This is a genomic window from Asticcacaulis sp. AC466 (genome assembly GCF_000495815.1).
Classification (GTDB): domain Bacteria; phylum Pseudomonadota; class Alphaproteobacteria; order Caulobacterales; family Caulobacteraceae; genus Asticcacaulis.
This window is the reverse complement of the sequence record NZ_AWGE01000014.1, coordinates 1-57,671: the sequence shown is the minus strand read 5'-3', so window position 1 is coordinate 57,671 and position 57,671 is coordinate 1. Positions and strand designations below refer to the sequence as shown.

Annotated in this window: 49 protein-coding genes and 1 pseudogene (1 of these 50 running past the window's edge); 16 read left to right on the top strand and 34 right to left on the bottom strand. The window is 59.1% G+C overall.

Annotation, left to right across the window (positions count from 1 at the left end; all coding sequences use genetic code 11):
- The 7 genes from AEAC466_RS36715 to AEAC466_RS36685 form a co-directional block, all read right to left on the bottom strand.
- Positions 1-52: the start of a TonB-dependent receptor gene (locus AEAC466_RS36715; protein WP_023458888.1), read on the bottom strand. It extends 2,825 nt beyond the left edge of the window; only the first 52 of its 2,877 coding nucleotides appear in the window; it begins with the start codon at positions 50-52; the stop codon falls past the left edge of the window.
- A 352-nt stretch (positions 53-404) separates the two neighbouring features.
- A complete protein-coding gene (locus tag AEAC466_RS36710; RefSeq protein ID WP_200863972.1) occupies positions 405-1,964 on the bottom strand; it encodes a rhamnogalacturonidase in 1,560 nt (519 codons plus the stop codon).
- A gap of 71 nt (positions 1,965-2,035) precedes the next feature.
- Positions 2,036-3,166 (bottom strand): enolase C-terminal domain-like protein, encoded by a 1,131-nt coding sequence (locus tag AEAC466_RS36705; protein WP_023458886.1) that lies wholly within the window; start codon positions 3,164-3,166, stop codon positions 2,036-2,038.
- 15 nt (positions 3,167-3,181) lie between these two features.
- Entirely contained in the window at positions 3,182-4,630 is a 1,449-nt protein-coding gene (gene uxaC / locus AEAC466_RS36700; RefSeq protein WP_052025146.1) for a glucuronate isomerase, read from the bottom strand.
- Between the two features lie 2 nt (positions 4,631-4,632).
- Positions 4,633-5,406, bottom strand: a complete 774-nt coding sequence (locus tag AEAC466_RS36695; RefSeq protein ID WP_023458884.1) for an SDR family NAD(P)-dependent oxidoreductase — start codon at positions 5,404-5,406, stop codon at positions 4,633-4,635.
- Positions 5,407-5,423: 17 nt separating this feature from the next.
- Entirely contained in the window at positions 5,424-6,077 is a 654-nt protein-coding gene (locus AEAC466_RS36690; protein WP_023458883.1) for an RraA family protein, read from the bottom strand.
- 2 nt (positions 6,078-6,079) lie between these two features.
- Positions 6,080-7,408 (bottom strand): MFS transporter, encoded by a 1,329-nt coding sequence (locus AEAC466_RS36685; protein ID WP_200863971.1) that lies wholly within the window; start codon positions 7,406-7,408, stop codon positions 6,080-6,082.
- 185 nt (positions 7,409-7,593) lie between these two features.
- On the opposite strand from AEAC466_RS36685, the gene AEAC466_RS44545 reads away from it, so the two are divergent.
- Positions 7,594-8,397, top strand: a complete 804-nt coding sequence (locus tag AEAC466_RS44545; protein ID WP_162148959.1) for a FadR/GntR family transcriptional regulator — start codon at positions 7,594-7,596, stop codon at positions 8,395-8,397.
- 131 nt (positions 8,398-8,528) lie between these two features.
- On the opposite strand, the gene AEAC466_RS36675 is transcribed toward AEAC466_RS44545, so the two are convergent.
- Positions 8,529-9,119 (bottom strand): phasin family protein, encoded by a 591-nt coding sequence (locus AEAC466_RS36675; RefSeq protein ID WP_023458880.1) that lies wholly within the window; start codon positions 9,117-9,119, stop codon positions 8,529-8,531.
- A 204-nt stretch (positions 9,120-9,323) separates the two neighbouring features.
- Positions 9,324-9,728 (bottom strand): response regulator, encoded by a 405-nt coding sequence (locus tag AEAC466_RS36670; protein WP_031239059.1) that lies wholly within the window; start codon positions 9,726-9,728, stop codon positions 9,324-9,326.
- A 196-nt stretch (positions 9,729-9,924) separates the two neighbouring features.
- Here AEAC466_RS36670 and AEAC466_RS0122590 point away from each other — a divergent pair, with 196 nt between their 5' ends.
- Positions 9,925-10,128, top strand: coding sequence for a DUF2188 domain-containing protein (locus AEAC466_RS0122590; protein WP_031239058.1), 204 nt, complete (start codon positions 9,925-9,927; stop codon positions 10,126-10,128).
- A gap of 344 nt (positions 10,129-10,472) precedes the next feature.
- Here AEAC466_RS0122590 and AEAC466_RS36665 read toward each other — a convergent pair whose 3' ends face one another.
- A complete protein-coding gene (locus AEAC466_RS36665) occupies positions 10,473-10,670 on the bottom strand; it encodes a helix-turn-helix domain-containing protein (protein WP_023458877.1) in 198 nt (65 codons plus the stop codon).
- 491 nt (positions 10,671-11,161) lie between these two features.
- Entirely contained in the window at positions 11,162-11,437 is a 276-nt protein-coding gene (locus AEAC466_RS36660; protein WP_023458876.1) for a metal/formaldehyde-sensitive transcriptional repressor, read from the bottom strand.
- 75 nt (positions 11,438-11,512) lie between these two features.
- Between AEAC466_RS36660 and AEAC466_RS36655 the strand changes: the two genes are divergently transcribed.
- Positions 11,513-12,400: a DMT family transporter gene (locus AEAC466_RS36655; protein WP_023458875.1), complete on the top strand. Its 888-nt coding sequence runs from the start codon at positions 11,513-11,515 to the stop codon at positions 12,398-12,400.
- 195 nt (positions 12,401-12,595) lie between these two features.
- Here AEAC466_RS36655 and AEAC466_RS36650 read toward each other — a convergent pair whose 3' ends face one another.
- The 4 genes from AEAC466_RS36650 to AEAC466_RS36635 are packed head-to-tail and all read right to left on the bottom strand — an operon-like array spanning position 12,596 to position 16,272.
- A complete protein-coding gene (locus AEAC466_RS36650; protein WP_023458874.1) occupies positions 12,596-13,375 on the bottom strand; it encodes a VWA domain-containing protein in 780 nt (259 codons plus the stop codon).
- A gap of 16 nt (positions 13,376-13,391) precedes the next feature.
- Complete coding sequence (locus AEAC466_RS36645) at positions 13,392-14,318, bottom strand: hypothetical protein (RefSeq protein WP_023458873.1); 927 nt, start codon at positions 14,316-14,318, stop codon at positions 13,392-13,394.
- Between the two features lie 30 nt (positions 14,319-14,348).
- Complete coding sequence (locus AEAC466_RS36640) at positions 14,349-15,053, bottom strand: TerD family protein (protein ID WP_023458872.1); 705 nt, start codon at positions 15,051-15,053, stop codon at positions 14,349-14,351.
- 43 nt (positions 15,054-15,096) lie between these two features.
- On the bottom strand, positions 15,097-16,272 hold the full coding sequence (locus AEAC466_RS36635) for a toxic anion resistance protein (protein ID WP_200863970.1): 1,176 nt from the start codon (positions 16,270-16,272) through the stop codon (positions 15,097-15,099).
- A gap of 299 nt (positions 16,273-16,571) precedes the next feature.
- On the opposite strand from AEAC466_RS36635, the gene AEAC466_RS36630 reads away from it, so the two are divergent.
- Together AEAC466_RS36630 and AEAC466_RS36625 are read left to right on the top strand one after the other, a co-directional pair.
- Positions 16,572-18,515 (top strand): cytochrome c/FTR1 family iron permease, encoded by a 1,944-nt coding sequence (locus tag AEAC466_RS36630; RefSeq protein ID WP_023458870.1) that lies wholly within the window; start codon positions 16,572-16,574, stop codon positions 18,513-18,515.
- Positions 18,516-18,611: 96 nt separating this feature from the next.
- The gene (locus tag AEAC466_RS36625) at positions 18,612-19,382 is read left to right on the top strand and encodes an HAD-IIB family hydrolase (protein WP_023458869.1); all 771 of its coding nucleotides are present in this window, start codon (positions 18,612-18,614) and stop codon (positions 19,380-19,382) included.
- A 253-nt stretch (positions 19,383-19,635) separates the two neighbouring features.
- Here the strand turns inward: AEAC466_RS36625 and AEAC466_RS36620 are convergent, their stop codons facing one another.
- Complete coding sequence (locus tag AEAC466_RS36620; protein WP_023458868.1) at positions 19,636-22,122, bottom strand: heavy metal translocating P-type ATPase; 2,487 nt, start codon at positions 22,120-22,122, stop codon at positions 19,636-19,638.
- Between the two features lie 77 nt (positions 22,123-22,199).
- Here AEAC466_RS36620 and cadR point away from each other — a divergent pair, with 77 nt between their 5' ends.
- The gene (cadR, locus tag AEAC466_RS36615; RefSeq protein WP_023458867.1) at positions 22,200-22,628 is read left to right on the top strand and encodes a Cd(II)/Pb(II)-responsive transcriptional regulator; all 429 of its coding nucleotides are present in this window, start codon (positions 22,200-22,202) and stop codon (positions 22,626-22,628) included.
- A 14-nt stretch (positions 22,629-22,642) separates the two neighbouring features.
- Here cadR and AEAC466_RS36610 read toward each other — a convergent pair whose 3' ends face one another.
- From AEAC466_RS36610 to AEAC466_RS44780, 11 genes are all read right to left on the bottom strand, one after another.
- Complete coding sequence (locus AEAC466_RS36610) at positions 22,643-23,053, bottom strand: hypothetical protein (protein WP_023458866.1); 411 nt, start codon at positions 23,051-23,053, stop codon at positions 22,643-22,645.
- A complete protein-coding gene (locus AEAC466_RS36605) occupies positions 23,053-23,976 on the bottom strand; it encodes a cation diffusion facilitator family transporter (protein ID WP_023458865.1) in 924 nt (307 codons plus the stop codon). Before AEAC466_RS36605 ends, AEAC466_RS36610 begins: the two co-directional genes overlap by 1 nt.
- Positions 23,973-24,287, bottom strand: a complete 315-nt coding sequence (locus tag AEAC466_RS36600) for a DUF190 domain-containing protein (protein ID WP_023458864.1) — start codon at positions 24,285-24,287, stop codon at positions 23,973-23,975. The genes AEAC466_RS36605 and AEAC466_RS36600 overlap by 4 nt, the downstream gene beginning before the upstream one ends.
- 68 nt (positions 24,288-24,355) lie before the next feature.
- Positions 24,356-27,595 carry an efflux RND transporter permease subunit gene (locus AEAC466_RS36595; protein WP_023458863.1) on the bottom strand — a complete coding sequence of 1,080 codons (3,240 nt, stop codon included), beginning with the start codon at positions 27,593-27,595 and terminating at the stop codon, positions 24,356-24,358.
- A gap of 2 nt (positions 27,596-27,597) precedes the next feature.
- A complete protein-coding gene (locus AEAC466_RS36590) occupies positions 27,598-28,752 on the bottom strand; it encodes an efflux RND transporter periplasmic adaptor subunit (protein ID WP_023458862.1) in 1,155 nt (384 codons plus the stop codon).
- Positions 28,749-30,002, bottom strand: coding sequence for a TolC family protein (locus tag AEAC466_RS36585; RefSeq protein WP_023458861.1), 1,254 nt, complete (start codon positions 30,000-30,002; stop codon positions 28,749-28,751). Before AEAC466_RS36585 ends, AEAC466_RS36590 begins: the two co-directional genes overlap by 4 nt.
- Before the next feature lie 572 nt (positions 30,003-30,574).
- Positions 30,575-31,702 carry a flavin-containing monooxygenase gene (locus tag AEAC466_RS36580; protein WP_023458860.1) on the bottom strand — a complete coding sequence of 376 codons (1,128 nt, stop codon included), beginning with the start codon at positions 31,700-31,702 and terminating at the stop codon, positions 30,575-30,577.
- Positions 31,703-31,979: 277 nt separating this feature from the next.
- Complete coding sequence (locus AEAC466_RS36575; protein ID WP_023458859.1) at positions 31,980-35,144, bottom strand: efflux RND transporter permease subunit; 3,165 nt, start codon at positions 35,142-35,144, stop codon at positions 31,980-31,982.
- A 9-nt stretch (positions 35,145-35,153) separates the two neighbouring features.
- The gene (locus AEAC466_RS36570) at positions 35,154-36,437 is read right to left on the bottom strand and encodes an efflux RND transporter periplasmic adaptor subunit (RefSeq protein WP_023458858.1); all 1,284 of its coding nucleotides are present in this window, start codon (positions 36,435-36,437) and stop codon (positions 35,154-35,156) included.
- Positions 36,437-37,672 (bottom strand): TolC family protein, encoded by a 1,236-nt coding sequence (locus tag AEAC466_RS36565; RefSeq protein WP_023458857.1) that lies wholly within the window; start codon positions 37,670-37,672, stop codon positions 36,437-36,439. Before AEAC466_RS36565 ends, AEAC466_RS36570 begins: the two co-directional genes overlap by 1 nt.
- A gap of 96 nt (positions 37,673-37,768) precedes the next feature.
- Complete coding sequence (locus AEAC466_RS44780) at positions 37,769-38,191, bottom strand: hypothetical protein (protein WP_162148958.1); 423 nt, start codon at positions 38,189-38,191, stop codon at positions 37,769-37,771.
- A gap of 327 nt (positions 38,192-38,518) precedes the next feature.
- Here AEAC466_RS44780 and AEAC466_RS36555 point away from each other — a divergent pair, with 327 nt between their 5' ends.
- From AEAC466_RS36555 to AEAC466_RS36530, 6 genes are all read left to right on the top strand, one after another.
- Positions 38,519-38,956 carry an EamA family transporter gene (locus AEAC466_RS36555; protein ID WP_023458855.1) on the top strand — a complete coding sequence of 146 codons (438 nt, stop codon included), beginning with the start codon at positions 38,519-38,521 and terminating at the stop codon, positions 38,954-38,956.
- Positions 38,957-39,050: 94 nt separating this feature from the next.
- Entirely contained in the window at positions 39,051-40,067 is a 1,017-nt protein-coding gene (locus tag AEAC466_RS36550; RefSeq protein ID WP_023458854.1) for a YncE family protein, read from the top strand.
- A gap of 5 nt (positions 40,068-40,072) precedes the next feature.
- Positions 40,073-41,422, top strand: a complete 1,350-nt coding sequence (locus tag AEAC466_RS36545) for a TolC family protein (protein ID WP_200863969.1) — start codon at positions 40,073-40,075, stop codon at positions 41,420-41,422.
- Positions 41,423-41,475: 53 nt separating this feature from the next.
- Positions 41,476-42,474, top strand: a complete 999-nt coding sequence (locus AEAC466_RS36540) for an efflux RND transporter periplasmic adaptor subunit (protein ID WP_023458852.1) — start codon at positions 41,476-41,478, stop codon at positions 42,472-42,474.
- A complete protein-coding gene (locus AEAC466_RS36535) occupies positions 42,474-45,557 on the top strand; it encodes an efflux RND transporter permease subunit (protein ID WP_023458851.1) in 3,084 nt (1,027 codons plus the stop codon). Before AEAC466_RS36540 ends, AEAC466_RS36535 begins: the two co-directional genes overlap by 1 nt.
- Before the next feature lie 89 nt (positions 45,558-45,646).
- Positions 45,647-45,964 (top strand): PepSY domain-containing protein, encoded by a 318-nt coding sequence (locus AEAC466_RS36530; RefSeq protein WP_031239044.1) that lies wholly within the window; start codon positions 45,647-45,649, stop codon positions 45,962-45,964.
- A 63-nt stretch (positions 45,965-46,027) separates the two neighbouring features.
- On the opposite strand, the gene AEAC466_RS36525 is transcribed toward AEAC466_RS36530, so the two are convergent.
- Positions 46,028-47,323: an ATP-binding protein gene (locus tag AEAC466_RS36525; RefSeq protein WP_162148957.1), complete on the bottom strand. Its 1,296-nt coding sequence runs from the start codon at positions 47,321-47,323 to the stop codon at positions 46,028-46,030.
- Positions 47,324-47,409: 86 nt separating this feature from the next.
- Complete coding sequence (locus tag AEAC466_RS36520) at positions 47,410-48,063, bottom strand: response regulator transcription factor (protein ID WP_023458848.1); 654 nt, start codon at positions 48,061-48,063, stop codon at positions 47,410-47,412.
- A gap of 235 nt (positions 48,064-48,298) precedes the next feature.
- Here AEAC466_RS36520 and AEAC466_RS36515 point away from each other — a divergent pair, with 235 nt between their 5' ends.
- The 4 genes from AEAC466_RS36515 to AEAC466_RS36500 all read left to right on the top strand — a co-directional run bounded on the left by AEAC466_RS36515 (position 48,299) and on the right by AEAC466_RS36500 (position 53,522).
- On the top strand, positions 48,299-50,590 hold the full coding sequence (locus AEAC466_RS36515; protein WP_023458847.1) for a TonB-dependent receptor: 2,292 nt from the start codon (positions 48,299-48,301) through the stop codon (positions 50,588-50,590).
- Between the two features lie 71 nt (positions 50,591-50,661).
- Positions 50,662-52,035 (top strand): metallophosphoesterase, encoded by a 1,374-nt coding sequence (locus tag AEAC466_RS36510; protein ID WP_023458846.1) that lies wholly within the window; start codon positions 50,662-50,664, stop codon positions 52,033-52,035.
- A 66-nt stretch (positions 52,036-52,101) separates the two neighbouring features.
- Positions 52,102-52,380, top strand: a complete 279-nt coding sequence (locus AEAC466_RS36505) for a metal/formaldehyde-sensitive transcriptional repressor (RefSeq protein ID WP_023458845.1) — start codon at positions 52,102-52,104, stop codon at positions 52,378-52,380.
- Between the two features lie 11 nt (positions 52,381-52,391).
- Positions 52,392-53,522, top strand: a complete 1,131-nt coding sequence (locus AEAC466_RS36500) for a nickel/cobalt efflux transporter (protein WP_023458844.1) — start codon at positions 52,392-52,394, stop codon at positions 53,520-53,522.
- A 659-nt stretch (positions 53,523-54,181) separates the two neighbouring features.
- On the opposite strand, the gene AEAC466_RS36495 is transcribed toward AEAC466_RS36500, so the two are convergent.
- The 5 genes and pseudogenes from AEAC466_RS36495 to AEAC466_RS44775 all read right to left on the bottom strand — a co-directional run.
- Positions 54,182-54,397 (bottom strand): DUF2274 domain-containing protein, encoded by a 216-nt coding sequence (locus AEAC466_RS36495; protein WP_023458843.1) that lies wholly within the window; start codon positions 54,395-54,397, stop codon positions 54,182-54,184.
- Positions 54,394-55,575 carry a TrbI/VirB10 family protein gene (locus AEAC466_RS36490; protein ID WP_023458842.1) on the bottom strand — a complete coding sequence of 394 codons (1,182 nt, stop codon included), beginning with the start codon at positions 55,573-55,575 and terminating at the stop codon, positions 54,394-54,396. The genes AEAC466_RS36495 and AEAC466_RS36490 overlap by 4 nt, the downstream gene beginning before the upstream one ends.
- Positions 55,568-56,548: a P-type conjugative transfer protein TrbG gene (trbG, locus tag AEAC466_RS36485; protein WP_023458841.1), complete on the bottom strand. Its 981-nt coding sequence runs from the start codon at positions 56,546-56,548 to the stop codon at positions 55,568-55,570. The genes AEAC466_RS36490 and trbG overlap by 8 nt, the downstream gene beginning before the upstream one ends.
- A gap of 17 nt (positions 56,549-56,565) precedes the next feature.
- Positions 56,566-57,303 (bottom strand): conjugal transfer protein TrbF, encoded by a 738-nt coding sequence (trbF, locus tag AEAC466_RS36480; RefSeq protein WP_023458840.1) that lies wholly within the window; start codon positions 57,301-57,303, stop codon positions 56,566-56,568.
- Positions 57,304-57,357: 54 nt separating this feature from the next.
- Positions 57,358-57,671: pseudogene (locus tag AEAC466_RS44775) on the bottom strand (hypothetical protein); the annotation flags it as partial.

The following is a 57,671-nucleotide window of genomic DNA, read 5'->3' as shown; positions in this document are numbered from 1 at the left end:
TGGCAAGCGCAGAGGCGCTGCGGCAGATCGTGATCTTAAGTTCGGAACGCATTGTTTCTTTCCCTATATGGCCAGTTTTGGCTCTAAAGCAGACTCACGGACGTGCTGTGACCCGGATAGGCTTGAAAATCAGATCAAGGTGAAACTTGCAGCCGAAGATCCCAGCCGTTGGCTGAGAGAGTGAAATCACGACACAGGTCGCACTTCGGGCGTCACACGGTCTCATGGTCGCTTCTAATCCCTGTCCGGTCACAAGACCGGGTATTCTTTTTTATGAGTTCGCGGCCTTACGCGAACAAACCTGTAATACAGGATTCATCGACGACCGCCAATAGCTGTATTACAGGTTTCTCGAAAACGGGAATTTGTGTCACCCATTTATCACTATCTGACCCGTGGACGCCCTAGCTTACCTGGATATCGCGGCTATTGACGGACTTTACCGCCTGGCCCGGGACAGACAGACTGCTGACCTTGGCGCCGGTAACATCGTCGAAATAAAGAGCCGGGCGTGCATCCGGCGCCGTGACCTCAAACGACGAATTCCGCACGGTGATATTTCGGGCATGACGCACATAAAGCCCGTGGGCAGGAAGCACCCCCATGAAGCTGGGCTCCAAACTGGAATTGCGCCTTTCCGGTGGCACGCGTGCCGCATCTTCCGCGCTCCCGCCGCCTGAGTTGACGATATGGACATTGCCGATACTGACGTCTTCGATAATGCCATCCTCGACCCCAACGATACCGCAGGGAAACGCACCCAAAGCGCCCGAAACGTTGATGTCCGAGAACCGCACACGGCGGACCTGAGCTACGCCCGCACCGACAGGCGCGCGATTGCGCACTGACAGGCGCAGGAAGAACGGATGATTGACCGGATTGCGCAGCGAGATATTGGAGAATGTCACGTCCTCCAGCACACCACCATCGATGGCTCCCAGTTGCAGCCCGCGCGAGTTTTCGCAAATACAGTCGGAGATCAGGATATTGCGGAACCCCCCGACCGAGTCCGTGCCGAGCTTGATCCGCCCCAAAACGCCCAGCTTGTCCGGCGATACGTAGGGCGATGGCACATAGGTTCCATCGAGCATGGTTCCGAGCAAGTAGCCGCTGGTCTTGCAGTTGACGACGCTCACCTCTTCGCAGACGACGCTGCGGTTGAGCGCACCACTGGACTTGAGGACGATAGCGTCATCCTTCGGCGCATTGACGATACAATTGCTGACGCGGACGTCGCGACAGCAATCGATGTCGATACCATCGCGGTCGGTGTCAATCATCAGCCCATCGATCGTCATATTGCTGCACCCCAGTGCGTAGACACTGAAATGCCCGCCCTGCAGGATGGAGAAATCACGCAGCACCACATTATGGCATTCCTTAAGGCCGATGCTCTTGCCGGCGCGGCCTTCGTATCTGCGCTCCTCCGGGTCTTTCAGACGCGCCGTTTGTGGATCAAGTCCCTGATCCTTGGGCGATACCCAGCCCGGAATCCCATGCCAACGCGGTTCGGGATTTTCACGGTCCAGCCCCAGGCCATGGATACGCCCGGTCCCCACGATGGCGATATTGCTGAGACCGATGCCATATATCAGACTGTTGCGATAATGGCTCTGTCCGTGCGAGGCCAGTTGTTCCTCAAATATACCCTCCGGCAGGTCATAATGCGCCCCGTCCACATCGGGATTGGCGGCGATGATCGTGGCGCCCGCCGACAGCATCAGGGTGATATTGTCCTTCAGCCGGATCGAGAAGCACTTGTAATCACCGGGCGACACCACGACCGTGCCGCCGCCGCCGCGCGCCGCCGCCTCGATGGCCTTGTTGATGGCGCCGGAATCGATCGTCTTGCCGTCACCCCGTGCGCCGAAATCGCGCACCTCGTAAAATCCGCGCAGCGAAGCGGCCCGGACAAGAGACGGCGCGCCCGCGAGCCCGGCCAGCGTTCCAGCAAACGTGCTCATCACCATCGCGCGCCGGCTTAATCCAGATAAAGGGTCCATGATGCTGTTCTTTCAATTGATATGATGACCGGTCAGGCCTTGCGTCGAAATACACGATGCGAGACACAATTTTTATCGACCAGGTCCCAGTCGATATCGATACCAAGGCCTGGCCCTGTCGGGACGTGGATATCGCCATTGCCGTCGATGAAATCGTGGAGGCTTTGCTTCATCGGGATCTGAAAAGTGTCTTCGGGCACAAACATTTCAAAATATTCGGAGTTCCGCACCGCGCAGGCGACGTGCAGATTGGCAATATCCATGGGCCCCATGGTGGTGGTGTGCAACTCGCAGTTCATGCCGTGGGCTTCGGCGAGATGGCAGACCTTAAGCGTGCCGGTAATCCCCCCTTTCCAGGATACGTCGGCGCGCACAGCATCCACTGCATTGGCCTTAATCGCCTGCGCCACGCCCCAGGGGCCGCCACGGGTCGTTTCCGTGCCGACAATGGCGATATCGACGGCGGCGCTGAGTTGAGCATATTTATCCAACTCGTAGTCCCTGAAGGGCTCCTCGAACCAGTGAAAGTTGAGTGTCTCCAGGTGACGCGCGACCTTGATCGCTTCGGGCAGAGTATATTCGGCGACCGGATCGGTCATGAGGACGATCTCCGGCCCGACCGCTTCGCGCACGGCGGCATGAATTTCCATATCGAGGGCGCTGGGGCCGCAGGGATGGATCTTGTAAGCCTTGAAGCCCTTGGCCTTGTAATGCAGGGCTTCGCGCACATAGTCGGCGACTGTGGGCAACCATAGACTGCTGGCATAGACGGGCATATGGGTCCGGCAGCTGCCTATATAGCTGTGCAGCGGCAGGTTTGCCGTCCGCGCCGCGGCGTCCCACAGGGCCACGTCGATCGGCCCGGGCAGGAAGACGGGGAAGAAGGCCCCGTGGCGGTCGATATTCCAGAAATCCTGCCAGATGCGTTCGCGGTCATGGATACTGCGCCCCAGGATGACCGGCGCCACAATGTCGGCCAGATAGGCCTCGGTAACAGCGCCGGACCGCGCCGCCCAGAATGTCGCTATCCCCTCTATACCGTCCGACGTGGTGATCTTCCCCACCACATAGTCCCACGGCATGGGCGCCGCACCTTCGCGGCTTTCGTCGAACAGGCCCTTCGGACGTTTGCAGGTCCAGGTTTCAAAGGCGTCTACATACATAAAGATACTTTCGGTTTAAAGGCGATAGGCAGATTTGGCGAGGCCGTAGCTGAGGTCGGCCGCCACCTTGAAGGCTTCGTCCAGATCGAGACGATGTTCGGCGACCAGGCGGGCCAGATAGGTGCAATCGACCCGGCGGCAGACATCGTGGCGCGCCGGCACGGAAAAGAAGGCGCGCGTATCGTCATTGAAGCCGACGGTATTGTAGAAACCGCCTGTTTCCGTTGTCTGTTCGCGGAAACGCATGATGCCTTCGGGACTGTCGTGGAACCACCACGCCGGACCGATACGAAGCGCCGGATAATGACCGGCCAGGGGGGCAATCTCGCGCGCGTAGGTCGTTTCATCCAGGGTGAACAGGATGATGGTCAGATCCCGGTTATTGCCGAAGCGGTTGAGCAGCGGTTTGAGATCGTGGACGAAGTCGGTCCGCGCCGGAAAATCGTCTCCCTTGGCCTCACCGAACGTCTTCTGGATGTAAGGATTCTGACCACGCCGCGCCCCCGGATGAATCTGCATGACCAGCCCGTCCTCCACGCTCATCCGCGCCATCTCAGTCAACATCTGGCCGCGGAAACACTCAGCTTCGTCAGGCGTCGCGCTGCTCAGGACACGGGCGAAAAGCGCGGAGGCCTCGGTCTCGTTGAGGTCTTCCGTGCGCGCCGTGGGATGGCCGTGGTCGGTCGAGGTGCAGCCGCCGTGTTCAATGAAATAGCGACGGCGGTCCTTCAGCGCCGCCAGATAGCCTTGCCAGGTTGATGTGTCCTGTCCGGTCATGCGTCCCAATTCGGCGATGTCTTCGCGGAAACGCGGGGCGTCCGGATCGGTAACGCCATCCGGACGAAAAGCGGTGACCACCCGTCCCTTCCAGCCGCTGGCAGCGATCTTGCGATGATGGCACAGGTCGTCCAGCGCGCCTTCCGTCGTCGCCAGCACCTCGATATTGAACCGCTCATAAAGGGCGCGCGGCCGGTATTCCGGTGTTTTCAGACGCGCATCTATGTGGTCGTAAATACGGTCGGCGTTTTCTGCGCACAGGCGTTCACGGACGCCCAGCAGCTCATGGAAGGCATGGTCGAGCCACATGCGGCTGGGCGTGCCCCGCAACAGGTGCTGGTTTTGCGCGAACAACCGCCAGATTTTGCGCGGGTCCGTTTCGACCGGCCCGCCGTCGATGCGGGGCACGCCCAGGTCTTCCAAAGGAATACCCTGGCTGTAAAGCATACGGAAAATATAGTGGTCGGGAATGATGAACAGGGCCGCCGGATCGGCGAAAGGCGTATTATCGGCAAACCACGACGGATCGGTGTGGCCGTGCGGACTGATAATCGGCAGGTCACGCACTGTCTCGTAAAGATCGCGGGCAATGCGACGCGTGGCTGGATCGGCAGGCAGAAGGCGGTCCGGATGGAGCGCCAAAGGAGCGGATTGGGTAGTGCCCTGAGTAGCATATGTCGTGGTCATGATCAGAATCCTTGCGCCGCGCCGCCGTCAACGGGCAGTACGACTCCGGTGACAAATTGTGCGGCCGGTGAGCAGAGATAAACCGCCGCCCAACCGATATCTTCCGCCGCGCCGAACCGATTCATTGGGGTGCGCGCCAGTATCTTTTCGGCGCGCGGCGTGTCGCCAGCCAACGCATTGCGCAGCATGGGCGAGTCGATCCATCCGGGCGCGATCGCGTTGACGCGCACGCCCTCGCCCGCCACTTCGGACGACAAGGCCCGCACCATGCCCAGATAGGCCGACTTGGCCGCCGAATAGGCGATGACTTGCGGGATGCCGATAAAAGAGGTCATCGAAGCGGTGAACAGGATATTGCCCCGCCCTGCCGCCAGCATGTCCGGCAGCACCAGCCGTGACAGGTTGTGGGCCGCCAGAACGTGGGTATCCATCACCCGTCCGAACTCTTCGACCGAAGTGTCTATAGCCAGCTTTTTCAAATGATTTCCGGCATTATTGACCAAAATGGAGATCGGCCCAACCCGTGCGCGTACGCGCTCAACAAGGTCCGGCATCTCTGCGAAGGCCGTTATGTCCGCCGCCTCTCCATACGCCCCCTCGCCCAAGGCCTCCGCCGCTTCGTTCACCTTGTCGGCGCGACGGCCGGTGAGAACGACCTTGGCCCCCGCCATATGCAAACAGCGGGCAATCGCCAACCCGAGACCGCTACCGCCTCCCGTTATCAAGGCAATTTCGCCCTCAAGACTGAAGGCGTTGGCAAATACACTGGTCGTCATGACCGCATCCTTTTCAATTACAAAATTCCGTACTTAGCGAAGGCCGCCGTGCTGGACAGGCCGCCTTCGATATCGCGGCGCACGCGTTTTTCGCCCCGCGCCTTTTCCAATGCTTTTTCCACCACCTCGGCTTCACGGGCTGCCGGGATCACCACGACGCCATCCATGTCGCCGAAGATGAGGTCGCCAGGATGAACCGTGACGGGCCCGACCTCGATGACGCATCGATAGTCAGCCACCTTGGTGCGCACGGCCGAATCCTGAGCGAAGCGCCCGCGACTGAACACAGGCCAGTCCTGCTCAAGCACGGCGGGCGTATCGCGATGAAACCCATTGATGACGGCGCCGGCCGCACCGCGCGCGCGCGCCGTCGCGGTCAAAAGCTCGCCCCAATAGGCACAGCGCATCTCGCCCCCGCTGGCCAGGTAGATTTCACCCGGTTCGAGTTGATCGAGCGCTTCGGTCAGCAGACCGAATGGTTTTTCCTGCACGCCATAGACATCGATCATCAGCACAGGCATGGCGCGGCCGATCAGCGTCATGTCGGTACGCAGGGGCTGGACCGGTTGAGGCAGAAATTGGTGGGTTAGACCAAGCCCGTCCAGAATGTCACCCACAACGGGCGTGTACAGTTCAGTGCGAAAAAGGTCGAAAAGTGCGGTGTCCAGCATTCTTACTCCGTTACAATGGACGACCGGCCGGACCGGTCATTGAGAATCAGGCCCATGATCAATCCCGCCAGCGGATATGCCGCCGCAGCGCCGATAAAGAGCACCAGATAATTTCCGTGCGTAGCGTCCAGGATGCGGCCGATCGCCAAAGCGGTGAACATGCCGGCGATACCCGCAGCGAAGCCGCCTATACCGACCACCGAACTGACCGAACCAGCAGGCATGGTATCGGACACCAGCGTATAGAGATTGGCCGAGACCCCTTGATGCCCGGCGGCCGCCAGGGCGATCACACCAACCGCCGCCCAGATGCCCGGCATCAGGGAAATAAACCCCACGGGCAGGGTGCAGATCGCCATGATCAGGATGGCCAGAAGACGCGCCTTAACCGGTGACAGCCCCGACGAAACCAGACGGGAAGACAACCATCCACCGATAATACTGCCGACATCCGCCGTCAGATAGATGGCGACAATGGGAACAATCGACTGCATCATATCGACGCCGAAACGACTGTGCAGATAGCCCGGCACCCAATTGAGATAAAACCACCACACCGGCCCCGTGATCAGCATACCGCAGACAAAGGCCCAGGTCCCGCGCCGGCGGAGCAACGAGACCCAGGATTGCCTGACCTCCGGCGCGGGCGCGTCCCCGAGGATATAGGCGCGCTCGGCGACCGACAAACGCCGCTGCTTTTCAGGCGCTTCGTAGAAAATAAGCCAGGCAATGAGCCATGCCACACCCAGAAAACCCGCCATGAAGAAGGCCGTCCGCCAGCCGAAAGCCGCCACAACGAATGGCAGGGCCAAAGGGGTGATAATCGCCCCGACATTGCTGCCCGCATTGAACAGACCGGTCGCAAAAGCGCGCTCATGGACAGGAAACCATTCCCGCACGGTCTTGATGGACGCAGGGAAATTGCCCCCCTCCATCAAACCCAGCGCGCCCCGCGCCAGCTTGAACCCCAGAACGGACCCCGCAAGACCATGCGCCGCGGCGGCCAGGCTCCAGCCCGCGACAGCCACGGACAATCCGCGCCGTGTGCCGATACGATCGATCGCCCGACCGGCCAGCAAATACCCGATCGCGTACATAAGCGCGAAGACAGCGACGACGTCGCCGTAATTGGTCTCCGTCCAGGCCAGATCGGAAACGAGCAAAGGCTTTAAAAGGCCGAAAATCTGCCGGTCGAGATAGCAAAGGGAGGTTGAAAGAAACAAAAGGCCGCACACAACCCAGCGGTATCTCCCGACGGTATCTGCACTTTTTAGCCGGCCGGCGAACATGGCAGCCCCTTCCTGACGATCCCCGCTTTCAACACTGCGCACCTTATAAGTGCGCCTTATTTGATCGTGAAAGCAAACCTGTATTACAGCTTTATCGGTCTTTTTTGGCTTGCGCAAGACCTTTTCAGCCGTCATCCTTGTGTACTGTGTGTGGACACGGAACTTTGCGGCAGTGTAAGTTGCGAAAAATCACAGCGCACGACAGCCCTGTGGCGGGGAGACCAGGCGTGCTCAAAAGCACAAAAAAAATTGAAGAGACGACGACGGTAGTGAAGGCGGCTTCTACCGGGTTGGTGGAGCAAACCATCGTCTATATTCGTGAGTATGTCGCCAGGCAGAACCTGCGGCCGGGCGCGAAATTACCCAGTGAAACAAAGTTGAGCGAGCTCCTCGGCGTCAGCCGACCCGTCGTTCGCGAAGCCATGCGGGCGCTGGCTGGCACGGGGCTGATTGAGATGGCCGTTGGCAAACGCGCTATCATTACCCGTCTTGATGGCGAAATGATCGGCCAGATTATCGAAAACGCGGTTCTTATCGGGCAGGCCGATACCAAGAACGTGCTCGAAATGCGCCGCAGTCTGGAGATAGGCATGGTGGCGCTGGCCGCCACACGACGCAGCGCCGACGATATCATCAAATTGCAGACGATCGTGAAAGCCATGGCCGATGCCCTGCATTCCGGCCCGCAATATTCAGCGCTCGACTTACAGTTTCACCTCGCCCTGGCCGAGGCGGCCGGCAATCCGCTTTATGTCCTGCTGATCGAAGCCTTCCGTCAGGTATTCGAGGCCTCCATGCTGGAGGGGATGGAAAGGCGATCGAACAACCCCGAACTGGAAACGGTGCAACGGCTGCATGAGGCCATTATTGATGCTGTAGCCGCCGGCGATCCAGCAGCGGCCACACTGGCCATGTCGAACCACTTCGATGAGGCCTACAGTAAATTCTGGAGTGATCGAATTGGCTTCCTGGCAAACAGAAGCATTGAGAATCGCTCACCGAACCCCGCCACTGAACCGCTTCCAAAATAACCAATGCGCTTCCTGGTACGTGCGAAGGACGAACCGTGCCGGCGCCATTGGCACGGACTAACTGTCGACCAACAAAAAGGGGAAGACAACGCTTCCCCTTTCGTCTGATCTGAATGAAACCTGTCGCCCGCCTACGCGCTTAACGCTTCGGTTTGATTGGTAACGGGCTGCCATACGCGCGTGAAGGCATTGATGGCGTACGCATAGGTATCGCGCATCAAGGACAGCTGATCCTTGGTCCGCTCGGCAGCGAACGACTGGAACTCGATGAAATCCTGGGGTGAACGTACACGCAGGGCCTTTTGCGACAGTTCATTATAGTTGGCCAACTGACGCGAATACACATCTCCCCATGCCTTGCTGACATCGCTGAAAGCGACGGTCGCCTGCCTGCCGACTTCGGTATAGGCATTGAGCGTTTGGGTGCCGCGTTCGGTGAACGCCTTAATCTTGCCTTCCATCTGCTCGCCGGCTTCCGCACCAGCTTGAACGAGGTCTTCAGACCTTGCCTGAGCTGCGTTGAGCACCTCTTCGGATGTGTCGATAGCCGCCTTGCTCGTGTCGGCGGCGGCGTCAAGGGCTGTGGACGAAAGGTCAGCCGCCGCGTTTACACGTTGCGTGACGACGGCGGCACCGGCGTCGGCTGCGCTGCGGGATGCGTCAGACGACGTGTTCAGAACGTTCTCAGCCACGTTCGAAACGGGTTTAATAGGATCAGACATTGGACATTTCCTTGTAACGCCCGATTGGCGCATGCCCTTCATATCGCAAGCGCAATAATGAAAACGCAGTTCTACCTATGCGGCAAAATAAGAAGACCGTAAGACGATAGCAACCAACTGAAAAACAATATAATTTTGCATCGTGAATTGTTCGTGACAGTTTATCGCACCGCAAGAAAACGATCTTTGATAAAACAAGACGTCCTATCGTTTCGGCGCCAGACGCAGCAGATCGAGCATATCGGCGAGAACCTCAAAGCGCACCGGCTTGGTCAGGTGCAGATCGAAGCCGGCGGCGGCGGTTTTCTGTCGTGCCTCCGCATCGCCATAAGCGGTAAGGGCGATGATCTTGACGCCGGCGAGGCGTGGATCTGCCCTGAGAATCCTGGCGACATCGACGCCGTCAATATCGGGCATGGACAGGTCGAGAAGGATCACATCGGGCCGGATAGACCCCGCCAGTTCCAAGGCCTCATGCCCCTTGAAGCACACAAAGGCCGTATCACCGAAATCTTCGACGGCGTCTTTTATGCTCAGCGCTGCCTCACGGTTATCGTCAACCGCGAGAATGCGCAGCGCATGGCCGGCGGGAGCTGCGGCAGTGTGCATTAAGATATTCCCCTTGGACATCTGGCATAGGTAAGGCTTGATCAAGGCGACAATACGGTCCCGGATGAAGACATTTAGGAATGAGGCGGGCGGGCTCAAGGCCAGAATCTTACAATTTTCCAATCATCTGACCGATATTGGACTCGTGATTTCTTACGCCGAAACACGCGACCTTCCGATGAAAGGAGATTTGCCAATGTCAAAGCACGGTCTGTATATCGAGCCGCGCGCTCAGGGCGACTATGCCATCCGCCGCGAAGAGTCTAAGCGCGCCAGCGCCACGGCCCCGACACAAAAGGAAGCGATTGCGCGGGCTCGAGAGATGGAACCGAATGCCGAAATCCATGTGGCACGCGTTCGCAGCAGCGGCGATGGCCCGGACAAATTCCGCAAAGTCTAAGCCGCCGTGCGCAACGATTACGAGGCGCACGTCAAATTGAGCCTCTACTGGGCGCTTGCCCAATGGGGGGAGTCTGTAATTTATTGAAAATAAAAAGGAAGATGGTGGGCACGCCCGCAAATAGAGACCAAAAGTCATTGAATTAATTCCAGTATTTTGCGACCGTATCTGTCGATACCCCCAAACTGTACCCCCAAAATTAAACTTGCTCTCGGTTCGAGTCCTTTCGCGGTAAGGGTTTGCCGATTTTTCAACGGTAACATCGTCCATATAAAGCCGCAAATGTGCAGACTTATCCACAGAAATTAGACAATGTGCCAGTACGGAAGTGGCCTCAGAAGCAGTTACAAATTACCTGCTGATGTTATCCCAGACGTCAAGAAGGCAATCAAATCGTCCCGTAGGACCAACCGTCTGCCGCCGACCTTAACTGACTTTAGGTCACCCGCCGCAATTCGTTCATAGAGAAATGATCGCCCCAGACCGCTTGCCTTAACGGCCTCGTCTATGCGGTAAGCTATTTTGGTGGCTTCAAGTTCCATTTTGCACGTCCTCAACGATCTCCGCCAATGGCCCAGGAACACGAACGTCCGCCTTCTCCCATCGGAGCTACAAAATTATACCGCACGGTTTAAAATGAAAAACACTTAGCGTGGACTACGGTGGACCAGCGCGACCTGGTAGCTTTTCGTACGCGCCGCATTCGGCTGAACCGCCCTGTACTTGGTAGCGGGGGCCCGCAACCAACGGTATCGCGCACCAATCACATTCACCGAAGTTTTTCCTCGAACGACGCGCGCTTACAAGTCTTCACGGACAACCATGTGACATAACGGCATCGAGCCACGTTGCCACCATCAATCATGCCATAAAGAGGCAACCATGATCGAGGAAGCCGAAAAGAAGCCGACTAAGTGCGGTTGACCGGAAACTTACGTCCTGGACAGACTTCAATCTGTGCTGACCTCGCCATTCAGTCTGTGAGTGAGCGCGCCTTCCACTTCGGGGCGCGACTGCCCGCCTGCCCACAGGTCTATTTGACGTAGGAATGAATGATGTCGATCAGCGCCTGCTGCGCCTCGGCCTTAAGTACGCCAGGGTATTCCGGGTCGTCAGCAAGGTGATAACGAATATGGTGCTCCACCACCTCCCCCATTAGCCCGGACACCCCGCCCTTCGCGGCCGCTATCAAGTGGAGAATTTTTTCACTTTCGGCCTCGCCTTCGACTGCGCGTTCCAGGGCTTCGATCTGACCCTTGATGCGACGAATGCGGCCAAGAAGCTTGGATTTTTCATTGCTAGCGTGCATGATTGCGTCCTATACTATACCCCCCTATACTATATTTTAGCATGCCCTGTCCAGCTTTGCGATCTAGGAACAACGATGACCGAATTTAAACTGGGCGATGTGAAACGTGGCGGCCTGTTCGCTCTGCTGTCCGCCCTACTGTTTGGGGCCTCGACTCCCGCTGCTAAAGCCATCATCGGCGGGGTCCATCCCTTGATGCTGGCTGGTCTCCTCTATCTTGGATCAGGCTGCGGTGTGGCCATCATCCGCTTGACGATCTTGAAACAGGCTGGTGCCAAGTTAAAGCTCGCTGATCTGCCGTGGCTTGCCGCCACAGTGCTCTTTGGTGGTGCTCTCGGCCCAGCCTTACTGATGTACGGCCTCGGCAGCACGTCCGGATCTGCGGCCTCCCTTTTGTTAACCTTGGAAGGCGTTTTCACAGCCGTCATCGCGTGGGTGGCCTTTAAAGAACCCTTCAACCGACGCATTGGTTGGGGCATGCTGGCTATATTTGTCGGCGCGGTCATTCTGGCGATGCGTGGTCCAGGCGGTCACGCGGCCTTTACCGGCGCGCTGGCTGTCGCCGGTGCCTGCTTGTGCTGGGCGATCGACAATAACTGCACGTCCAAAATATCACATGTCGATGCGCCGACCCTGACCAGCATCAAAGGGCTTGTCGCCGGGGTGGCCAACCTTGCACTTGCCTTTCTCGTTGGAGCCCATATGCCATCAGTCGCGACGGCGGGGCTTGGGATGATAATAGGTTTGCTTGGCTATGGTGCCAGCCTGGTTCTGTTTGTCTTCGCCTTGAGAGAGATCGGCGCGGCGCGCACAGGCGCCTACTATTCCACGGCCCCCTTTATAGGCGCCTTAATTGGCTTGCTATTGCTGCATGAGCCGTGGAGCATCGCGCTAATTTTAGCCGGCGCATTGATGGCGGTTGGCGTATGGCTGCACCTCACTGAGCCTGGCGCGGAGGCGTAGCCCCTCCCCAAAATGGATGTTCACTTGGGGTGGCCCCAATTCGCGTCTTGTAAGCGTAATCGCAGCTCAAATTTCCAGGCCAACGCACCAAACCTAAAGCCGATAAGCGGAGGCGCATTTCTGCCGAACAAACTAACCTGATGAGTTCAGGCCGTTCCGTGACCCGAAATTTCGAGCGATTCAACGCAGACATAGCTAGTGATGATCGTCGCCTTCATCATCATGTTCATGTTTCAGCCAGGTGCAGAGTTCATCCGGAAGTAGCTTCTCATAGGCGTCATCACTCCCGACAAATTCACCCAGGTCGCGCACGCTGACAAATCCGACGTTCGGAAACGTCTTTGCCGCCTCCCGTAAAAAGCGGAAATTCTGGTCACCGATACCTACCATGACATAGTAGATTTGCGATTCAGCGTGCTCAGCTTCGCTGAGAATCTGCCATGCAGCCTCGTGATCGTAGTTTTCACCGTCGGTGAGGAAATAATTGATGGCTGGCGTGCCGGAGCGTGTTTCCTCGCCATAGGTCTCGCGTTTCAGCCCGAAGATCATACCCAGCAGACCACCAGGCGACTTTTCCTCAATCAGGCCATATGTCATTAGGTTGGACCGTAAGACCGGACCATAGTCCGTGCGGCCGCCGATTATGTCTGCCAGATCTCGGTTACCGAGAATTTCGCGATCCACATAGCCGTCGTAGTTCTTTGCCGTCACAGGGGTGATCGAAGCCATTCGATCACCTTCTGAAAACACCCAGGCATCCACGCGCCCGTCGTCGTCAAAATAAAGCGCAACCGGCAAAATTCGTTCAATGGCAGATTGCACGGCGCCGGTCTTGAAGAGGGCTTCCATGGAGCCGGACACGTCGATGTTGATGCCCACCTGCGCCGGTATGCGCTCGTGAATGCCCTGCTTTTGCAGGACAAAGCCAACGCGGCGAATTTCTTCTTCGGGCTTCTGCAATTTGAAAGTGGTCATGAGGGTTCCTTCCGTATCAAGTGGGCCGCTTTATCTTTGAAAGCAGGTGCTGGTGTGCTTTGAGAACAGCATCAAATAAACCGCTGTCTTGAGATTTAACACGCTTGGCCAGGAGCGCCGCAGAGAATGCCCCGTACCAGGCCGGCAATTCCTCGCGCGTAAAATTCTGTCCCGACAGACCGAGCTCATCGATGCTCCGAGACAGTACGCTCAGCGTTTGCTGACCGATCTGAAGCGTCGCACCGGTCGCAAAGAGGCTTGCCTCGCGGTTTACCAGGGCATCCCGTTGTGATTGGTAATGCGCTGTCAAATCCCGGTCCTCGCGGATCGATGTGTCGATATAGGTCACGATAAAACGACAGGCCAGGACATGGGCCTTAACCGATTGTGACAACACCGCGTAGCGCCTGCCCAGTCGCGCCAGTGTTTCTACGAAGCGGTTGATCACCGGCATGGACCCTTCAAGCGACTCTGACAAGGCTTTGATTTTGGAATATTCCACCTCAAAGGACCGTTCTGGCGAGCCACCCTGGAAGAACTGCTGGACCTTATAGAATGGACCAGCGCTTTGGGTGAAGACCCTACGAGGGTCAAGCTTTTCCAGACGGTCGATCAGTTCGAGATAGGTCGCCTTGATCGACGTCAAGGCATCGTCGCTGACGAGATCGAGTTCGGCCTCGGCGAGTTTGCCGTGCTCCGTTTGCAACCCGGCACCAAACCTGACCACGTCATCGAAATGATGGTCATCGAGATTGACACCATTCACCGCCTCCAGAGCTTCCGCCAACACGCCAGGTGAGGCTCCCTCATCCAGCGCCTTCAAAGCTTGGACGCTACATGGAAGTCGGGTGCGCGCCTTGCCGGCCGCTAAGATTTTCGGCCGATCACTCTTCACGGCTGGGGCCTTGGGCGTCCCAAACAATATGGCGGGTTTCTTTTCCAATCTGCTTTGGTCCCGCACGCTATGGTCTAACTATTGAAGATAGGCATTGATGACATCACCCAGGCCGGCGTTCGACGCCGCGCCCACGGCATGGAATTTCCATGAACCGTCGGTTTGCTTGATGAAAGATGCCACCTGGATGGTCGTCTTGCCGGCAAACTCCGACGTCAGTTGATAGCGGCACAACTCCGAGTCCATAGCGTCACAAACCTCGATATAGGCGTTTCTCACCTTGCCGAAATGCTGGTTTTTGCGTTCCGCATCGTGGATAGATGCCCAGACGGCAAGTTCGGAAATTTCGGCGGGCAATTTCGCCAATTCAATTTTGAATTCTTCACGGAAGCCCTCGTCATGGTGTCCACCGCCGTGACCGGGTTCTTCTTCCTCTTCTTCCGGTTCATTGTGGCCCATACCGCCACGGCCGGTGCGATCGTCCCGTTCATGCCACATCGAACCGTCATCGGTTTGGAACGATCCGTCTGCATTCTTGAGGAGCGATCCCTCGCGATTACCGGGGCCGCGGACGAAGGCATAGCAAAGCGCATGTGAGCCGTCATTGTAGAGCCGCGCCCGATTAGCATCCCCACGCGGGTGCACGAGGGCGAAACAATGGACGTCAAGATCGAAGGCCGCCTCCGAGCCTTCGGGCGGGTCCCAGACGAGACCGGAGTGTACCAACTGAATCTCTTTTTCGAGTTGGAAAGATTGGCCCTTAGTGAGCTTGAACGTTGCCATGTATTGTATTCCCTACCACGTCGCGGTTGTATCTGACCCGAATTTACGAAGCGATTGGCCGATCTACCGCCAACTGCCGTGCCTGCTCAAGTTTGACGCGGGCGGCGGCATAGCGCTGCTTGTTGCGCTCACCTTCCGCCACAACCTTGTCAGCGATGACGCGCAAGCGTTGGGCGGCGCCCAAGACGAGATCCGCATCCGCCAATCGCGCTTCACCAGACGCCTTGACGGCATCGACCGACACGCTTTCCAGCACGTCCAGGCCGTACCCCTGTAAGGAGGCGCGCAGTTCACGCCGCATGAGGTTCATCTGCTGGACGGACTGCGTTTGGAACAGTGCATGCAGGCGAATGAGGATCGATTTTACGTCGTTGAATTCGGCGTGCGCCGACGTCACCGTGTCTGCCAAAGTGGCAAGCGCCGCGCCGCGAACCAAACCGATCGAGTCCAGATCGGTCGGTGCTTTGGCGTAGGAACTTTCCAGCACCAGCACACGGTTACGGAAAAGATCGACCTTTTGGGCAAAGTCACGCGCCTGCTGCACCTTCAGGGGGTCGCCAGACTTGGCAAGCTCCGTCTGATTGACCAGTTCGGTCTCTGCCATGGTAAGAATATGACGTCCAGCCTCAACATAAACGCCCAGAGATTCGATGTTATCACGGTAGCCATCCGCCAGTGTGCTCATGCGCGACACTTCGCCGATCAGCTTCGTCGTCTCGCTTTCGATCTGTTTTTCCATCGGCTTGATGAGATCGGACAGCGACTTAGCCTTGCTTTGCAGCATTCCACGCACTTCGTCTGTCACTCGCTTCAGGCGATTGGCAGGATCGCTCAGGCCAAGCGCCATCAGAACCCTCTCAAGGAAGCCATACTGCAACTTCTTGCGAATGGTTTGTTCAAGCTCCCCCAGATCAGCACCGTTTACGCCGTCTTTAATCGTGCGAAACAGTTCGAACAGAACCGGCGAATCGGCCTTCGTGATTTCAGACAGGATGTCGTCCAGTTTTGCGCCAAAGCTGGCAATCGCCTCCTGGCCAAAGGTAACAACCGTATGATCGGCCGTTTTCACGAGCGGTGTCTTGCGAGCGAGCTCCTCGGCAAGCGTGCGCTTTTCGGGCGGCAGGACAACCTTTACGGTGGCCGGCAGATTGCCAGTCGGCACGGATTGCACGTCCATTACTGCGTCTGAACCGGTAACGGCTGTTTTGGTTTCCGACATCGCCCTTACTTCCCCAATTTCGGCCGCCTTCGCGACTGGCCGACACCAATAGACATCGGATTAATCTAGCGTGTTTCAAGATGCTATGAATAGAAAAAACTGAAGAGAGTCGTTGCCAATATCCAGTCAAGGCGCACAGAAGGATTGAGGTAATTTCTGCACTTAAGGCGTAATCACCTCTCACATACCGATTCCGACCGCCGGCTTTGACTGCAAAAGACCTCAAGACCTGCGAATGCATTGCATTCGGGCTCAATTGAGATTAGAGCACGGGTTCAACCCGGATTTTATAAAGTACCATGCGCCTCAAATGTTTCGCGGTTCTGCTGTTTGCAGCGTTAAATATCGTATTCTTGGGCGCCAATGCCCACGCCGCGCCGACTGAGGCAGCCACAGAAAACGTCCAGGTGGCCTGGCGATTGCTCGACTACCTTGCCGTCGATTACGGTGGCGCGGTCAAGGACGGCAAGGTCATCAGTGAGGGCGAATATTCGGAAATGACCGAGTTCTCGGCCTCCGTCGTTGAGCGCTTCAAATCCCTGCCCAATGGCCCCGAGAAAGCCGCCCTTCAGAGTGAAGCCGCTGATTTTCAGCACGCAGTGAAGAGTAAGGCGTCCCCGGACGCTGTCGCTGAAAAGGCCCATTCACTCGGCGCACACCTGTTGAGCGCCTATCCGGTCGTCCTCGCGCCGAAGACGGCACCGGATTTTGCTTCAGGTCAGAAACTATATACCGACAACTGTGCAAGCTGTCATGGCGTCAACGGTAATGGCAAAGGCCCCAATGCGGTCGGCCTTGACCCGCAACCTGTCGCCTTCGCGGATTTGGGGCGCGCTCAGCACCGCAGTGTCTTCGGCCTCTATCAGGTCATCGGCCAGGGCCTCGACGGCACAGCCATGCCTAGCTTCGCACATTTGCCGGACACTGACCGATGGGCGCTTGCCTTCTATGTGGGCAGCTTCGCTTTCAATGACGCGGCCCGCGGCGAACAGCTATGGAAAACCGATCCGGCGCTGCGCAAGCGTTTCCCCGATCTCGCTACCCTCGCTAAAACAGCGCCGGCAGATCTTGCAAAGGATGTCGGACCAGAAAACGCCTTCGCACTGACCGCATATCTCAGGAGAAATGCCGCAGCCGTAACAACCGCCACAAGCACGATTTCCATTTCACATCAGCGCTTGCAAGAGTCACTGTCGGCGTATCAGAAGGGTGACTATCACGGAGCCGAAGAACTAGCCCTGTCAGCTTATCTTGACGGCTTCGAGCCCGTGGAGCCGGCCTTGGCCGCGCGCGACGGGACGCTTCTCAGCCGCATCGAAAAAGAAATGGGCAGCCTGCGCAGCAGCATCCACAGCCAGGACGATCCAAAGGTCGTGGCGACAAAAATTGGGTCCCTCCAGAGCCTGCTTGGCCAGGCTGAAAAGGCGTTGGCGCCCGAAGCCGGCAGCAACACGTCTACCTTCATCGGGGCCTTCACCATCCTTCTGCGTGAAGGTCTCGAAGCCCTGCTGATCGTGACGGCCATGATCGCTTTTCTTAAAAAGGCCGAGCGAAAGGAAGCGCTGCCCTATGTCCATGCGGGATGGGTCGTTGCGCTACTGGCCGGTCTGGCAACTTGGGGCGTCGCGACATTTCTGATCGGCATCAGTGGCGCGAGCCGTGAGCTGACCGAAGGTTTTGGGTCCCTGTTCGCAACCGTGGTCCTTTTGTGGGTCGGAATTTGGCTGCACGGAAAGTCGCAGGCGCAGGAGTGGCAACGCTTTATACAGCAAACCATGGGGCAAGCGTTGTCGAAAGGATCTTCGTGGTTTCTGTTCGGTCTGGCTTTTATCGTGGTCTATCGCGAAGTCTTCGAAACCATCCTGTTCTACGCGGCTTTGTGGACCCACGACAACGGCCTGGTCATCTTCGCCGGTGCTGGACTCGCCTGTGTGGTGCTTGCCGGCATCGCATGGGCGATGCTGCGGTTCAGTAGTCGGTTACCTATCAGTCAATTCTTTGCCTTCAGTTCAGGGCTCATAGCAATCCTCTCGGTCGTTTTGGCTGGCAAGGGCGTCGCCGCACTTCAGGAGGCCGGGCTAATCGACGTCACTCAACTAGGCTTTGTTCCGCAAATCGAGCTGCTGGGCATTTTCCCGACCGTACAATCTGTTGGCGCACAGCTCGCCGTGATCACAATCGTCGTCGGCTGGCTGCTGTACAGCCGCAACAAGGAAAAGCAGCCGAAGCTGACGGGCGTTTAGGGTAGCTCCGGCGTTAAATAAGGTCCGACCAAGGAAGCGCAGCGAAATTTTATCGAGCCAGGCCTAAATACTTAACGGTATTTGGAATTGGGCAACATGAAGAAGCTTATCGTTTTTGACCTCGACGGCACCTTGGCCGAAAGCAAGCAAGCTATAGACGAAGAGATGGCTCACCTCATCGCCGACTTGCTCGACATACTTTCGGTCGCGGTCATCTCAGGTGGAGATTGGTCACAATTCGAAAAACAGGTGTTGGACCATTTGCCGGCCAACGCCCGAACATCGAACCTGTCTATCCTGCCCACTTCGGGGACCAAGTTTTACCGATTCACAGGCCAATGGGCACAGGTTTACGCGGAAGACTTCAGCGAATCCGAACGGTCGACGGTTTTACAGTCGCTCGATGAGGCCGTTTCGGAAGCAGGTCTGTTGGAGACGCGAATATGGGGTGATCAAATCGAAGATCGCGGCACACAGATCACCTTCTCGGGCCTCGGCCAAAAAGCACCGCCCGCGGAGAAGGCCAAATGGGATTATGATCACGTCAAGAGAAACACGCTCAAAGCCTTACTCGATAAAAAGCTGAACAACTTCGCTGTGCGCATCGGTGGCTCGACGTCAATCGACATCACCAGACCGGGCGTCGATAAGGCACTTGGCATGCGCCGGTTGGCCGAGCAAACTGGCATCGAGACCGGAGATATGCTGTTTATTGGCGACGCCCTTTATCCCGGTGGCAATGATGCTCCCATGCGCGACGCCGGCATAAGTTCAATCTGGGTCAATGATGTTGCGCAAACAAAACTGGTGATTGAGACGCTCGTTAAATCGAACGGTGGACAGGTATCGCTCGCCACTACGAACTAGGCTACCCACCCCTTCCTCAATTAACATGAGGATTAGGAAGCCCGCGAAGACCATTGCGGTCGCACAGGGCTTGTCGGCCCGCTTCGTGGGCTTCGACCAATAATTCTTCCGTCACTAGGTAGAGCAACGCGAACAGGCCTAAAGCGAAACACCTGTCACAACTACAGGTGGGAGGCCCCGCCCCGTTCACCGCCGCGCCCGCGGATATGAGTGTATAGATGAGCGCTTATCCTATCGTGTTCGAACCTAACAACTAGGCGATTTTCTCAACATCGATTTTACGCAGGAGCCGCAAGCCGTTGGCGACCACGATCAGACTGGCACCGACATCGGCAAACACCGCCATCCACATCGTGCCAAGCCCGATCAGGGTAATGACGAGGAAGATGGCTTTCAGGCCAAGTGCAAACGTGATGTTCTGGATCAGTACGGCGCGTGTCTTTTGCGACAGACGGACAAAGACACCGATCTTGCGCAGGTCATCGTCCATAAGGGCGACGTCCGCAGTCTCGATGGCGGTATCCGTCCCCATCGCGCCCATCGCAAACCCGACATCGGCTTGTGCCAGCGCCGGTGCGTCATTGATGCCATCCCCCACCATGCCGACCTTGCCATCCTTTTGGAAGCGTTTGACGGCTTCCAGCTTGTTCTCCGGCAACTGGTCGCCAAGGGCTTCGTCGATTCCGACCTCCTTGGCGATGGCCTTGGCAGTATGTTCATTGTCACCGGTCAGCATAACGGTCTTCACGCCGAGTTTGTGCAGTTCGGCGATCGCCACGCGACTGGAGTCTTTCACCGTATCGGCGACCGCGAAAAGTGCCATGACGGTTTTGTCGTCGGTCAGAACGATGACCGTCTTTCCCGACTTTTCCAGCACATTCAGCCGCTCTTCCAGCTCCGGGCCGCACAGACCCCGCTCGTGCGTCAGCCGGTGATTGCCGAGATAGTAGGTGGCGCCTTCGATCTTCCCTTTCGTGCCCTTGCCAGGCAGGGCCTCGAAGTCTGCTACGTCCAGCACCTTCACCTTGTCGTTCTCAGCCATCTTGGCGACGGCCTGGGAGACCGGGTGGTCCGAACGGCTGGCCAGGCTCGCCGCTAACGCCCGGTAATGTCCCTCGTCCATGTTGCCCAGGACAATGAAGTCGGTCTGGACCGGCTTGCCATGGGTTATGGTGCCTGTCTTATCGAGGGCGAGCCACTTCAGCTTGCGTCCCTCTTCGAGATAAACGCCTCCCTTGACGAGGATGCCGTTTTTGGCGGCTGTCGCCAGACCACTCACAATGGTGACAGGCGTCGAGATGACGAGCGCGCATGGACAGGCGATGACGAGCATGACCAGGGCTTTGTAGACCCACGCCATCCAATCACCGCCCATAAACAGGGGCGGCACGACCGCGACGCCAAGCGCGGTAGCAAACACGATCGGCGTATACACGCGCGAGAACTGATCGACGAAGCGCTGCGTCGGCGCCTTGGCGCCTTGGGCGCTTTCAACGGCGCGGATGATCTTCGCTAAGGTGGTGTTACCGGCCGCCGCCGTCACCTTGTATTCGAACGATCCCGATTCATTGATCGTGCCGGCGAACACCGGGTCGCCCTCGCCCTTGTCGACCGGCAAACTTTCGCCAGTGATCGGGGCCTGGTTGATCGAGGAACGTCCGCTGGAAATCAGACCATCGAGGCCGATACGCTCACCCGGCTTGACCCGAACGATGGCGTCTATCGCCACGTCCTTGACATCTATCTCCTTCCAGCTCCCATCAGGTTGTTTGACGGTGGCGGTCTCCGACGTCAGCGACATCAGCCCCTGGATGGCATTTCGCGCACGATCCATCGATTTTGCCTCGATCAGCTCCGAGATTGCAAAGAGGACCATAACCATGGCCGCTTCAGGCCACTGCCGCAGAACCATGGCGCCGGTGACCGCGATGCTCATCAAGGCGTTGATGTTGAGGTTCAGGTTGGCGATGGCGATCCAACCCTTCTTGTAAATGGGCCAGCCGCAGATGCCGACGGCCAAAAGCGCCAGGAGAGCGGAGACCATCTCCGGCATACCGGCCCAGTCGACGGCTTCCGCCGCGATCGCGGCGACGCCGGCCACCGCCAACGGCCACCAGGGCTTTTTCGCCTCAGGCGCGAGAGCGGCCATGCCGCCGGCCGCCAACGCCTGGTCGAGCACCTGCGGTTTAAACCCGAGCGAGGTGATCGCTTTCAGGATGTCGTCCAAAGCCTCAGGCTCGTGGACAACGGTCAAGACCCGCTGCATCAGGTTGAAGTTGAGCCCCTTGACAACATCCATGCCGCCCAACTTGTTGTCGATCAAGGTTTCCTCGGTCGCACAATCCATCTGCATAATGCGAATGGCCGTGGTCATCCCTTCGCCCGAGGCCGCTACCTTGACCGGCTTCAGGTCTTCCGGCGAGACGTCCGCATGCGCGTGCCCCGAATGATCGTGCCCGGCGTGGTCATGCGCTGAATGGTCATGTCCAGCATGATCGTCGCCATGGTCATGACCTTCATGATCGTGATGATCATGGCTCGCATTATCATGGTCATGGTCATGACTGTCTGCCGGCTGCGCATGGGCCTCAGCCGCATGCCCGTGAGACTTGTGCGTGTGACCCGTATGATCGGTCGCGACCTTCGCCTCCAGTTCATGGATCGCCTCTTTGTCCTTTTCGGTGCGAAGGATTTTGTCCGTGTCAGAGGTAGCGCGTCGGGTCTTGTGGTCGTCGGTCATAGTGGACTCCAATCGATATTTCGGCTATTAAGCACCTTGGAGTGACTCCAAGGTCAAGCGGTTATGCGGAGACAGGAATGAAAATCGGTGAACTGGCGGTCGCGGCGAACTGCACGACCGATACCATCAGGTTTTACGAGAAGGCCGGCGTCTTGCCGAAGGCGGATCGCACGCACGGCAACTATCGCAGCTACGGCCCGGCGCATCTCGAACGGCTGCGGTTCATCCGCAATTGTCGCGCACTTGACATGACCCATGACGAAATCCGTTCGCTGCTGCAAACCATGGATGCTCCATCGGCGGGCTGCGATGATGTGCTTCCGATCCTTGATGCGCACATTGGCCATGTGGAGGTCCGCCTCCAGGAGCTTGCCGCCCTGAAGTCGCAGCTTTTGGAGCTGCGAAGCCAGTGCCACAATGAAGCCAGCGGCACGTGCGGCATCCTGACGGGCATCGGCGCCATTCAGTCCGAACCCGTCGTCGAGCGCCAGACCCACCTGGGCTGAGTTGAACCTTACGGTCATGACCCTGTCTTGATCGACAGGCCTGTCATGCGTTCACAAATATCCGCGACCCGCTCGACATGCTGAGCCCTGCGCTGTCCCAGCCGCTTCTTCTTGACCTCGATAAGGTCCTTACACCGCGCGGCGGTCGCTTCCGCCGGCAACCTAGAAGCCGACCAACACATGGCCTGCATGTCGCGGACCTCCAATCCTGGCGAATTGCGCATCTGGCTGCGTCGCCGTTCCCCGGCCTGGCGGTATTCCGGCGAGTTGTAGAGCGGCCACTTGGATTCCAGCAGACAGGTCGATACGAGCGCATTGGAGGTCTTGGCATCGAACCGGCTGAGGTACGAAGCCGCGACCGGCGCCGGCGTTGCGCAGCCACTTAGAAAGGCCGCCCCGATGAGCGCAAAAACAGTATATTTCATTACATATGCTCCCCAAGAGGACCACCGACGTGTCCGCCTTCGACCTGGAAGGTCGCGTGCGTTATGCCGTGATCCATGGCTATTTCATGCGCAGCCTCCAATAGAATTGTGTTCGTAGGCCACGCGCTCACGTCCAGATGAGCGGTCAGGCTGTGCTGCCCGCTGGTGATGCTCCACACATGCACATCATGCACGTCCAGAACCGTCGGCAAGCCGCTCAGATCGGCGCGCAGTTTGGCGACATCGACCCCGGCGGGTGTCCCCTCAAGCAGGACTTGCGTGCTGTCGACGAGCAGCCGCCATGTCCGCGGAAGAACCCATAGGCTGATAAGCACGGCCAGAACCGCATCGACCTGACGCCATCCGGTATAGGCGATGATGCCGGCACCGACGATGACCGCGACGGACCCCACCATATCCGACAGGACTTCCAGATAGGCGCCCTTCATGTTGAGGCTGTTATCCGCACCGCCACGCAGGACCATCATGCTGATGATATTGACGACTAGGCCGATGGCCGCGATGACCAGCATGCCCGTCGTCTGGATTTCCGGCGGATGGAGGAAGCGCTGTATGGCCTCATAGAAGATGTAGATGGCGACGCCGAACAACAGGATGGCGTTGAAAGCGGCCGCCAGGATCTCGAAGCGCCGGTAGCCATAGCTACGCTGGTGATCGGCGGCGCGGCGCCCGATCTTGATAGCGATGAGCGCAATAACCAAAGCCAGAACGTCCGTCAGCATGTGGGCGGCGTCGGACAAGAGGGCAAGGCTTTGCGTCAGGATGCCCCCGATGACTTCCACCATCAGGAAGCCACCGGTCAACACCAGCGCGATCGTTAGCTTTCTCTCGTTAGTCACGCCCGCGCCATGGCTGTGCCCATCATGCCCCCCGTCACCCTTGTGGGATGAGGCTGTGCTCATCGCGCATCTCCTGCTATCGCCAGGACCTCGACCGCCTCCAGGGTGATCAGGCCGACGCCCGTCACTTCGGAGATGGAAGCGACAAAGCTGCGAAGGCGGGCGTCTTCGTCGACGATTTCGATGACCAGAGACTGGTCATCTTCAAGAACGTGGCGCTTGCGTAGATGGGCGGACTTGCCAAACCCGACCATTGCCTGGAGCACGGTCACCCCGGCAAGTTTGGCTTCGCGGGCACGGGTAGCGATAACAGTCATAACCTTGCTATCGCCGAAGTACGCACTTTCGCTCGTATAGATTCTGAGGAGTTTCATAGAGTCAGTCACGGCTAACTTCCTTTCATGGGAAGCGCATCCCGGCGAATGCCGGGATGCGCAAAGCATTACTCTGCAGGGGTATGAACCGCTTGAGGCTCATTACGCTTGGTGATCCGCTCACCCAGGCCCAGCACGACTTTCGAAATGGCCGGCAGAACGAGCAGGGTCAGGGCCGTCGCGGTGATCAGACCGCCGATGACCACGATGGCCAGCGGCTTTTGCACTTCCGCACCGGTGCCCGTGCCGATCGCCATCGGGATAAAGCCGATGGCCGGTACGAGACCGGTCATAATGACGGGGCGTACCCGTTCAATCATGCCCTCGGTAATGGCCTTACCAAGCTCCATGCCCTCTTCGATGCGCTGACGGATGCTGCTCATGACGACCAGACCGTTCAGCACCGCGACGCCGGACAGACAGATGAAGCCCACCGCCGCCGAGACCGAGAAGGCGATTCCCGTCATGGCCAGGGCGAAGATGCCGCCAGCGAGCGCCAAAGGCACCGCCGTAAACACCGAGATCGCCCGACCGATGCCACCCAAAGCCATATAGAGGAGGCCGAAGATGGCGAGGAAACAGATCGGCACGACGATAGCGAGGCGATCAGAGGCGGCCTTCAGGTTTTGGAACTGACCGCCCCATTCCAGGAAAGACCCGGTCGGAAGGGCGACGGCTTCGACCTTGGGCAGGGCTTCCGTAACGAAGGACCCCACGTCACGCCCACGCACATTGGCCTGAATGACGATACGGCGCTTACCGTTTTCGCGAGAAATCTGGTTCAGACCTTCGGTGAAGCGGAACTGCGCCACCTGGCTGAGCGGTACGGAGCCGCGCGCCTGTCCGCCCTGCTCAGGCAGCATGACCGGCAAGGCTTTAAAGGCGTCCAGATCGTTGCGTGTGGTCTGAGGCACCCGAACCACGATGTCGAAGCGGCGGTCGCCTTCGAAGACGAGGCCGGCTTCGCGTCCGCCCATGGCGGCTGCCACAGTGTCGGCCACCTCCTCGACGGTCAGGCCGTACCGAGCTATGGCAGCCCGATCGAACTGTACATCAAGTGTAGGCGAGCCCGCCGTCTGTTCCGCCTTCACGTCCGCGGCGCCGGGGATAGCTTGCAGCGTGCTGACGATCTTGGCGGCCGAGGCACCCATCTTGTCGAGATCGTCGCCATAAAGCTTGATGGCGACGTCGCCTCTAACCCCGGCGATCAATTCGTTGAAACGAAGCTGGATCGGTTGGCTCAACTCATAGTTCTGACCGATCAAAGCATTCGTTTTACCCTCAATCCGTGCAACGATATCAGCCTTGGATTTAACGTCTTTTGGCCAGTCTTCCTTCTCCTTCAGGATAACGAAACCATCCGAAATGTTGGGTGGCATCGGATCAGTGGCTACCTCCGCAGTACCTGTCTTTGAAAACATCAATTCAACTTCAGGCAAGCTTGTGACGGCCTTCTCGACATCTTTTTGCATATTCAGCGACTCCTCCAACGCCGTTGAGGGAATTCGTGAAGAGGCCAGCGCGATGTTTTTCTCGTCTAGTTGCGGGATAAACTCCTGCCCCAGCAAGGTGAAGACGAAACCAGAAACCAGGAAGATGCCGAGGCCGGCCGTTATAAAAGGCCAGGGCTTGGCCACCGCGCGATGCAGAACCGGCTCATAAGCCGCCTTGATTTTGCGGATGATCCAGACCTCCTTTTCGGTCACCTTGCCACGGATCAGAAGAGCGACCATGGCGGGCACAAAGGTGATCGACAGGACGAAGGCGGCGGCCAGAGCCAGGATAAGGGTGATCGCCATCGGAGAGAACGTTTTACCTTCGACACCGGTGAAGGTGAGCAACGGCGCGAACACGAGGAAGATGATGGCCTGACCGTAAACGGTCGGCTTGATCATCTCCTGCGTGGCAAGGGTCGTCTCTTCCAGCCGTTCGCGCAGGGACAGGATACGGCCTTCGTGATGCTGACGCTCTGCCAGTCGACGCAGGCAGTTCTCGATAATGATGACGGCTCCATCGACGATCAATCCGAAGTCAAGCGCCCCCAGGCTCATCAGGTTGCCGGACACCTTCATGCCGTTCATGCCGATCGCCATCATCAGGAAAGAGAATGGAATGATGAGTACGGCTATGATCGCGGCGCGGACATTGCCGAGCAGCAGGAACAAGGCTGCGGCCACGAGAATCGCGCCTTCGAACAGGTTCTTCTGAACGGTATGAACCGTGGCATTGACGAGCTTGGAGCGATCCAACGTCGTCGTCACCTTCAGGCCTGGTGGAAGGGACTTCTTAATGGTCTCGATCTTCTCGCCGACCGCCTTGGCGACGGTACGGCTATTTTCACCGATAAGCATAAGGGTCGTACCAATAACCACTTCGTGCCCGTTCATGCTCGCGGCGCCCGTTCGCAACTCGCCGCCGAGGGTGACCTTGGCGACATCTTTCAGGGCGATCGGCAAGCCGCCGCGCGTGGCGATGACTGCCTGATTAATCTCATCGAGCGACCGGATACGGGCATCAGCCCGAACAAGGTAGGCCTCACCCGACCGGTTGAGGAAGTTGGCGCCGACCGACAGGTTGGCGGCTTCCAGTGCCTTGGCGAGTTCCGAGAAAGAAATGCCGTAGGCGCTCAGCTTCACCGGATCGGGCTCGACAACATATTGCTTCTCGAACCCGCCGATGGAATCCACGCCGGCCACGCCTCTGACGGTACGCAGTTGCGGTGAGATGATCCAGGTCTGCACAGTGCGTAGATAGGCGGCCCGCGAAATGTCATCGGTCAGACGATCGCCTTCTGGAGTGAGGAAGCTCCCGTCCGATTGCCAGCCCGGCTGACCGTCGACGACCTTGGCGCCTTTGCCGTTCGGGTTGGCATAGTCGATGGCGTACATATAGACTTCGCCGAGACCGGTCGTCACGGGACCGATCTGTGGCTGGGTGCCTTCAGGCAGGCTGTCTCGCGCCTGAGCAATGCGCTCGCTGACCTGCTGGCGGGCAAAATACAGGTCCGTGTTTTCACTAAAGATCGCACTGACCTGCGAGAAGCCATTGCGTGACAGCGAGCGCGTGGTTTCCAGACCCGGAATACCGGAAAGGGCCGTCTCGATTGGAAAGGTAACGCGCTTTTCGATCTCAATTGGAGACAGACCCGAATCCAGCGTGTTGATCTGTACCTGATTGTTGGTGATGTCCGGCACCGCGTCGATCGGCAACTTGGTAAGCTGCCAGGCGCCGAAAGCGCCGACGACGAGGACAATGAGGAGGACAGCCCAGCGTGAGCGCACGCTGAGGGCCATAAGATTTCCTATCATGACTATTCTTCCTCTGCCGCGCCCTTGCCAAGCTCAGCCTTCAGATAGAAGGCATTGCGCGTGGCAATGGACTCGCCGGAAGACAAACCGGCTGTGATTTCAGCGCGACCTGCACTGCGCTGTCCGACGGTAACGGGCACGGCTTTGAAGCCGTCTTTTGTGCGCACAAATACAACATCGCTGCCATTGACCGACTGCACGGACTCGTCCGGCACAACGATTGATGACGAGGCGGCAGCAACGGCCGGGAACAGGCGCGCGCGCACCGACAACCCAGGTTGGATTTGGCCGCCGGCGATATCGAGGACAGCGGTGGCAGAGCGTGTCTCAGCATTGAGCGACGGCGTGACGGCCCTCACCCGTGCTTCAAGCACACGGCCATCTGGCAGTTCGACTGTTGCACGGTCACCGACCGCGACCCGGGTCATATCTGATGCACTGATCGCTGCTTCAACCTGAATCTGGTTGGGATCGGAGACGCGGAACAGTTCGGTCTCAGGCTGTACATAAGCGCCGAGACTCGCCATGCTCGCCGTCACCCGACCGGATATCGGACTGGCAACGGTGACACTATGACCGTCCGACGACACCCGAGCGGCCGATGCGGCCGAGTTGGTTCGAGAGACTTCGGCCTGCGCCGCCGCAGCTTCAGCTTGCGCTTGCTCGAAATCGACGCGCGCCGACACGCCTTGGTCCATCAACGACTTTTCGCGCGCCAGGTTCGCCTGGGCGACACGGGCACGGGCGACCGCTGTGGTGCGTTCCGCCGAGATTTGTCCTGCATCACGGCTTTCGATCAGAGCCAATGGCTCGCCAGCTTTGACGGGATCGCCGAGGCGCTTGTAAATGCGCGTCACGGCGCCGGCCGCACGCGCCGTCAGGGCCGCTTCCCCAGTCGGGGTCGCCACGACCTGAGCCTGGGTCAGGATTTCTGATGACAGACCACCGGCAGTAACCGTTTCAAGGCCAATCTTGGCATTGGCGATCACGTCTGGCGCCAGCTTCAACTCATTGGACGGCTTCTCTTCGATGGCCACCGCCTTGCTCTCGGCGACAGGCTTGCTGGCGGTGCAGCGCGCGAGGCCGAAGCCGCTCAGGGCCGCGATCAGGATTGCGGCGAAGGCGGCGCCGTAAAGGTATCGATTCTTGGGTTTCACGATTGTTCTCCAAACGGGGCGACGCCACGCAGGCGTGCGAGCTCAGCCTCGGCGGTCAAACGATCCTGCCGGGCTTTGAGCGATTGATTGTGGGCGTCGGTCAGGGTGCGGCGCGCGTTGAGCACTTCGCTCAACGGCAGTTTGCCCGCTTCGTAGCCCACCCGTGTCAACCGGTAGGCTTCCTCGGCGGTGCGCTCGCTGTCACGGGCCGACTTGACTCGGGTAACGGCCGCCGTCAGACGGCCGGTCGCCGACTGAATGTCAGCCTGTGCATCTAGGCGAGCGATGTTGACCCGTTGGTCCGCGGCTGTCAGTTCGGACTGGACGGCGCTGATATTGCCCCGGTTCCGGTCGAAAATGGGAAACGGTACGGAGACGCCGCCGACCAAGGCATTGGCGTCATCAGCCGCCAACCGCCGATAGCCGAGAGACACGGTGACGTCCGGAGACGACCGCGTTTGCTCGACCTTCACACGACGGGCGATTTCGTTGCGTTCGGCCACGGCCACCAGATAGCCAGGACTCTCCAGAGGATCTGCGGACGGGATGGGTTCGTCCATATCGCCATGAACGAGAAGGCTTGTTGAGATTGCGGTGAACGGCACCGGCGAGTCGACCATGGCGGTCAGCTTAGCGAAAGCGCCGGTGCGTCCCGCTTGTGCCTCGTCGACCGAGGCGCGAGCGGCCTCGACCGCAGACCGCGCCTGAACCGAACGCAAGTCCGCCTCTTTGCCCGACTGAACGAGCGCATCCGCGACGCGCGCATCATCTATGGCAAGCGCCAGCGCATCCTTGGCCAGTTGCAGGCGCGCCTCTGCGGCCTCGGCTTCGACATAGGCCTGAGCCAGATCGAAGGCGAAATTGGCCTGGGTCTGGGCGGCGCGGGAACGTGCCGCATCGAGACCGGCTTGGCCCACGGCAATGCGCGCGTTGCGCTTGCCCCCTAGCTCGATCGTCTGTTCGACGGAGGTTGTTGTCTCGGCGCCCTGACTGCCTGCGTAAGGGCCTTTCCCACCGAAGTTCTCGACGGATACGCTGACATTGGGATTGAGGTGGGCGCGAGATTGCCTCAGCAACCCTTCCGCCTGACCTAGGGTGGCCTGCGACTCCTGAAGCCGGGGCGCGCTAGGCGCCTGACGCAGCAGTTCCTGAAACGATGGCGCCGGATCGGCCGCCGCCAGTGTTGGGGGGAGACTTGCGCCCACACCCAGGAGTAACGCTGTGAGCGCCCCCCCATATTGGAAAGTCATGAGAAATCCTCTGAAAATGAAACCGAGGCGCAACGGCTTCGCCGCGCGCGCTTAAAGTGCGTCGGTTAAATTTTCGGAGGTTGGTCAGCGGCGGACAGGCCTGCCGACTTAATGGCAGGCTGGCGGTTAATCCCAAAGACGCTCAAAGGGCGGAACGTCGCTGCGCTATCACCAAGCTCTGCCAACACCGTATTAAACTGCGACTCACCGAAGTGATGATGATGCAGGCATCGGAGACAGCCGGACTCAGATCCGTCGGAACTGGAGCAAGCTTCAAGCTCAGGATTGCAAGGGGACGTCCATCCGCCATCTGCCGTAATCACTTCACCGGTGGCAACATGGGAGAGATTGAGAACCTGAGCGTGCGCTGAAGATACAGCCGCACCGATTGTCAACGCCACCAGGCAGAAGACAATGATCGCACGGGTGCGTATCAGACAAGTTCGAAGCGCTGTAATCACGTCTCCAAAATCGTTTCACTTTGCGTTGATGTCAAGTTGCTATTTCTCAAGCAAGACGTTTCCCTGCTTTTTGCTTAGTTTTGAGTTTTTACGATACGATATAATATTTCGTTACTTATTTACTTGCTGGCGGATATTGTGCGACCTCGGTGTCGGCGCGATGGTTCCGCTGGCTAGGATTTTCGCAACGATGAACTCAGCGTCAGCCCCTACCCCCAGCATGAGACCCGATGCCCAGTTTCGTTGCCAGGGCCGGCCCATATAGTAAAGCCCCTCAGCCGGGGACACGCCATCGCTATGTATTGGATTTCCATTCAGGTCTTTCGAGCCCGGCACATCCACCCATGACGACTGCCGCCCATAACCACGCGCCCAAATGACCGTCCGGACGGTCGAGGCGCTTTTGTCCTGAAAGGTGACCGTTTCCCGGTCAGCCGAAATCAATCTAGGCCTGAGGTCTATACCCATAGCCCGAAGGGCCTTCAGACTTTTGGCGCGGTCCGGTATCGGCTCCATCTTCATCATCATTTGTCCCAGGGCGGACTTCCGAGGGGCCGTAAGGAAGCCGGCCATGGAGAGCCACGTCCAGATATTGCGTCCCATGAACCTCTCCGGAAAAAGGGTCCTTTTATGACCGCTCGAAAGCTGCACCGGGTGGGTTTTTGCCAGCTCAGCCGCGATCTCGCGACCGCTGGCACCGTCGCCAACGACGAGGACGGGCCCCTGTGGCACCTGTCTTGGATTGCGGTAGGTTTCTACGCTGAGCTGGGCGACCTTATTGGAGAGTCCGCGCGCTTCTTTAGGGATTATCGCTTTTTGAAACGTTCCCTCGGCGATGATCACCGTCTTCGCCAGCACGCGATGGGTGGACGACAGGACAGCTTCAAAGTAACCGGTTGGCAGCCGTTTGAGCTTTATGACAGCCGTCTTAAGCGTGATAGGCAGGTCAAACGCCAAGGCGTAGTCTTCAAGATAGTCAGCGACCTCGTCACGCCTTGGAAAGCCGGCAGGATCTCCCGAAATAGGACGTTCTGGCAAGGCGGTTTGATGTCTGGGCGTAAACAGCACAAGGGAATCGTACCGGCTCCGCCAACTATCACCTACGCGCGGGGCACGTTCGATGATCCGGAAGGTCAGGCCGGTCTTTTTTAAGTGATAGCCGGCTGCCAAACCGGCTTGTCCGCCTCCGATCACGAGCACATCGAGAACGGTCGGCGTTATGTTGAGAGCTTTTGCCATATGGTAGTCTTCTTTATTCCCCGTGGTATGCAGGCCATTTCCAATCTCGCACGACCCGTCCCGACGTGACCGACAGAGGAATGGCTCTAATTGTCAACCTTAACACCGCGTCTTGCGGCTACAAGCCTCAAAGACCCATCGGTCGCAAGATGGTTCACCCGTGACCTCGTCAGAGTGGCCGTCGTTCGCGTTATGCAACAAGCCAATGAGTGCCAGCTTAAGTTCGCATCGGCTCGGGACGTACCTGATAAGGGCACGTCCCGGTTCGATGCTGAGTTTACATTTCCTCTCTTTCGATCGCGGTCTGCGGTCCCTTTTTGCGCCCATAGACCAGCCGGTAGAGGGCCGGCAAGACCAGAAGGGTCAGCAGGGTCGATGACACGATGCCGCCGATCACTACCGTCGCCAAAGGTCGCTGGACCTCGGAGCCGGCGCCGACATTGAATGCCATGGGCACGAAGCCGAGTGACGCTACCAGAGCGGTCATCAGGACCGGCCTGAGTCGTGTCAACGCACCTTCGTATATAGCGGCATCCAGCGTCTTGCCTTCCTTGATGAGCGAGCGAATGAAAGTCACCATGACGACACCGTTGAGCACCGCCACCCCAGACAAGGCAATGAAGCCAACACCTGCCGAGATCGATAAAGGAATTCCCCGCATCGCCAAGGCTATAACCCCACCCGTCAGCGCCAGAGGCACCCCACTGAAGACGATCAGGGCGTCCTCGATATTGCCGAACAGCATGAAGAGCAGCCCGATGATCAACACCAGCGCGATTGGCACGACGATCTGAAGACGCTGCGTCGCCGAGGTCAGTTGTTCGAACGTCCCGCCAAAATCCACCCAGTAACCTTCGGGCAGTTTGACGTTTTGGTCGACCTGGGTTTGCAACGCCGTGACAAAGGTGCCCAGATCGGTGCCGCGCACATTGGCAGTGACGACGACGCGGCGCTTGCCATCTTCCCGGCTAATCTGGTTCGGCCCGACGACCATGTCGATCGTCGCCACCTCCGACAAGGGAACGAACCCCATCATGCCGGATGGATCGCCAGTGGCGCCGTGAACCGGTACACGCAGCCGGCCAATCTCATCGACGTTTGAGCGGATATGTTCCGGCAAACGCACGACGATATCGAAACGACGGTCACCTTCGAATATCTGCCCTGCCTCCGTACCGCCAAGGGCCGTCGAAACAACATCCTGAATATCGGAGACATTGAGGCCCAGACGCGCCATGGCGACGCGGTCGGGTGTCACCTGAAGCACCGGCAGACCGGTGACCTGCTCGACCTTGACGTCTTGGGCGCCCGGTATTTTTTCCATGATCTCCTGTACCCCTTGGCCGCTGGCCAGCAGTTTATCGAGATCGTCACCGAAGATCTTCACCGCCACATCGGAGCGCACGCCGGAGATCAACTCGTTGAAGCGCATCTGGATCGGTTGGGTGAACTCATAATTGTTGCCGGGAATCTGCTCGACCGCCGCCTGTAGGCGAGCGACCAATTTATCCTTGGGCTCCTTTGGGTTAGGCCACGCCTTGCGGTCCTTCAGCATGACGAAGGTATCGGCGACCGACGGCGGCATCGGGTCGGTAGCCACCTCCGCCGTGCCCAATTTGGCAAAGACGCGATCGACTTCGGGAAACTCTTTCAAACGTGCTTCCAGAGCTGATTGCATCTTCACGGCCTGGGTCAGGCTGGTGCCCGGAATACGCAGGGCATGAAGCGCCACATCACCTTCATCGAGATTGGGAATAAATTCGGCGCCCAGTCTGGTAGCAAGAAACCCTGATATAACCATCAAGGCCACGGCCAAACCAATGACCACGACACGCATGGCTAAGGCCGCCTTCAGGGCGGGTTCGTAGACCCTACGCGCGCCGCGCATAAACCAGCTTTCCTTTTCCTGCACCTTGCCGGTAATGAACATCGCCACCATGGCCGGCACGAAGGTCAGGGAGAGGACCAGCGCCGCGGTCAGGGCGGTGACGACCGTGAAGGCCATCGGGTGGAACATCTTGCCCTCGACGCCCTGCAAGGCGAAGATCGGCACATAGACGATAGTGATGATCAGCACGCCGAACAGGCTGGGCTTGATGACCTCATCGCTGGCCTTGGCCGCCAGGCTGAAACGTTCGTCACGGGTCAGAAGACGGCCATAATGGTGTTGCGCCTCAGCGAAACGGCGCAGGCAGTTCTCGATGATGATCACCGCGCCATCGACGATCAGGCCGAAATCGAGCGCGCCCAGGCTCATCAGGTTACCCGACACCTTGTTTTCGACCATGCCGGTAATGGTCATCAGCATGGCGATCGGGATGACCAGGGCCGTGATGATGGCGGCGCGGAAATTGCCGAGCAACAGGAACAGTATGACGATGACCAGAAGGGCCCCTTCCGTCAGGTTTTTCTCGACCGTTTTGATGGTGCGCTCGACCAGATCGGTCCGGTCATAGACCGCCACTGCCTGAACGCCAGACGGCAGGGCCTTGTTGGCGACCTCCAGCCGTTTTGCCACCGCTTCGGCGACCGTGCGGCTGTTCTCGCCGATCAGCATAAAGACCGTGCCGAGCACAACCTCCTTGCCGTCCTGCGTTGCAGCCCCCGTTCGCAGTTCTTCGCCCAGCGCCACATCGGCGACATCGGCCACGCGGATCGGCACGCCGGAGCGTGTCTGGACGACGATCGACGACAGGTCGGCGATGGTGGCCGCCTGCCCCGGCACGCGCACCAGATACTGTTCACCGGCTTTTTCGACATAGCCTGCGCCGCGGTTGGCGTTGTTGCCTTCCAGCGCCTTGATAACATCTGACATGGTCAGACCATAGGCCGACAGGCGTTCCGGCAAGGGCGTGACATGATACTGCCGCTCGAATCCGCCGATGGTATTGACCTCGGTGACGCCCGGCGTGTTGCGAAGCTGCGGCTTGACGACCCAGTCCTGCAAGGTTCGCAGGTCTTCGGAATTCCACGCCGTGCCATCGGACTTGACGGCGCCGGGTTTGGCCTCGACCGTGTACATGAAGATTTCGCCAAGGCCGGTCGAAATGGGCCCAAGGGTTGGCTCCGCGCCCGCTGGCAACTGGCTTTTGGCCGATTGCACCCGCTCATTGACGAGCTGACGGGCAAAATAGAGGTCCGTGCCGTCCTTGAAGACGACCGTCACCTGGCTCAGACCATAACGTGAGATCGAGCGGGTATATTCGAGGCCGGGCAAGCCTGAAATCGCCGTTTCGATCGGATAGGTGATGCGCTGTTCGGCCTCAAGCGGGGAATAACCGGCTACTTCGGTATTGATTTGAACCTGCACATTGGTGATATCCGGCACGGCGTCGATCGGCAGGCGCTGAAAGTTGTATACGCCGAGCGCACACAAGGCGAGCACGGTCAGAAGTACGAGCCAACGATGTCGTATCGACTGATGAATGATTTTTTCTAACATGATGCCCCCCTAGTGATCGTGGCTCGCGCCGGACTTCTCGATGTCCGCGCGGATGAGGAAGGCGCCCTTGGTGACATAGACCTCACCGGCTACGAGGCCGTCGAGGACTTCGGTCCATTCCGGCGTCTGACGGCCAAGTTTGAGCATCCGCACCTCGTAGGTGTTGCCGACCTTGGCGAACACCACCTGAAAGTCTCGGAAGCGCTGGATCGCTTCGGTCCGAACCGCTAAGGGAACGCTTTGCGATCCGACGACGAAGCTGCCCTCGACGCCCAGTCCTGAACGGAAATTGGCCGAGGCCCCAGGCGGCAGGTGAACATGGGCCATCAGGGTCTGTGTGGTGGGATCAGCATTGGGGAGAAGTGATTCCACCTTCGCCAATAGCTTGGTGTCCCCGCTTAGCGTCCGCACTTCAACGTCCTGGCCGACCTTGATCTTCTCGGCGTCGCGCGGAAAAACAAAAAACTCGGCATGCAATGAATTAGGATCGGCAATCACGTACAGCGGGCTGTCATAGGCCACGCCGCCGACATTGGCGTTCTTTTCCATGATGACGCCGGAGATCGGCGCCGGGATAGAATAGGTTTGCAGGCTTTCGCTCGATTCGACCCGCGCCAGAACCTGCCCCTTGCGTACCGCCTGCCCCAGTTCGCCGTTCATCGACATAATGCGACCCGGATACCAGGCACGCACTTCACTCTTGCCTTCTGGGGTAATCTCAACCCTGCCCGACATGTCGATGCGTTCAGCAAGAACGGCCGGACCTGCCGCTTCCGCCACCACGCCCCCGCTGACCGCCGCGTCCGGTGCGATCGTCGTGCGGCCTTCGTAGGATTGGTAGGACCAGGTGGAGACCTTGCCGTTATGCGTCGCCTTGATGGCGACATCGAAAGAATGCGGTTCACGCACCACCCCCTGCCCGCTCAGGAAATCGCCTTCGGGTGCGAAGCTGAAGCTATCGACCTTGCCGCCCAGCCGCGTCAGGGTGGTGTTGACCGTTACCGACTTTGGATCGAGCGGCTTGGACTTGAGGTAAGGATAAAAGCGGAATTCAGGTTCGACGCCATCTTCAAAAATAGTGACTTCAAGCGAAAAGTCGCCGTCTTCCAGCAAGCGGCCGCCATGCGGTCCCTTGGCCGTCTCTTCCGCGCCCTCCTCATGGCCCGCTTCGGTATGACCATGTTCATCTTTGACAGCCTTCTTATCGGAACAGGCGACAAGGCCGGTCATCGCCAATACCGCCGCGCCGGCCAGCCAGAAACGTCGGTTGCTCGGATTCATTTTATGTAACATTAGTTCGCTTCCTGCACGGGAATGAGGGGAACCCACTGGCCAGCCAGTTGCTCACGGCGGGCGCGTTCCAGATGAAAGGTTTTGAGCACAGACAGACGGCGCTCTTTGATGGAGATGAGCGCGTCTTGCGCGCCAATGACATCACGATAGGTAAAGCCACCGCGCGCGAAGCCTTCACGTACCTGAGAGACGGCGCGCTGGGATTTTGGGATAACCTCGGCGTCGAGCCGTTTCACCTCCTCGGCATAGCTGACAAGCCTCGGCGTGATCGCAGCAATGTCCCGCATGCGAACACGGTCACTCGCCTCGATATCTGTGGCAGCCGCCAGGGCGTCGGCACGAGAGCGCTCAATAGCCCCTTTATTGGTGTCATAGCGGCCAATTGGCAGAGATCCGCCTATCACAAAGGCCACAGCGCCATCCGCCTTGAAATGACGAACCCCAGCGGACAAGGTTGGGTCCTGTACACCTCTCGCCGTTTCCAGTTTGATTTGTGCCGTTGCTATACGCTGGCGTGCCCGAAGGCGTTCAATATCCGGCGTTTCCATGATCGTTGGCAGCGCCGTTGATGCCGTGAGGTCCTCAAGCCAGGCCGGGTCAAGATCAAACGCCGTCGTGCCGCCCCAATAGGCGGCGAGCCTTTCTTTAAAGGATGCCGCGATCTGCCTCGATTGATCCAGGGTGATCTGCGCGCGTGCGACATCTGCATCTGCAAGGGAACCTGCAAAAAGCGGGTCGCGGGCGGCTTTGACCCGTCTTGTAATTTCGCCTTGGGTATCGGTTGCCAGTTTGAGACGTTCTTCGGCGATACGGACCTCAGCCTCGGCGGCGACGGCTTCAATCCAAACCCCCTCGACCTCGCCCATAAGGTTCAATGACCGGATCCGCCCCTCGGCAACGACCAGATCGCGCTCTATTGACGCCACCTCTATCCGGGCCTGCCGTTTAGCGCCACTTTCCAGAACTTGCTGATAACTCAGTGTGGTTTCGGCGCGGTCAATACCGCTGTAAGGACCTGAGCCAACGGCATTCTCAACCTCAAGCGCCAGACTGGGATTAGGTTTGACACCGGCCTGAAGAAGGCTGCCCTTCACGGCCGCCAATCTTTGAGCCGTACCTTCTCGGTTTAGGTCTGCCTCCGCGGCGCGGGTCATGGCCACGGAAAGCGGCAGGGTTTCTGCCTGAACGGCGAAGGCGGATATCGCCCACGCCAGTGAAAGGCCAGCAAAGCGCATGGCCATCGTCTTTGCGCAACTATGGCGCAATTTTGGGGAAATCATTGAAGTCTCTCGCTATGTTTCTGAGCACGCCAAAGCTTGGCGCGGTTGCACTTAAATGCGGCTCAGAACACGCGGAGGCTGGTCGATGGTTGCAGGATTACGCCCGCTCAGCCTGTCGGCTTCACCGGGCCTGAGAACAAGTGAGAAGAAGGCAGATAGGCGATCCGGTTCACGCATGTCGGCGAGGGTTCCGGCGCTGCTCTCACTCATATGATGATGGTGCTCCTGACCTGGTGCGTCAGAGTCGGAGGAATTCACAGGTGGATCTCTATGTCCCTGGCAACCGACGATCAATCCATCGCAGTGCACGCCCCAACCACCGTCGGCAAATCGGGTATCACCGTGCGTCTGATGATCGATGATCGCAAGGTCGGCTTGAACTGCCGCGTAGGCGGAATTAAGCGTCGCCACCATAAACAGGATGGCGGTGAAGGCCCAAAGGCGCGACAGCAGGAATTTGCCTACTAATTTCATCAGAGCCCTGAGCGGGAGCGACGCAAACGATCACGTAACGATACTGTCTCGTACAATGCTTTAGAAAAAATGACCAGCCCCTTGCGAGAATGACGCCTTTCGTCACGAAAACTACGCCGCGCGCATTTAGAACTTGCGCAAGTGCGACCAGTTTACGAACGTCGCATAGACTTGTTTACAGCTGTTTTCGTAGCCAATCTTCCACGTCAGCAGAAGGCCTCTTCACCTTGCCAGATTGACGCGTAGCCAAAATTGGCATTAGGAATTGGCATTAGGTCTATGCTCCGTCAGGCTTGACATGCTCCGGCCTTGAAAGGGAAATCTGACGTGAAATCTGTTACCCTTTCCTGGCCGTTCTGGGCCGTATTATCGGCGATATTTGCCGCCCTTACAGCCGTTTTCGCCAAGGTGGGAGTCGCGGCCGTCAATTCGAACATGGCCACCTTTATTCGCACCATCGTCATCGTCATCGCCGCAGGTTTGATGGTTGTGGTGACGCAGAGCTGGCAAGCCCCGACCAGTATTTCCAGCCGGAGCTGGCAGTTTCTTATCCTCTCCGGCCTGGCGACAGGCGCGTCATGGTTCTGTTATTTCCACGCACTCAAGCTGGGGGACGCCGCCCGTGTCGCCCCGGTCGACAAGTTGAGCGTCGTCTTCGTCGCCGTATTCGCCGTATTGTTTCTGGGGGAAAAACTGTCACCGCCCAATTGGCTGGGGGTCGGACTGATCGCTATAGGCGCTATCCTCGTCGCCTGGCGAAGCTGATCCTAATTGCCAAAGTAAAAGGGAATATTTAGGCCAGAAGACTTAAATTTCAGTTTGCCTTCATATTGGGAGTCTAAGACATAGACGTAACAACATGAAAGCCTGGCCCATGAAATTCGCCCTTGCCGCTGCTTCCATACTCGCTATTTTATCGACCTCCCCTGCCCTTGCCGGCGACAGCGGCTTGAAAATCATTGAGACTTACAAGATCGGCGGCACAGGTGGCTGGGACTATACCAATTTCGATACGGTCACGAAACGCCTGTACGTCACCCACGGCACAAGCATTGCCGCGATAGATACCGTGACCGGTGCGATCACGCCGCACCTCGCGGATGCCAATGGCGCGCATATCGCCCTGCCGCTTGATGGCGGCAAGACCCTGTTACTGACCCAGGGCAAGCTAAATCAAGCGACATTCGTCGATGCCCTGACAGGGGCCCGTCTGGGCGATATCCCGACCGGAAGCAAGCCCGATGGCGCCATCAGCGATCCGGCGACCGGCGCGATTTTCGTCCTCGACAATGCCGGCAACGCAATCGACGTGATAGACCCGGCGACCCGCCGCCCGACGGGGAAAATACCTCTTGCCGGCGCGCCGGAAAGCGGCGGCGCCGATGGCAATGGCCTTCTTTACACCCATCTTGAGGACAAGAACGCCATCGTCATCATCGACACCAAGACCTTGACGGTGAAGGCGACCTACCCGCTGGAAGATTGCGATGAACCGTCCGGCCTGGCGCTTATCTCGGGTCAAAACCTGCTTCTGTCCGCCTGCAATAATGGCTTTGCCCGCGTCACCAATGCCAATACCGGTGCCGAGGTGGCGCGCCTGCCCATTGGTCTGCATGCCGACGGCGCCCTCTATGATGCCCGAACGAAGCGAGGCTATATCCCATCCGGCGCTGGCGCCCTCACCGTCATCAGTTTTGATGGCGCGCCAAGAGTGATCGATGTGGTGACAACCCGGCCGGGCGCGCGCACGGCGGCGCTCGACCCCGATACGGGCCGCATCTATCTGCCCTTCGCCGATTATGGCCCACCGGAAGCGCCGGGCAAAAAACCCTCCATCGTGCCCGACACCTTTGCCGTACTCGTGGTGGGGCCATAAGCGTGGTGTCCATACGCTTACAGCCTGCCTGCGGGCGCGCCCTGCTTGTCGTGGCGCTGGTCGCCAGCCTTAGCGCCTGCGCCCGCTACGCGCCCGATCCGCTTGCTAAAGTCCCACCTGTGACCTCGCAGGCGTATCTCGCCGACGGCACAGCACGTCCCTATCTTTCCCCTGTCACCATCGATCTATCGCTACCGCTGGATGGCAACGCCATCGCCACGCTGGCGGTCATCGCCAATCCCGATCTGAAGGCCCTGCGCGCCCGTGCCGATGTGGCCGATGCGCAAGCCTTTGCCGCCGGTCTGATGCCCGATCCCAGTTTCAGCCTCGGCAGCGACAGCGTCCTGTCCGGGCCGGATACGCTGGCGAATCTGACGGCCGCCCTTGGTCTTGATCTCAATGCCCTTCGCACACGCGGCGTCGTGAAAGCACAAGCCCAGGCCGCTAGCCGGCAGGTGCATCTTGATCTCGCCTGGGCCGAATGGCAAACTGCCGGTCAAGCCCGCCTGCAGGCGGTTCGCATTGCCTTGCTAGAGCGGCAACTGGCCATAAACGCTGTCAGCCAGTCCGCTCAGGACAGCCTTCTGGAGCGAACTTCACGCGCTGCAGGCCGGGGCGATCTCGCCGGCGATCAGTTGCAAACCGCGCGCAGTGGCGCGGCGGCCGCCACGGAGGCATACACGACAAGCCAGCGGAGCCTGGCGGCCGCGCGGTTTGAACTGACCCGCATGTTGGGCCTTCCGCCCGAAACCACCCTGACCCTGGCCCCGGCGGTCCTGCCGGATACTCCGCCGCCCTATACGACACTGGTAGATTTTGCCATCACCCAGCGAAGCGATCTGGCGGCCCTGCGTGACGGCTATGCCGCACAGGAAAACGCGCTGCACAAGGCGGTTCTGGATCAGTTTCCGGCGCTGAATCTCACCCTCAACGCCAATCGGGACTCCGCGAATAATGTACTGGTAGGTCCGGCGGTCGATTTCACCCTGCCCCTGTGGAACCGCAACCGCGGCGGCATCGCTGTGGAAAGCGCCACCCGCGCCGCGCTGAAAGCCGAATACGACGCCCGCCTGTTCCAGACCCGCACCGATATCACCGCCGCCGTGACGGAGATCATGCGGCTGCGCGCGCAACGCGAACGGCTACTAGCAGACCTGCCGGCCGTACAGGGCTTCAGTGACAAGACGGCCAAAGCCGCAGAGCGCGGAGACCTGTCCCCCGCCACCGCCGAGGCTGCCGCCCAGGCGCTGCGCGACAAACAAAGCCAGGTCTATCAGGCCGAGCAGGATATTTCCGAACTCACCATCAGCCTGGAATTGCTGACAGGACTGCCACAAGGACGCTGGCCGAAATGACTTTGAGACATACAAAACACGGAACATCTCGTTTCGCATGGACAACACCGCTGATGGCCACCCTGATCCTGCTTGACGGCTGTTCTGGCAAACCGGTGGAAGAGACCGGTTCCGATCCAGTTGCGCTCGTCTCTCTGGGGCAGGCGGAAACCGGTGGCGTCGACCAGACCGTCTCCGTCTACGGCGTTACGGACACGGGTGCCGGCGGCGCCGCCGTTCTGGTGGCCCCTCTTGAGGCCGTGGTCGGCGCAATCGATGCGCCCGTAGGCACCGCCGTGGAGGCCGGCCAGATGGTGGTGCATCTGACGCCCAGCCAGACAAGCCAGGCAGACGCGGTCAGGATCAGGGCGGATTCAGCGACAGCGGAGGCGGCCTATGCGCGTGCCAAACGGTTGCGTGCCGACAATCTGGTCAGCGACGCCGAGGTCGAAACGGCTGCCGCCGCGGCCAGGTCTTCAGCGGCCGCACTCGCCGCCGCGACACAGCGCAGCGGCAATCTTGTTTTGCGCGCGCCAGAGGCGGGCTATGTCGTGGCGGTGACGCAAAGCCCCGGCACTCTGGTGGCCGCCGGTACGCCGCTCGCCAATCTTGCCTCCACGCGAAATCTGCGGGCGCGTTTCGGTTTGGATCCGACCCTGGCGCAAAAGGTTCAAGCCGGCGCGCGTATCCATATCACCCCGCCCGATGGCCCGGCGTTCGACGCTTTTGTTATATCGGCGAGCCCGGTCGTTGATCCCGCCACGCGGCTGGCGCCGGTCATCGCTGCCATTCCTGCAGGCACGCACCTAGGCATCGGCCAGCCGTTGCAGGGCGACCTGGCGGTAACGGCCAGCGCCGCCGCGCTGACAATCCCCTATAACGCCCTGCTGGACGATGGCGGCCAACCCTATGTCTTTGTCGTAAAAGACGGCATCGCACATCGCGCCGATGTCATGACGGGGGCGCAGAGCGGCGATCGCATCGCCATCACCCAAGGCCTTAAGGCCGGCGACCGTGTCGTCACGGCGGGCGGCACCGCGCTGGATGACGGTATGAAGGTGCGGTTGAAGTGATGGTTGAGGACAAAAAGACACATCTGCAACGTCTGGCGCCGGCCATATGGCTGGCGGTGATCCTTCTGAGCATCGGTGGCCTCATCGCCGCCTTCAATCTGCCGGTCAGCCTGTTTCCGCACATCAACTACCCGCGCGTCGTTGTGGCGATCGACGCCGGCGACCGCGACGCCGATCAGATGGCGGCGGAAATCACCCGGCCGGTCGAGATCGCCCTGCGCGCCGTCCCCAACGTAACGCGCATTCGCTCGACGACGAGCCGTGGTTCGGCCGAGGTGGCCCTGAGCTTCGGATGGGGCGAGGACATGGTATCCGCCAAGCTGGCCACGCAAAGCGCCCTCGCCACCCTGATCACGGATCTGCCTGCCGGCACGCGCTTCACCGTCAACCGCTCCGACCCGACGGTTTTTCCCGTGCTCGGCATCGCCCTGACCTCAAAAACGCTGAACCCGGCCGCCCTGCGCCAACTGGCCGAACTCAAGGTCCGCCCGGCATTGACGGGTGTGCCTCAAGTCGCCGGCGTTGACATCCTCGGCGGCGCGCCACGCGAAATCGAGGTCGATATCGATCCGGCCAGACTGCAAGGTCTAGGCCTCAGTGTTTCCGACATTACAACGGCGCTCGGCAAGGCCAATCAGGTTGCCGGCCTAGGTAGGATCGAAGACCGCCACAGGCTTTACCTCGTGCTGGCTGAAAACCGTTTGGCGTCCATCGCCGATCTCGCGGCCACGCCCGTCAAGACGGCGGCGGACGCTGCCGGGGTCGTAACCCTGGGACAGGTGGCGGACATCCACCCCTCTACCGAGCCCAACTATACGCGCATCACTTCCAACGGCACCGAGGCGGTTCTTGTCAATATCCATCAGTCGCCAAGTGGCGATACCGTCAAGATCGTCAAGGCCATCACAGCGCGCCTGAAAGAAACCGGGCTGCCGCCCAGTGTGACGGTGACACCGTTCTATGACCAGTCGGAGCTGGTGATCGGCGCCGCCGATTCGGTGCGCGACGCCATCCTTCTAGGCGCACTTCTGGCAGGCCTGGTGCTGTTCCTGTTCCTGCGCTCCGTGCGGCTTATGCTGATAACCGGCCTCATGCTGCCTGCGGTTCTGGCCGCCACCTGCCTGGTCCTGTTTTCCCTGGGCATGAGCTTTAACATGATGACCCTGGGCGGCATGGCGGCGGCGGTCGGTCTGGTCGTTGATGATGCCGTGGTCATGCTTGAGCACATGATGCGGCGGATGCAGGAAGGGCAAAGCAAGAGCCGCAAGAGCCTTCTGGTTGCCGCCGCCGAGATGGGCGGACCACTCTTCGGCTCGACCGCCGCCACCATCATCGTCTTCTTGCCGCTGGCGTTCATCGGCGGCGTCACCGGGGGCTTCTTCAAGGCCCTGGCGGTCACCATGGTCGCGGCCCTATTTGTTTCACTGCTCTATGCCCGCTTTTTCATCCCTTTGCTGGCGGCACACTGGCTGCGTGACAAGGATGCGGCGGCCGCTGAACGCGCCAATGGTTTTATGGGCGGGCTGATCGGGCTCTATCACAAGGCCGGCTCTGCTGTCTTTGGCAACGCCCATCTGTTCGCGGGCGGCATCGCCGTCATATTTATCATTGCCGGCGGCCTGGCCTGGACACATCTGGCTTCAGGCTTCATGCCCAAAATGGATGAAGGCGGCTTTATCCTCGATTACAAGGCCCAGTCCGGCGCCGCTCTAAGCGATACCGACCGGCTGTTGCGTCAGGTTGAAACCATCATCACCCACACGCCTGAAGTCGCCAGCTATTCACGGCGCACGGGCGCCCAGCTCGGTGGCGGCCTGACAGAGGCCGATGAAGGCGACTATTTTATTCGTCTTAAATCAGGCTCGCGGCGCAATATCGAAGACGTCATGGCGGACATCCGTCAACAGATCGCCGCCAAGGTGCCAGGCCTTGAGATCGAAACCGCCCAGCTAATGGAGGACCTAATCGGCGACCTGACCGCCGTGCCCCAGCCTATAGAGGTCAAGCTGTTTGGCTATGATCCCGCCGAACTCGGTAACAGCGCCACAAGAGTCGGCAATGCCATCGGCAAGATCCCCGGTGTGGTCGAGGTGGTCGATGGCCAGCGTGTGGCCGGCGACACCATCCGCATACAGGTTGATCCCGGCCTCGCCGCGCAGCAGGGCCTGGACGCCGGAGCGGTGTCATCACAACTGGAAACCCTGATCGGCGGGTCTATCGCCACGCAGATGCGTTTAGCCGAACAGCTTATCGCCGTGCGCGTGCGCGGCCCGCAGGACTTGCGGCAACGTGCCGATATGTTGGCAAGCCTGCCGCTGACGGCGTCCGATGGCCACGCCTTACGGGTCAACCAGATCGCCACCGTATCGGTTGTCGCCGGCCAAAAGCAGTTGACCCGCGAAGACCTCGCGCCCTTTGTCGCGGTCACCGCGCGCCTGGAAGGCCGTGACCTCGGCTCAGCAATGAAGGCGGTGCGCGCCACAGTGGCAGCCCTGCACCTTCCCGCGTCTGTGCGCGTCGATTATGGCGGCATGTACGCTCAACAGCAAAAAAGTTTTACCGACCTGGCCATGGTGTTCAGCGCCGCGCTCTTGCTGGCCGCCCTGTTGCTGACGGTCTTGTTCCATCGTGTCGCCTGGACGATCGCCACCCTGGGCACCGTGCTGCTGTCCGTCGCGGCCGTTATGTGTGGCTTGTGGCTGACCGGCATTGAACTCGACATCTCAGCCCTGATGGGGCTGACCATGGTGGTGGGCATGGTCACCGAACTGGCCATCTTCTATCTGGCTGAAATCGAGACGGATGGTCCCATTACCGTACAGGCCCTGCGCGACGCCGGGGAAAAGCGCCTGCGGCCAATCCTGATGTCGGCCCTGATCGCCATATTGACCCTTTCGCCGCTGGCCCTGGGTCTCAGCCGCGGCGCTGGCCTGCAACAGCCTCTGGCCACGGCCATCATCTTCGGACTGTTCGCCGCCGTGCCCCTTCTCCTGCTGTTTCTCCCGGCCATGATACTCGTCTTGTCTTCCAAGCCATCCCTTAGCCCGGAGGCCACCCCCTCCGCCGCAATTGGCCCGAAATGACCTTGCTTTAGCCTGCATCCTTTCAGCGTGGCTTCAGTTTGCAGGCGCACTCTCCTTATTGCAGGGATTTTCCTGCACAGGAGATGGATATGAAAACCGTAATTACGCTTGCCGCCACGGCTTTAGTCTTACTGGGTGGACAGGCCATGGCAGCCGACAGCCATGCAGCCTATCAGGGCGAGAAACTGGCCAAACACGCCAAGGTCACAATCGACGATGCCAAGCAGATCGCTCTGAAAGCGCGCCCGGGCACGGTGACCGATCAGGAATTGGAAAAGGAAAAAGGCGGCAGTGGCTTGCGATATTCCTTTGATATCAAGGCTGATGGCAAGACCTATGAGGTCGGTGTCGACGCGAAGTCCGGCGCCATCCTTGAGAATGCCCCTGAGGGCAAAAATCCCGATTGAGCCTGAACCAAGCGCGTTCAAATTTCCGCCTCGACGCGGGGTCGTTAGACGTAACGACCTTGTTCAGGCGGAAAAACGCAAGCATACACCCAGACCGACGCCGTCGTTTGGTGTGAAAAGCCTGACGTCGACACCGGTCTGGGTCGCCGCGATGCGGACTATAGCCAGCCCCAGGCCGCTGCCCTGCACGCGCGTCCCCTTCACACGGTAAAAGCGGGCGAACACCTTCTCGCGCTCGTCTTCCGGTATGCCCGGCCCCCTGTCCCGAAGCACAATCCTGCCTTGCGAGATATCGATGTCTATGTCGCTGTTTTCGGGGGCGTACTTTATCGCGTTGTCGATCAGGTTGCGCAAAATGACGCCCACCAGGGCCGGGTTCGCGCTGGCGTTTCCATTTGGGTCGCCGCCGATATTAAAGCCAATGCTCCTCAGGAGCGCCTCGCTATACAAATCCCTAACGGCATCCGAGACGGCCTGCTGCAGACTGATTTGCATAACCGGCGGCGCATTTTGCCGCAAACGCGCCAGGGTGAGAAGCTGGTCCATTAGGCGGGCGGCCCGATCGACCCCTTTGGTCAGCTCTACCAAGGCCGCACTACGCTCCTTGGCACTACGCGCCCCAGTCACCACCTCGGTCTGCGTTCTGATCGCCGCCAATGGCGTGCGCAGTTCGTGAGCCGCATTGTCAGTGAACAAACGCTCCTGTTCCAAAGATATGGAAACGGTTTTCAAAAGTCCATTGATTGAGGTGGACAGGACTTGCAACTCCGTCGGCGCGTTCTCGGTGTCGATGGGTGTCAGATTGTCCGCCGAACGTTCACGTACCGATGCGGCGAACATCCGCAAGTCCTTCAGGCCCCAGATAATACCGCGCCAAATGGCAAGGCCAAGCAAGGGTAGCGCCAGGCTTAGCGGCAGGATCAGCCCCCAGAATACGCGCTCAATCAGTTCGCCCCGCGCTCTGACATTTTCACCGGCTTCAATAATCTCCTGTGTCTCGGGCATGTAGACTGTAAAAAAGCGCCATTGTCCCTGTGCGTCCGTGAGGTCGCTATAGCCGGCGGGCAGAGGTGCGCCAAGCGCGCTGACATCGCCAGAGGCCAGTACCAACTTGCCTTGCCGCCACACGCGAAACCGGCGCCACCGCGAATATTCGGTCAGGCCGCCGCGGGCGGCGGGATTGAGGGCGAGGCCCGACGTACCAGAAACAACACTCGGCGCGGTGCGAATATCATCCTTATAATAGCGCAGAAAATTGGCGGCAGTTGCCAGTTGGGCATCGTAGACTTCGTTGATCTCAAACCGCGCGCTCATATTGGCGGACACGCCAATGAAGATCATGATCGCAACGGTGGGCAACAACACCCCCGCGAGAAGCCGCGTAGAAAGGGAGCGACGCCACCCCGGTGCGCTCAGGTGTGATGACTGTGAAGGGGCCATGAAAGTCAATCCGGAACCACATAGCCTACGCCACGTACATTGGTTATCAGGTCCTTGCCGAGTTTCTTGCGGATCGTGTAGATCGCGGCCTCAATGGTATTGCTTTCGACCTCGCCCTCCCAGCTATAGACCTGCTCCTCTATTTCGCTCTTGCTCATGATGCGTCCAATGCGTGTGATCAACAAGGCCAATATCTGGTATTCCCGCGCGGTCAGCTTTACCCAATTGCCGGCCCGCTTGACCGTATGCGCGGTCATATCCAGCTCAATGTCCTTATGGACGATAATCGATTGCGCCAATCCCTGCGCACGCCGGACCACAGCGCGGATACGCGCCAGCAATTCGATGAGCTTGAAAGGCTTGACCAGATAATCATCGGCCCCCAGATCTAGACCTTCGATACGCTGTTCCAGGGCATCCCGCGCCGTCATGATGACGATCGGTATTTTGGACGTTTGGCGCACCTTATTCAAAACGTCGATCCCTGACATGCGTGGCAAATTCAAGTCCAGCGCCACGACATCGAACGAACTGCTCCGCAAGGCTTCGAGCGCCGTTTCGCCGTCCGTCATCCATTCTGGCGTATGACCCGCCTGCTCCAGGCCCGCTTTCAACGCCCGCCCCAGAAGGTCGTCGTCTTCAACCAGCAAAATGCGCATATTCAAATCACATCCAAATACTCTCGAATGTATCGATAGCACGGAAAACTGAAGCGAAACTGAAGGAGATCATGACGGAAATGGTACACATCCAATAGGGATTGTCCGGCGCGCCAGATGTCATCGTTGTGTCATTGAAGTGCAGCCCAAGCGTCACAGTCTGGTGACATCTGCCCCAGCACGACAGATCGCCAAACGGTGCGGTTTGCGCTTTTCAGATCGTGGGGCTTTCCATATGTCATCAACTTATCGCCGCTCGGGCCGGACGGTCCTTCTGGCTTCCTCCGCCGTTTTATTATCACTCGTTGCCGGCGCCGCCCTGGCGCAGGATACACCCCCACAGGCCGACCAGCCCGACGTCAGCGACAAGGCGATCACGACCATAATCGTCAAGGCTGAGCGCTCTAAAGCCGCCGCCACCGCGCCGACCAAGGCCAGCGTTGACGCCACCCAGCCGCAATCCATCATTTCTCGTCCCTATATCGACCTTGTCGTGCCGGAAACCGGTGATTTCACCAACGTCGCCCAGATCGCGCCCAGCGTTTCGGGTACGCAAGGCAATGGCGCCGGTTACGGGGACGCCAAGCTGGTGCTGCGCGGCTTCCAGGACGGCGAATACAATGTGACCTATGACGGTATCGCCTATGGCGACACCAACGATCCGTCGCACCACTCCAACACCTTTTTCCCGGCCTCGACCATCGGCGCGCTCGTCGTCGATCGCGGTCCCGGCATGGCAGGCGATCTGGGCCAGGCCAATTTCGGCGGCGCCATCCATATGTATTCCAATAAGGTGACGGATGACGCCAGCTTCATCCAGAAGCTGTCCTATGGCTCGTTCAATTCGTATCAGGCGGTGTCGATCTTCCAGACCGGTGAGATTGCCAACACCGGCGGCCTGAAAGCCCTCATCAACCTGCAAACCCGCAAGACCGATGGCGCGCTCAGCCATTTCGGCCTGAAAAGCGACAATTGGGAATTCAAGATCGAAAAGCCGTTCGGTGACAAGTGGAAGCTGACCGTCCTGGCCACACATAACCAGAACTTCAGCTACCAGCCGGACAATGACGGCGCGACCCTGGCTCAGGTGGCGCAGTACGGCAAGGACTTCTATATGTCCAATGATCCGTCGAGCCCGACCTATTACAAGTACAACCGAATCCTGAAGAACACCGCCTTCGCCTACGCCAAACTGGAAGGCGACCTCGGCGGTGGCTGGACCCTGGATGACACAGTTTACACCTACTTCTATTCCAACAAGACCCTGTCGGCTCTGGATGTAACCGGTCAAACCGCCCCGGGAACCTATGGCTATGCCGCCGGCGTCAATCCCTTGACCTCGCCGGCCAAGCCGACCCTAGCCAATGGCAACCCAACCGCGCTCAGCGGCTACGACAAGTTCAACTATTACGACGTCAACGGCAACATTCTGCGCGTCAACAAGCAGTTCAGCTTCGGTACGCTTAAGATGGGCGCTTTGGCCGAAACCTCGGATACCCTCCGCCACCGCTTTGACTACCAGATCAATCCGAACGATCCTTATGACACCAGCATCAAGGATTACCGCGAAAAGAACTGCGTCACCGCGGAAACCGTTGGCACGACCAATGTCAAATGTAATCCGGACGACCGATCGGTGCAGTATGACGAGCGGTCTTGGTGGACGCAGTACCAGCTTTTCGCCGACTTCATCTGGACGCCGACCGACAATCTGACCATCACGCCGGGCCTGAAGAACATTCAGTTCACGCGCAACCTGGCCGGCAAGATCAAGGCCAAGCCGACCCTGTCCTATATCTCGACGCCACAGGCCGAAACCTTCCGCAAGACCCTTCCCTTCCTGACGGTGAACTACAAACTGCAAAAGAACTGGTCGCTCTATGGCCAGTATGCCCAGGGCTTCCTGGTGCCGCCGCTGAAGGATCTCTATGTCAACGACATCAGCCAGAACACGGTCGAGCCGGAACAGACCACCAATTATCAGTTCGGCTCGGTTTACAACGGCAGCCATGTCTCACTCGACGCCGATATCTATCAGATCGACTTCAAGAACAAGTTCGCCTGCAACAACGTCTATTGCTACAATCAGGGCGCGGTCACCTATAAGGGCATCGAAGGCCAGGCGGCCTACGCGTTTGATATGGGCCTGACCGTCTTCGCCAATGCTTCGCTGAACTCGGCCAAATCGAACGACACGCACCTGACCATCGGCCAGGCGCCGAAATCAACCCTTGGTTTTGGCGGCATTTATCGCAATGGTCCGGTCAAAGCTGCTCTGACCTTCAAGCAGGTCGGGGAGCAATGGGCGGCTGACGGCCAACCGGCCGACTACAAGATCAAGGCCTATGACAATGTCGACCTGTCCCTGTCCTACGACTTCGGCCAGCGTTACACCGCCAAGATCCAGGTCGATAACCTGCTCGACAGCCGCAACATCACCAAGATCAGCGTCAATGGCGCGCCGTATGACCAATACTACTTCCAGGCGCCAACCAATGCCATGCTGACCCTTTCTGCGAAGTTCTAACCCTTTAGCTCCATCCCCTTCGGCGGAACGGTCAGACAAACCGTTCCGCCTTTTTCATTTGCGAGGACGCCATGAAGCCGCTGAAAATCCTGTTGAGCCTGGCCATTGTGACCGCCTTCGCCCCTTCGGTTCGCGCGGCGGACATTCCCTATGTCGTACTGGGCGAGGGCCAAACCGCCGAGGCACGACTGATCACCCAGGCGGATCATTGTCCCCACATCGTTATCGACGGCCACACACACCGGATGCAGGCGCGCGCCCTGCCCGAAACCGAGCCACAGCGTCCCACCCAGTCCAAACCTGACCTGTCCAAACCCTCAGTGTTCAATGTGTTGACCTGCGAGGCGCCCTTGCCCGCCGGCACGCGCACGGCGTCGATCGGCCAGCAGCGTCTGCCGGTACGAAAACGCCGTCTCGACCGGCTCGTGGTCATCGGGGACACCGGCTGCCGCCTCAAGGCCGCCGATAATGTCTGGCAGGCCTGCAATGACCCGAAAGCCTACCCGTTTGCGCAGGTGGCCAGCGAAGTCGCCAAATGGCATCCCGACGCCGTCATCCATGTTGGAGACTATAATTACCGCGAAAACCCCTGCCCTGATGATCAAAAAGGCTGCGCCGGATCGCCCTGGGGGTACGGCTGGGATACATGGGACGCCGATTTCTTCGCGCCTGGCGCGCCGATGCTGAAGGCTGCGCCGCTCATTCTGGCGCGCGGTAATCACGAAAGCTGTTCGCGTGCCGGGCAAGGCTGGTGGCGCTTCCTCGATCCACGGCCGATGGAACTGCACCGCGACTGCAACGACCCGGCCCATGATGTCACCGGTGATTACAGCTCCCCCTATGCCGTCGATTTCGGCGGCGGCGCACAGATTGTGGTGATGGATCTGTCCCATGCCGGCGGCGAGGCGATACCTCAGGATGATCCGCGTTTCGCGCAATATACCGACACCTATGATCAGGTCGATGCTTTGTCAAAGCATGCCCGATTCACTTTCACAGTCGATCATTATCCGTTTTTGGCCGTCGCGGCGGATGAAAGCACCCATGCCATCGTGGCGGGGAACAAGGCGCTGGCCTCCACCTTCGGTGCGCGTAATCCGTATATCATGCCGAAGGGCGTCAATGTAATCCTGTCCGGCCATGTCCATCTGTGGGAACAGGTCAGCTTTAAGACCAATTTCCCATCGCAGTTCGTGGCCGGTTTCTCCGGCACACAGGAAGACCGCGTGCCCCTGCCAGCCGTGGTGCCTGAGGGTCTCGAGCCGTTTCCGGGCGCGGTCATCCAGCATTTCAGCTCTTGGGTCGACGGCTTTGGCTTCATGACACTGGAGCGTATGGGCGATGGCAAATGGCGGGCCGAGGTTCACGATGGAAACGGTAAGGTCGTGAATGTCTGCCACATCAACGGCCGAACCTCTGTCTGCCAAAAGGCGGTCGTACGATAAATCGGGCCTTGCATGACCCTTCCCAACTAAATATAGGTTACCCCCCTATATTAAAGAGGACGCGTCATGTCTCACACAAGTAAGGACCGAGCAAAGCTCATCGGTCGTATTCGCCGCATCAAGGGGCAACTGGATGGGGTAGAGCGCAAGCTGGAAGACGGCGCGGACTGCGGTGACATCCTGCATCTGATCGCTTCGGTCCGGGGGGCGATCAACGGACTGACGATTGAGGTCATTGATGACCATGTTCGCCATCACGTCATCGACCCGGATCACGCGCCGGATTCGGTTTACGCCAGAGGCGCGGATGATTTACTCGACGTGCTGCGCACCTACCTGAAATAGAAAGTTTTTCCATGCCCGATATCGCCGCGCTCATACAACAAGGCGCCGTAAACCTCTGGATATTCGTTCCCACCGCGATCCTGCTGGGCGCGCTTCACGGGCTGGAACCCGGCCATTCCAAAACGATGATGGCGGCCTTTATTGTCGCCGTCAGGGGTACGGTAAAGCAGGCGGCCCTGCTCGGCCTGGCGGCGACGATTTCCCATACCGCGGTCGTGTGGATCATCGCCATGGTCGGCATGTATTTTCTGGGCGGCAAGTTCGACGCGGAAACCACGGAGCCCTATTTCCAACTGGCGTCCGGCGGGCTGATTATCGCCATCGCCGCCTGGATGTTTTTCCAGACGTGGAAACATCAGCCGGAATACAAACGCGGCCACGACCATACGCACGGCCATTCCCATGACGAAACCCGCGTTATTGATACCGGCCACGGTCTTGTAAAGCTGGAAATTTTTGAAGCCGGTCAACCGCCCCGGTTTCGGCTCTCGGCGGAGAGCAAAAACGCCTTATTGCATTACAGGGCGGGCGATATGCATGTGCGCACCACTCGGCCGGACGGAACCGATCAGAATTTCGAATTTGCTCAGCGCGGCGGATTTTTTGAAACGCTTGATGATATCCCCGAACCGCATCAATTTGTCGTCCGCTTAAGCCTCTCGCACGGCAACCACAGTCACGACTATGACGTGGAGTTCACCGAAGATGGCCATCACCATGCCTCTCCCGAACTGGCAGGCCTTGAGGCCGGGTCGCTCGAATATCAGGATGCCCATGAACTGGCCCATGCCGACGATATTCGCCGGCGTTTTGCCGGTCAGCAAAAGGTGACGACGGGCCAGATCATTGTTTTTGGTCTGACCGGCGGATTGATCCCCTGCCCGGCCTCCATCACCATTCTTCTGTTATGCCTGCAACTGAAACAGGTGCCGCTGGGCGCGCTGCTCGTGCTGTGTTTCAGCATCGGCCTGGCCCTGACCCTGGTTCTGTCCGGCGTGATCGCCGCGATCAGTGTTAAACAGGTCAGCAAACGCTGGTCGGGCTTTGGGAAACTTGCCCGCAACGCGCCTTACCTCTCCAGCAGTCTCATCATCTTAGTCGGCCTATATGTGTGCTGGCATGGACTGCAAAGTCTCCTTTGACCGGCGCGGGGGCGCTTGTTGAGGCGCCCCCTTCCATCCTTACTGACCTCCCGTTTCTATTGTGGTCTTCGGTCCCACAAGAGTCCATTGGAGGCTAGGGGTATCCAATGGATTGCGTTGTGGAATGCCAACCTGACTTTGGCTGAACCCTCCTTGCGCGTCATGAAACCCTTCACATGCCGCGATTGGCGGTGGAGGCCTCTCGGCTTACGCAGACCAGCACGGAACGGGAACGGGATCGCCCCCCAGCCGCTGTTGGGCCATCGACAGTAACTGCACCTCGAAGATTTATCCTATCGAGGCGATGACGCCAGCCAGCATGACGTGGATAAGAGCGGGAACAGCCATTATCGCTCTCGCCTTCATTGGGGAGCACACACGCGGGCAATGCCTTCTATGTGAACCGCGTTCGTCACTGGTTTGCTGGGTTACCGAGCCAGTCCTGCTTTGTCTATGCGCTTCGGAGAATCCTAAAAACATTACGCAAGAGTTCGTGAGATTGCGGTCTAAACCACTAATCCTGTGCTCCAACACAGGGGGGGGGGGGGCCGTCCAGGCGTGGCATCGTCCTGGCCAGTAAGCAAACGTCCGAATGTCGTCATCTAGACACCAGCCAGTTGCCGGGGCCTTGGGAAAAAAACGGACAGACGGACCGGGTTTCAGGGTTTGCGTGAAGTCCGGCTGAACCCCTTATCGCTCTGCAAATAGGCCTCAAGCATAAAGGGGATCAGGTCGCCGACCGTTTCCTGGACGCCGTACTGGATCCGATACAGATCGGCATACTCTTTGAGGGCCTGGCTCAGGTCGGCGCCGACCGTGATCGTAAGTTTGATCGGCGTGCGATCGGGGAGTCTGGGCAATTTTATATCGGTCATGGCCTTTCTCCTTCCTGGCTTACGGAAACGACCAGGTCTTTTTGCACGATGACCCGAACCGGCCATCCGGGTCGCACGGTCAGGGTAGGCTGAACGTCGAGTTGACGGCTGACGATCTTCTGGCCGGCTTCGTTGGCGGTCTGCTGAACGGACTGGCGCAAAGCCTTGACCAGGTCATCATCGCTATCGTTTCCGAGTTCGCCGGTGAGCCCCAGCAGCGTGGACAGTCCTATGCCCTTGAGCAGGGAGGCCGTATGGAACGATACCCGGTCGTAAAGTCCGGCGTAGCCCGCCCTATCCGAGGCCGGCATGTTGTCGATCTGCAGCGATCGTCCGTCCGGCCAGATCAGGCGCTGCCAGACGATGAGCGCGCGCGACTGACCGAACGAAACGGTGTTGTCGTATTTGCCTATCAGCCGCGTCCCTTGCGGAATGAGGGTCACCCGTCCGGTCACATCATGCACATCACTCGTGACCTGCGCGAGAACGGTGCCTGGGAGATCAGAGTTCAGGCCCGTGATCAACGCGGCGGAAATCACCGTGCCGGCCATCACGATGTTTGGGCTCGCCGGCACTTGAATGCCGTAGGGATTGACACCTGCGCTTCGGTTCGCCGTTTCGAGAAAGGCTGTCTTTGAGGCCGATGGCGACGATGGTTGGGACAAGTTCGCCAAGGCCATCAATGATTGATTGTCACTTATGGGAAGGTTTGGATTCGCCGTGATGGGCCGCTCGGCGGGTGCGGTCGAGCCTGTCTGAAAAAACAGGCCACTTGTGCGGTCTGTGGCCGGCGACGATGGCGTAACGCGGGCTGGGACGCCCGGCTCTGCCAGCGTCACGTCGCCATGAAGCCGCCTGTGTTCAAGGATCGGCTTGCCCAAATCGCCCGGTAACGGCTCGCCCAGTTGCGGCACGTCGGCGTAGGTTTTCGGCAGACCAGCAACCTGATCGGGAAGGCCCGCTTTGTGCTTTTCCGGGTCTTTGTCGTCAACAGACGGGGCCACCGGCTGGATCAGGGAGGGCGCCAATCCCACCCAGGTCAAGCCGACAAGGACGACGCAGCCGACGCCCGCCAGCCCAATGAGCAGGTTGCGTTTGATGCGGATGACGTGGCGCGGTTTGGCGCGCAAGACCAGGGTTTCGGGATCGACCTTGTCCACTTTTTCCGGCTCAGTCATGACGCTTACCGCCCTTCCGATCGGCGGTGATCCGCACAATCGCCTGTGGTTTTTCTCCGAGGCGCAGTTCGGCAACCTCGAACAGGCCCTCGACAATGTAGTAGTTCCGGCTCAGGCGATAATTGACGAGTTGCGCCTGACCGCCTTTTCCCACAACGAACAAAGGCGGCGCCTCGGTGGTCGACAGATCTTTGGGGAATTCAATATAGACACGGGCGCCGTCATCGAAAGCGCGCACGGGCCGCCACGCGGTCGTGGCGCCGGTGATCGCATAGCCAAAGTGTACCTTCTCCAGCGCAATCGCGTCGGCGGTTGGCGCCGCCGCCTCGACCTGCTTCTCCGCCGCCTGAAGGGCAAGGAGTTCATCCTTCGGGTAGCGCCAGGACAAGGCCGCCATCGCAGTGGCCGGTGTACTTTCCATCTGGAGATGGTAGGTGCGGCGGTCAGTGGCGATGATCAGGTTGGTCTTTAACCCAGTCAACTGCGGCTTGACCAGCACATGCACGCGGGCATCTGCACCCGCGCCGCTTTTGGTATTGCCGATGATCCACCGGGCGGTATCGCCGCTAGAAATCGCAATCAACCCCTCGCCGGCCTGGAGGGTGATGTCGGACACCCGGTCCGGCGCCGTGTAGAGACGATAGAGGGCCCCTTCCATATAGGGGTAGATCTGGATCGCGCTGATAAATCCGTCGGCACGCGGTTCCTGAACCGCCGCCTTGTTGGCGGCGGCTATGCGGTCAAGCGGCTTTGCGCCTGGTCCTACAGACGTTGCCGACAACGTTACTGGCATTGACATAATGAGGCCGGCCGGCACGGCCGGCGTATCGAGCGATCGCACGGTCACAGTGGGTGCAACGCTCATCAACCGCTTGGCGGCAACGAAGTCCGGGGGGACCAAGGGTGTGCCGGCAACCGCACAGGCGGCCAAACTGGACATAGACAGCACAAGTGGCAGACAGATCAGACGCATATCAGGGCTCCTCAGGATCAGGGTTGAACAATGGGGGAAGAAAGGTAGGGCGATGGACTGGCGGGCGCGACCTCGCCGCCGTAGTCTTTCGACCAGGCGAGCGTCGTGACATAGAGACCCAGCGGGTTTTTGCGCAGGACGTCGGCGGTTCTGGGAGTCTTCTGGCGAACGCCTAACAGGGCCGTCCACCGCGTGGTCGAGACGAGACTACCGGACGCGAACACCTGCTCGACCCATTTGACCTGGAACGTGTTCGCCGATGCGCGCACGGCGCTGGCGATGCTCACCGTGACCGACCGCTTGCCGACATCCGTAAACGGATCATTCAAGCGGGCCTGTTCGTTGAGGAAGCGCGCCGCGTCGTCGGTGGCGAAGACATAGGCTTCCAGCCAGTTCTGCCGCACCAGAATCGGATCGGTGGGCAGTGACCGCACATCGGTAACGAAGCGCGACAGGAACCAGGTGATCTGGGCATCGCTGGGCTTGATCGTCTCCGACGCAGGCGCCACGGCGCGCACGCCCTCCCCCGGTCCGACCTCGACCACATAAGGGGTGACGCGGCTCTGGCTGCCCTGATAGATGAGACCAAAAGAGAGAATCGCACTCACCGCCACCGCACTGAAGGCCAGCCCCCGCCAATTGGCGGCCTGGGCGGCCGCGCTGCCAATGCGTCGATCCCATACCTCACCCGCCCTCTGGTAGGGTGTGAAAGGCTCCGGCGTATCGCCATATTTCTGGATAATGCGTTTGAACATGAGGTCTCCTTCGGGGTTAAGCCGTGACACAGGCAGTATGGAAAACGGTAAAAATCAGGACTTGTCGGTGATGTCCGGCGCAGGGCCGCTGCCGCCCTGGTCACCCGACGTGATGGCGGATTGGATCATATGGATGTGGCCCTGCCGTCGATGCTGTTCGTGCTGGCGCCTGGCCCAGGCCGGTGGCGTATCTTCGCCGCTACTCCCAGAAGGCCCTTTCGGCGCATTCGGCGGCGAACCTCCGCCTCCGCCACCCCCGCCGTTCGGCGCGCCGCCGCTTCCACTTGCTCCACCACTGCCCGACCCGCCGGACATGCCGGCGGCGGCCTTGATGGCACCGAAGGCCTGTGCGCCGCCGCCGGCCAAGG

What these genes read in the sequence shown, in the direction of transcription:
- AEAC466_RS36710 (WP_200863972.1), bottom strand. Translation starts at nt 1,964, where the DNA reads ATGAGCACGTTTGCTGGAACGCTGGCCGGGCTCGCGGGCGCGCCGTCT.
- AEAC466_RS36705 (WP_023458886.1), bottom strand. Translation starts at nt 3,166, where the DNA reads ATGTATGTAGACGCCTTTGAAACCTGGACCTGCAAACGTCCGAAGGGC.
- uxaC (WP_052025146.1), bottom strand. Translation starts at nt 4,630, where the DNA reads ATGACCACGACATATGCTACTCAGGGCACTACCCAATCCGCTCCTTTG.
- AEAC466_RS36695 (WP_023458884.1), bottom strand. Translation starts at nt 5,406, where the DNA reads ATGACGACCAGTGTATTTGCCAACGCCTTCAGTCTTGAGGGCGAAATT.
- AEAC466_RS36690 (WP_023458883.1), bottom strand. Translation starts at nt 6,077, where the DNA reads ATGCTGGACACCGCACTTTTCGACCTTTTTCGCACTGAACTGTACACG.
- AEAC466_RS36675 (WP_023458880.1), bottom strand. Translation starts at nt 9,119, where the DNA reads ATGTCTGATCCTATTAAACCCGTTTCGAACGTGGCTGAGAACGTTCTG.
- AEAC466_RS36670 (WP_031239059.1), bottom strand. Translation starts at nt 9,728, where the DNA reads ATGCACACTGCCGCAGCTCCCGCCGGCCATGCGCTGCGCATTCTCGCG.
- AEAC466_RS0122590 (WP_031239058.1), top strand. Translation starts at nt 9,925, where the DNA reads ATGTCAAAGCACGGTCTGTATATCGAGCCGCGCGCTCAGGGCGACTAT.
- AEAC466_RS36665 (WP_023458877.1), bottom strand. Translation starts at nt 10,670, where the DNA reads ATGGAACTTGAAGCCACCAAAATAGCTTACCGCATAGACGAGGCCGTT.
- AEAC466_RS36660 (WP_023458876.1), bottom strand. Translation starts at nt 11,437, where the DNA reads ATGCACGCTAGCAATGAAAAATCCAAGCTTCTTGGCCGCATTCGTCGC.
- AEAC466_RS36655 (WP_023458875.1), top strand. Translation starts at nt 11,513, where the DNA reads ATGACCGAATTTAAACTGGGCGATGTGAAACGTGGCGGCCTGTTCGCT.
- AEAC466_RS36650 (WP_023458874.1), bottom strand. Translation starts at nt 13,375, where the DNA reads ATGACCACTTTCAAATTGCAGAAGCCCGAAGAAGAAATTCGCCGCGTT.
- AEAC466_RS36640 (WP_023458872.1), bottom strand. Translation starts at nt 15,053, where the DNA reads ATGGCAACGTTCAAGCTCACTAAGGGCCAATCTTTCCAACTCGAAAAA.
- AEAC466_RS36635 (WP_200863970.1), bottom strand. Translation starts at nt 16,272, where the DNA reads ATGTCGGAAACCAAAACAGCCGTTACCGGTTCAGACGCAGTAATGGAC.
- AEAC466_RS36630 (WP_023458870.1), top strand. Translation starts at nt 16,572, where the DNA reads ATGCGCCTCAAATGTTTCGCGGTTCTGCTGTTTGCAGCGTTAAATATC.
- AEAC466_RS36625 (WP_023458869.1), top strand. Translation starts at nt 18,612, where the DNA reads ATGAAGAAGCTTATCGTTTTTGACCTCGACGGCACCTTGGCCGAAAGC.
- AEAC466_RS36620 (WP_023458868.1), bottom strand. Translation starts at nt 22,122, where the DNA reads ATGACCGACGACCACAAGACCCGACGCGCTACCTCTGACACGGACAAA.
- cadR (WP_023458867.1), top strand. Translation starts at nt 22,200, where the DNA reads ATGAAAATCGGTGAACTGGCGGTCGCGGCGAACTGCACGACCGATACC.
- AEAC466_RS36610 (WP_023458866.1), bottom strand. Translation starts at nt 23,053, where the DNA reads ATGAAATATACTGTTTTTGCGCTCATCGGGGCGGCCTTTCTAAGTGGC.
- AEAC466_RS36605 (WP_023458865.1), bottom strand. Translation starts at nt 23,976, where the DNA reads ATGAGCACAGCCTCATCCCACAAGGGTGACGGGGGGCATGATGGGCAC.
- AEAC466_RS36600 (WP_023458864.1), bottom strand. Translation starts at nt 24,287, where the DNA reads ATGAAACTCCTCAGAATCTATACGAGCGAAAGTGCGTACTTCGGCGAT.
- AEAC466_RS36595 (WP_023458863.1), bottom strand. Translation starts at nt 27,595, where the DNA reads ATGATAGGAAATCTTATGGCCCTCAGCGTGCGCTCACGCTGGGCTGTC.
- AEAC466_RS36585 (WP_023458861.1), bottom strand. Translation starts at nt 30,002, where the DNA reads ATGACTTTCCAATATGGGGGGGCGCTCACAGCGTTACTCCTGGGTGTG.
- AEAC466_RS36580 (WP_023458860.1), bottom strand. Translation starts at nt 31,702, where the DNA reads ATGGCAAAAGCTCTCAACATAACGCCGACCGTTCTCGATGTGCTCGTG.
- AEAC466_RS36575 (WP_023458859.1), bottom strand. Translation starts at nt 35,144, where the DNA reads ATGTTAGAAAAAATCATTCATCAGTCGATACGACATCGTTGGCTCGTA.
- AEAC466_RS36570 (WP_023458858.1), bottom strand. Translation starts at nt 36,437, where the DNA reads ATGTTACATAAAATGAATCCGAGCAACCGACGTTTCTGGCTGGCCGGC.
- AEAC466_RS36565 (WP_023458857.1), bottom strand. Translation starts at nt 37,672, where the DNA reads ATGCGCTTTGCTGGCCTTTCACTGGCGTGGGCGATATCCGCCTTCGCC.
- AEAC466_RS44780 (WP_162148958.1), bottom strand. Translation starts at nt 38,191, where the DNA reads ATGAAATTAGTAGGCAAATTCCTGCTGTCGCGCCTTTGGGCCTTCACC.
- AEAC466_RS36550 (WP_023458854.1), top strand. Translation starts at nt 39,051, where the DNA reads ATGAAAGCCTGGCCCATGAAATTCGCCCTTGCCGCTGCTTCCATACTC.
- AEAC466_RS36540 (WP_023458852.1), top strand. Translation starts at nt 41,476, where the DNA reads ATGGCCACCCTGATCCTGCTTGACGGCTGTTCTGGCAAACCGGTGGAA.
- AEAC466_RS36535 (WP_023458851.1), top strand. Translation starts at nt 42,474, where the DNA reads ATGGTTGAGGACAAAAAGACACATCTGCAACGTCTGGCGCCGGCCATA.
- AEAC466_RS36530 (WP_031239044.1), top strand. Translation starts at nt 45,647, where the DNA reads ATGAAAACCGTAATTACGCTTGCCGCCACGGCTTTAGTCTTACTGGGT.
- AEAC466_RS36520 (WP_023458848.1), bottom strand. Translation starts at nt 48,063, where the DNA reads ATGCGCATTTTGCTGGTTGAAGACGACGACCTTCTGGGGCGGGCGTTG.
- AEAC466_RS36515 (WP_023458847.1), top strand. Translation starts at nt 48,299, where the DNA reads ATGTCATCAACTTATCGCCGCTCGGGCCGGACGGTCCTTCTGGCTTCC.
- AEAC466_RS36510 (WP_023458846.1), top strand. Translation starts at nt 50,662, where the DNA reads ATGAAGCCGCTGAAAATCCTGTTGAGCCTGGCCATTGTGACCGCCTTC.
- AEAC466_RS36505 (WP_023458845.1), top strand. Translation starts at nt 52,102, where the DNA reads ATGTCTCACACAAGTAAGGACCGAGCAAAGCTCATCGGTCGTATTCGC.
- AEAC466_RS36500 (WP_023458844.1), top strand. Translation starts at nt 52,392, where the DNA reads ATGCCCGATATCGCCGCGCTCATACAACAAGGCGCCGTAAACCTCTGG.
- AEAC466_RS36495 (WP_023458843.1), bottom strand. Translation starts at nt 54,397, where the DNA reads ATGACCGATATAAAATTGCCCAGACTCCCCGATCGCACGCCGATCAAA.
- AEAC466_RS36490 (WP_023458842.1), bottom strand. Translation starts at nt 55,575, where the DNA reads ATGACTGAGCCGGAAAAAGTGGACAAGGTCGATCCCGAAACCCTGGTC.
- trbG (WP_023458841.1), bottom strand. Translation starts at nt 56,548, where the DNA reads ATGCGTCTGATCTGTCTGCCACTTGTGCTGTCTATGTCCAGTTTGGCC.
- trbF (WP_023458840.1), bottom strand. Translation starts at nt 57,303, where the DNA reads ATGTTCAAACGCATTATCCAGAAATATGGCGATACGCCGGAGCCTTTC.